Source organism: Acinetobacter sp. AKBS16 (assembly GCF_002899995.1).
Classification (GTDB): Bacteria; Pseudomonadota; Gammaproteobacteria; order Pseudomonadales; family Moraxellaceae; genus Acinetobacter; species Acinetobacter baumannii.
Window position 1 is genome coordinate 1 of record NZ_POYH01000007.1, and the last position, 57,671, is coordinate 57,671.

A 57,671-nucleotide genomic window follows, 5' to 3' on the forward strand; every position below is an offset into this window, starting at 1 on the left:
AAAGCACGCCGTTTACTATGGCCAGTTAAACAAAAATACGGTCAAAAAATATCTTGGGCCGATTTATTTATTCTTGCCGGGAACATCGCACTTGAGTCTTCTGGTTTCCGTACCTTTGGTTTTGGTGCCGGTCGTGAAGATGTTTGGGAACCAGACAACGATGTAAACTGGGGCGATGAAAAAGAATGGTTAGCTCATCGTAACTCTGAAGCATTGGCGGGCAGTAATCTTGCTGCAACCGAAATGGGCCTAATTTATGTGAACCCTGAAGGACCACAAGCGAGTGGTGACCCACGCTCAGCAGCACCGTTTATTCGTGCCACTTTCGGCAACATGGCAATGGATGATGAAGAAATTGTTGCCTTGATTGCTGGCGGTCATACTTTAGGTAAAACTCACGGCGCTGCCTCTGCTGACCATGTCCAAGCAGACCCAGAAGGTGCACCAATTGAACAAATGGGCTTTGGTTGGGCAAACAGCTATGGCACAGGTGTCGGTAAAGATGCGATCACTTCAGGTTTAGAAGTTATTTGGTCACAAACGCCAACACAATGGAGCAATTACTTCTTTGAAAACCTCTTCAAATACGAATGGGTACAAGAACGTTCACCTGCTGGCGCAATTCAATGGGTAGCAGCAGATGCTGAAGCCATTATTCCAGATCCTTTCGACCCATCAATTAAACGTAAGCCAACGATGCTTACTACAGATTTGACCTTACGTTTTGACCCTGAGTTTGAAAAGATCTCTCGTCGTTTCCTTAACGATCCACAAGCCTTTGCCAATGCTTTTGCTCGTGCTTGGTTTAAATTAACCCACCGTGATATGGGACCAAAAGCACGTTATTTAGGTCCAGAAGTTCCTGCTGAAGATTTAATTTGGCAAGATCCATTACCTGCTGCTAGCGCTACACCATCTTCTGCAAGCATTGCTGATGCAAAAGCAAAAATCGTTGCTCTAGGGTTATCTGCTGGTGAGTTGGTTTCCCTTGCATGGGCATCTGCATCAACATTCCGTGGTGGAGATAAACGTGGTGGTGCAAACGGTGCACGTATTGCTTTATCACCACAACGTGAGTGGGAAGTAAACAAAAAAGCTGTTGAGACTTTAACTAAAATTGAAGAGCTCAAGGCATCAACCCAATTGTCATTGGCGGATTTAATCGTGTTAGCTGGTAATGTTGGTGTAGAGCAAGCTGCTCAAGCGGCAGGTTTCAATATTACCGTTCCGTTTGCCTCTGGTCGTGTTGATGCATTACAAAATCAAACCGATGTTGAATCATTCCAATTACTGCTCGGTCTTGCTGACGGTTTTAGAAATTGGAAAAAACAGGGAGTCAACACACCAGCTGAAGTCTTATTAATTGATAAAGCACAACAACTGACTTTGACTGCACCAGAGTTAACTGCATTGATTGGTGGTTTACGTGTACTGGGCACTAACTGGGATGGTTCTCAACATGGTGTCTTCACTCAGCAAGTTGGTGTACTCAGCACAGACTTCTTCACAAACTTACTCGACATGTCGAATGTATGGGCACCTGTTGATTCAACAAGTGAAGTATTTGAAGGAAAAGACCGTAAATCAGGCACAGTGAAATTTACCGCAACACGTAATGATTTAGTCTTTGGTTCAAATTCTATCTTACGTGCATTAGCAGAGGTTTATGCTCAGGCGGATGGTAAAGAAAAATTTGTTCAAGACTTTGTTGCTGCATGGACTAAAGTCATGAATCTTGACCGTTTTGACTTAGCTTAATTTAAGCCAAAATAATAAAAAGCCAGTTCAAATTGAACTGGCTTTTTAATACAAAACAATGAGTTTTAAACAGTCAATTTATGCCCTTCTCGAATGCAATAAAAAGGATTAGCAAGCTTTGATGAAGCTTTAATGGCTTGAGCTAATGCATGTTCAGGATCTTCACGCCCCTCATCCGTTAACTGAAAAGTTCGATAGTGAATTGCCACCGACCGATGTGCTTGTAAATCTAGATGCGCATGAACTGCATCTTGCGGATTCATATGAACATAGCTCATTAATTTACGAGGTTCATAAGCTCCGATTGGAAGTAAGGCCACACGCGGCGCACCATAGCGCGTATGAATTTGTTTGAAGTGGCCGGCATAACCGGTATCACCCGCAAAAAAACAATGTCCTGTTTTCGCCAAAACCGAAAAACCGCCCCAAAGTGCCTTATTTTGGTCACGTAAACCCCGCCCCGAGCCATGCTGAGCAGGTGTATAAACAATTCTTAATTCGTGATAAGGAATTTCCTGCCACCAATCCATTTCAATTACATGGAACTCTTTAGGTAAGTAAAATCCGTTGCCAAGCCCTGTATAAATCGGCATAGCAAACTTCTTATGAAGCCACTCAAGCGTTGCTAAATCCATGTGGTCATAATGGTTATGGCTCAACAATACCCCATGAATGGTAGGTAACTGCTCTAAAGCAAAACCCGCTGGGCATACACGGCGTGGACCACGGCCATGTAAAGGACTTGCGTAGTCACACCATACCGGATCGGTAATAAAGTTATAAGGTCCAATTTGAATGAGTACCGTAGCATGCCCTACAAACCAAACTTGCCAATCATCTAAATCCGCATGTGGACGGTTTTGTGGTAATGCAATTGGTGTATTAACACGTACATCATATTCATTCTGAATATCAACATTCCAAGTATAAGACTCACGAGTGACTAACCAACGCAATAACTCTTTCGATCCTCGTGCAGGCGATCTAGGCTGCTGATTATAAAAACGGGTGTCATTTTCATGGCCCAGTTCAGGATGACAAAAAGGTGGTTTTATCCATGTATGCGTCCAACAGGACTGAGTCGGCAATTGATAAGTTAATGTCGGCTTGTCTTTCATGGGCTTATTCTATGGTTGTAGCATCAGGAGGATGAATCATTCAGTTTTCTATCTTAGCGATTTAAATAAATTAAGCTATGACACTTACACTTATTTATCATATAAATATCCCTTTTATTTTTGTCACAGCCGACATAGATCAATCTAAAGTGCCACAAAAAAATGTTTAGATGTGTTGAGTTTGTGATTCCTTAATTACTATTCTTATTAAAAGCTACTGTATAACATAACAATAGAATATAATAAGCAAAGACTTACAACAGAGGTGAGCTAGTTTCTTTGTGGTTAATCTCTTATTTTTAAAACTGCTCAATTTTATCAATTTTGCTTCATATATAAACTATTAAACCAAGCAGCACATGCATTGAAAAAACTAAAAAAATATAGCAAGATGAACCGAAACATTTATTAACAAAATACTCCTTACATATTTTTTGTTAGAAATTAAGATTCTCAATTCTTAAATTAACAATACTTTTTTTCATAATATGAGAAAACTTTAAGTGAATTCCTGAAAAGTAATTTAAATTTCTTTTCTAAATTTAAAATCACTTTGGTTATGAATATGAATTAATATATTTTACAAATTAATAATTAAATAAAATTTCATATTAATTTCATAATGATTTATAAATTTTCATTTATTTTATAAATACCTAAAGCACCTTCACGCTATATAGTTTTATGCTTTATACTTTGCTTAAATCATAGTAAGACATTTTTTGGATTAGTCTTATGGAATTACGCCATCTTCGATATTTCATTACAGTTGCTGAAGAATTAAATTTTAGTAAGGCCGCTCTCAAACTCTATACTGCTCAACCCTCCCTTAGCCAACAAATTAAAGATTTAGAAGAAGATGTCGGGGTACGACTTTTAAACCGCACAAAACGTAAAGTTGAGTTAACAGAAGAAGGTGAAGTATTTTTAGAGCATGCCCGTTTAACGCTTGCTCAAGCTGATAAAGCAGTAGCGATGGCCCGCCAAGTCTCAAAGGCTAAACAACAATTATTACGTATCGGTTTCGTCCCCATCGCAGAAATGAAAATTTTTCCATACGTACTTCCAAATCTGCGCTTACAACACCCTGACCTCACCATTGAATTATCAAGTTTAAATAACGCTGAGCAACTCAAAGCCTTAAAAAGAGGTGAACTCGACATTACGTTTACCCGTGATAATACTGAAAATGATGAAATCCAAAGCCAATTTGTCTTAACAGAACCTTTAATTTTTTTATTACCAAGAAACCATCCACTTGCGAAATATGACCGTATTCCGGTCAAAGCTTTGCATGGTATTGATTTTATTATTCCGGCAGCTGAACAATCTAATACACTACACAATACAATTTTAGAGTTTACTAAAACTCATGGTATTGACCTCAATATTGTACAAAAGGCCGATAGCATTTTACTTAATATAAACTCTATTGGTTCAGGCTTAGGTTGTACTATTTTACCTGCCTATGTCGCGCCTTTAGGGGTTTCTAACACTGTAGTTCGCCCTCTAGATGTCGAATTACCTTCTTTAGATTTATTTGTTAGTTATCGTAAAAACACAGAGTCAGTCGGTGTAAAAAGATTTATTGATCAACTCAACAAAGTATTTCATCTTGATAAAAATCTAGATTAAACACCTTAGGTATATTTACGCTTATTATTAAAGAATAAATGAGTTAGAAAATTTAAATGTATGTATAAATAAATGAAATTAAAATTTATTTAATATCTTTTATCGATTAATTAATTTGAGATAATTTTTATTATATTTTAGATTGTCACACTTAATAAAAACAAAAATGACGATCTAAAGTATAAAGGTTATATAAAACCTAATGTTAAATTAACCAAACAGTAAAAAATATATTTAAGATAACAGCAAGGAGAGTTAACAAGATGGTTGGACTATTTCAGCATTTAGGACGTAGTGTACAAAACCGCCCTCACTTCTTTATTGCTTTAATTTTTGGAGTGGTTGTTGCAAGTTTATTGGCATGGCTCACTTCATGGAAATGGTCTACCATTTTATTAGCAAGCTGGAATGGCTCGATCAGTTTATATTTACTCCATGTCTGGAAACTGATGAGAAGTGCCGACCATTCACAAATGCAACAGCAAGCCAAAAAACAGGACGAAAGTAAATGGGTCATTATGCTCATTGTTTTATTGGCCATCACAATGAGTCTAGTTGCGATTTTGGTACAACTTTCCCAGCTCCCTTCTGGGCATTATGAAAAGTTAGGACATGTAGCGTTAGCTTTACTCACCATTATTTCAGCATGGCTTTTCATGCATACTGTTTTCGCTTTGCATTATGCCCATGACTTTTATATGGCTCTATCCAGAAATGAAGAGAACGGTGGGTTAGACTTCCCGGGTACCGAACATCCGACCTACCCTGACTTCTTATATTTTAGCTATATCATTGGCACCTCAGCACAAACCGCCGATGTTTCAATTACCAACAAACATATGCGTCTTTTAAACTTATTTCATGCTGTATTATCTTTTGGCTTCAACACGACCATTTTAGCGATTTGTATTAACGTTGCTGCTGGCTTTCTTACCAATTAAGACCTTTATTTAAAAACAAAAAAGCCCCATTTAGGGGGCTTTTAAGAATAACTATACTTACAACAGTTGGCCCATACTGCTTTGTTTTAGGCCTTCGCGCTGTTTGATCGTTTCAACATAACGTGCAATAGCTGGGTGCGATTCAATCGTTTTCATTTTTAATTGCCATAATAGCATGGCTCCAACACTTACATCTGCGGCGGTAAATTGTTCACCACATACATACGGATTTGCTTCACTCAGTCCTTGAACTAAAGCTTGATAAGCATCGTTATAATCACCATAACCCACAAACATTTTTTGCTCAGGTGAGATCTCTATTCCTAAAGCTTTATCGACACCAGCAGCTTCCCAAGGACCTGCCATCATAAAGAGCCAACGATAGTACAAACCACGTTTCGGATCATCTAAAGCAGGTGCCAAACCTTTGTCACTAAATTTGTCTGCCAAATATGCACAAATTGCACCTAATTCATAAATAACGACATCGCCATCTACCAATACAGGCACTTTCCCAAATGGGTTAAGCTTTAAATATTCGGGTGATTTCATCTCGGTTCGGTATGCTACTTCAATACGTTCACATTCCACGCCAAGCTCAACCAAAAGCCAGTCTATAACGACACCACGCGATTCATTGTTAGTATAAAGTTTAAGACTCATTCTTATTGCTCCTTGTTTATCGTGATTCCTAGTCTACAAATACCTTTTGTCAGTTTTTGTCAGTAGTCCTTTGCATTTCTTGTTTCCACCATCTTTGAAACAGATGTTTTTTAAATTCAGGATATATTTCCTCACTCATTTGCAAGTCATGAATACGATCTATCCGAAAATGGCGAAAGGCCTGCCGTAATTCACACCAAGCAGCAAGTACAACTTTGTCATGTAAATACCCTAAAGCAAAAGGCCAAAGAGAACGTTGACTTATACGCTTGTGTTCATCGCAATAATCGACTTTGATCTTTACTTGTTTACGAATCGCTAAACGTACTTGTTCTACTAAAGCTTCATCAACCGGATGCCAGTAATGTGTAACACCTAGCGTCATATCATCGATCAAATATTTCCGGTGCTCTGGTAAAACCGCATAAAGTTTGGAATAGATTGAAATAGCTGCCGATTTCATTGCCTGATCTGGAACGTCTTTCAACCACTCTAAAGCTAAAAATAGAGCCTCGGCTTCATTCTCATTAAAAGTAACCGGTGGTAATAAAATGTCTTCTTTAAGCTGAAACCCCAAACCCGCCGATGCATCTATTCTGACACCTTGAGCACGTAAACTATCAATATCACGGTAAATGCTGCGAATACTAATTCCCAAGCGTTCAGCCAAGACTTGAGCAGTAACGGGATAACGAGATTCACGGAGTTGCTGTAAAAGATTTAATAGACGAATAGAGCGGCTCATTTTTTCTCTTCTTATTGTTCTTTAGTTTTAAAAAATAAGGAGGAATAAATTCCTCCTTCTTACATCATTTTAAATTACGCTACGTCCACAGTAGATAACTTTGCATACTCTCTTAAAAAGTTGTGCAGCTCAGGTACATCTTTAGCAATGGTTAAAGGCTGGAACTGTTGTAGAACTTCGACCGAGTGCACTCCATAGCCCACCCCAATACGAGGCATACCTAAACGCTGAGCCATTTCAAGGTCATAACTACTATCACCAATCATAACTGCCTGTTCGACACTTACTCCAGTTACAGTCAAGATTTCTTGTAACATGAGTGGGTCTGGTTTTGAACGGGTTTCATTGGCTGCTCGAGTAACATCAAACAGATGAGTACTCTGTGTTTTTGCAATCACACGGTCTAATCCACGACGGTTTTTACCCGTCGCAACTGCAAGTTTTAAACCTTGAGCTTTTAAGTCATGAAGTAGTTCAGAAATACCTTCAAACCATGCATCATTTGTCGAGTTGGCAATATAGTGATCGCCATATGCTTTTAAAATCGAATCATGCAAATCAGGTACTTCTGGAAATAAGGTCTGCATCACTTCCGGCAAACCTAAACCGATAATACTCTTTGCAGCTTCATCAGTCAGAGTTAACTTATGCTCTTCTGCCGCATGCTGTAAACTTGCAACAATCTGACCAACAGAATTATATAAAGTACCATCCCAGTCAAAAATCACTAATTCGGTTTTCAGACTCATTTTGCTACTCTCAAAGCCTCTAATAACTGGGTCATGTCTTCTGGCAACGGTGCTTCAATCGTTGGATAACCCGGAATATCCAAACGCATGGCATGTAAACACAAACGGCGTGCTTCAGGTCCCGTATATGCAGTGTTATGCCCATATTTATCATCGCCCACCAACGGATGTCCAATACTTAAACCATGTACACGAATTTGATGGGTACGGCCTGATAAAGGAGATGCATGAACTAAAGTGGCATTTTTAAAGCGCTCTGCAACCACCCATTCGGTTTTACTTGGCTTACCTTCTTTAGATACACGTACACGACGTTCGCCATTGGCTAACTCATAACGAAATAAAGGCGCATCAATGAGCTGTTTATCAAGACTCACCTGACCTTTTACAATCGCTGCATAGGTCTTACGAATTTTGTGTTCACGCAACATATCTTGTAGCAGTTTTAAAGTGCTACGCTTCTTACTAATCATAACTAGGCCAGAAGTATCGCGGTCAATACGGTGAATCAGTTCTAAATATTTTTTACCTGTTGCCGCACGTAGTGCCTCAATCAAACCATAAGCCACGCCACTACCGCCATGTACAGCAATACCTGATGGTTTATTTACAACTAATAGTCCTTCATCTTCATAGACCACACGGCTTAATAAACCTTGAGCCACACTGTCGCTTACAGGAACAGCAGTTTCATCTTTTTGTTCATAGCGAATAGGCGCAACACGAATCTGGTCTCCAATTGCAAGTTTGGTCTCGGCTTTAATACGTTTTTTATTCACGCGAACCTGACCTTCACGAATCAAACGATAAATTCGACTCTTTGGCACACCCTTTAAACGTGAAAACAGGAAATTATCGATTCGTTGTCCTGCTTGATGCTCATCCACCTCAAACCAAGTGACACTTTGCCATTGCTGTGTAGAATTCATACTAATATTTAAACCTGAAATTTTACGAAATTTGATTAATAAATGACCGATTAGCTTAGTTTTTTCACAAGAAATCTAAGCTTAGCCCATAGGCAGATGCTGCAAGGTTTGATATAGTCAGCGCACGGATACCACCGTAAGTGAACATCTAAAGGGAAATTTCCCTGATTGAAACCTCAATCAAAATGATGCTTTCATCACCAGCTCGGACAGGTCCTAAAGAATTATGCCGACGCCGAAGGCTTATTATATCGGCAAAATGACAAACTGTTGCGTTTAATTCAGTTTGTTCAAAAAAATATGTTACCAACTCTAGTTGGTTATGGAACGTAAACTGATACACATCAGACAAATCGCTCCTTAATGTTGCCTTCAGGCTAAAGCGTTGATGCATTGGAACTGCCGAAAGCACCGATACGATGAGCATTCCGTATCAAACTTCCAATAAAGAAGTCACTTCGCGCCCAATGACAGTGAAAGTCATTAACCAATGCACCGCTCACCCGCCAGTGAAGCAAAAAGGAATTCCGATTTAAAGGTTGAAGCAGTATTGCCTACATCACAGACGAGAATCGAAGCTAAGGCTAAATGTAGCCGGTAACAGATGACTCAGACCACAAGTATTTTGAGATCTGGGAAATGATCCGTCATGTTCGATGTTCGTTCAGAACCTTTAAGTTTGTTTGGTTTGTTTGTGTGAGTCACTATTAGGTGTCACACCCATGAAACGTATGTTGATTAATGCAACTCATGCCGAAGAAGTTCGCGTTGCACTTATCACTGGTAATCGTCTTTACGATTTTGATTTAGAGAATCGTACCCGAGAACAGAAAAAATCCAATATCTATAAAGGCCATGTCACCCGCGTAGAACCATCTTTAGAAGCTGTTTTTGTTGAATATGGCGCAGGTCGTCAAGGCTTCTTGTCTATGCGTGAAATTGCGAACAGCTATTTTCAGGCAGACCCACGTCAAACTTCAAACATTCGTGAACTTATTACTGAAGGCACAGAGCTTTTAGTTCAGGTTGAAAAGGAAGAACGTGGTAATAAGGGTGCAGCACTTTCTACGTTTATTTCCCTTGCAGGCCGTTATTTAGTTCTTATGCCAAATAACCCGAAAGGTGGTGGTATTAGCCGTCAAATTTCAGGTTCAGTACGTGAAGAATTAAAAGAAATTTTAGCTTCTTTAAATGTACCTCGTGGTATGAGCGTGATTGTTCGTACTGCCGGTATTGGGCGTACTCAAGAAGAATTACAGCTCGATTTACAACACTTGCTTGACCTGTGGGCACAAATTCAAGGTACAGCGAGCTCAGGCCCTTCTCCGATGCTTGTTCATCAAGAAGCGGGTGTAGTAACACGTGCAATTCGTGATTACTTACGTGATGACGTTGCTGAAATCTTAATTGATAGCGAACAGGCTTATAACGAAGCATATAACTTTGTTAAAGCAGTGATGCCTCGCCAATTAGACAAATTAAAAACTTATACTTTAAACGAGCCATTGTTTGCTCATTTTGGTATTGAAAGCCAAATTCAAACTGCTTACGAGCGTGAAGTAAAACTTCCTTCTGGCGGTTCAATTGTGATTGACCAGACTGAAGCTTTAGTTTCAATCGATATTAACTCTGCGAAATCGACTCGTGGACATGATGTTGAAGAAACTGCACTGAATACTAACCTTGAAGCAGCAGAAGAAATTGCTCGCCAGCTTCGTTTACGTGACATTGGCGGTTTAGTTGTTATCGACTTCATCGATATGACTAAAGAACGCAATCAACGTATGGTTGAAGCAAAACTTCGTGAAGCAACACAAAGCGATCGTGCCCGTATCCAGTTCGGTCAATTGTCTCGTTTTGGCTTAATGGAAATGAGCCGCCAACGCTTACGTCCATCGCTTGAAGAAGCAACAGGTTATGTATGCCCTCGCTGTCATGGTACAGGAATGGTTCGTGACTTACGTTCGCTTTCTCTTTCAATTATGCGTAAAGTTGAAGAGATTGCACTTCGTGAACGTCATGGTGAAGTTCAGGTTGAAGTTCCAGTTGAAATTGCAGCCTTCTTGCTTAATGAAAAACGCCATAGTCTGGTGTATTTAGAGCAAACTTCTGGTGTACGTGTAACTGTATTACCACACCCGCACTTAGAAACTCCACATTACGAAATTGCATATAACCCAGATGGCTTTGCTCCATCTAGCTATGAACGTACAGAAGCAACCCGTTCTAGCGAGAAAGAGTTAGGTTATGAGTCTTCTGAATGGCATTTAGAAGAAGCAGATCATGGCCACGCTCATGTAACTGCTACAGCTTCAACTCATGCTGCGGCTCAGAAAAAAGCAAATCATGCAACTCAACCTGTAGCACAACCTTCTGCTCAAAAAGCAGCAAGCCCATGTGCATGGTTAGAAAACCTGTTTGTTCAAAAACAAGCGCAAACAGTTGATCAATCTCGTTCAGCACAAAATGCTGCTGCTGCGATTGAGCAAATGGTGAATACAGGCGCAGTAAGCCGCGGACAGTTCGGTCAAGTAGCCGTACCTGCTGTTGCAGAAGTTGCGCCAGTTCAATCAAATAACGCTTATATTTCACAGTCACCTGTGAAACAAGACGTTCGTGAACATGTTGAAAAAGATGATAAATCTCAACAACAACGTCAGAACAACAAAAAGCGTAAACATAAAGAGCAACGTGAACAACATCACCAATCACATGAACAGCAACATCAAGTTCATGAAGAAGTGGTTCAATTGTCACGCCAAGAACAACGTGAGTTAAAACGTCAGCAAAAACGTCAACAGCAGCAAGATCAGCAACATCAAAATAATGATGTACAACACACTGAAAATGCTGTGCCACGTCGTGACCGTAATAATCAACAACGTCCAAACCGTCCAAATCGCCACCGCGATCCAAGTGTATTAAATGAAAATCAAAATACACCGGTTGTTGTTGATGAAAAACAAATTAAGGTTGATGTGATTGATGCACCTAAGCATGATGTCATGAACACTGCTTTAATCATCAATGTTGATCAAGGTCAAAGTGAGATTGTTGCACTTACACCTGAGCGTCGTCACGTTGAGCGAGTTGAAACGACTTCTACTAAAGTTGCTCAAGAGCCAACTCCAGCTCCTGTTGTAGCCGAGAAAGCTGCTGTAGTTGAAACCAAAGAAGAAGCTCAGCCAAGCCAAGAAGCTGCTCAGCCACAAATCAAACGTGCTAGCAATGACCCTCGTATGCGTCGTCGTCAGCAACGTGAGGCTAAACACGCTAAGGCAGCTACGCCATCTATTGCGCCATCGCAAATTCCAACTTTGGCACAACACACAATCGGTAGTTTAATCCGTCATGTGTATGGTGAAGATTGCACCGTATTGATTGAACAATTTGGTCTAGTCCCAACGTTTAATCGTGCTTTGCAGAAATTTGCAGAACAGTACGCAAGTACGTTAGTAGTTGAAGTTACTGCTGAAACGGAAGAGAAAAAGCCGGTAACTCGTGATGCAGAACTTCCAAGCCACAAACCGGCTGAAGAAGCAGAACCTGCACCAGTACTTCCGCTTACTCCGCCGCAAGCACCAGCTCCACGTGTTGCAAATGACCCGCGTGAGCGTCGTCGTTTAGCAAAACTTGCTGCGGAACAAGCATTTGAGCAAGTGAAACAACAACATTCTGCTCAAGAAGAAGTTGCTACTCCTGCTCCTGTAGCAGAAGAAACCGTTGCTGCTCCAACTGCTGAAACACAAGCAACAGTTGAACCAGCACAACAACCGCTTGAACTTAATCAGTCAACTGAAGTCGTACAACCTGAAGCTGCTCCTGCAGAGGAAAAAGCTACAGAAGAAACAGTAGCTGAAGCTCCTGCGGCAAAGGAACCTGCGCCATCAAAAGCAGCAAGCAAAGCGAAAGCAGCGGCTGAAGAAACAGTAGTTCCGACTGAAGCAACAACTGATGCCGAATCAGAAGACGTTAAGGCAGATAAGGACAAACCGAGTCGCCCTCGTCGCCCTCGTGGCCGTCCGCCAAAAAAAGCTAATCCTGTAGCTGAGTAAGCCATTTGCTCAATTGCAGCTAATTTAAACAAACCTAGTCATTTCGATGACTAGGTTTTTTTTGTTATTTTTAGCCAATTAGGTTGATTGCACTAGAAGAAAAGTTTTAAAAGCATGGTGAACCATGAAAACTATTGGACTTTTTGCCCACACAACCTTTTTTGGATTGATCGAAAAATAAATAGGATTGATATGAGCCAGACAACACAGACCGATATCATTACGCTTGGTGATGTTGCCACAAGACTTCCTAGCTTCATTCCCAAAGTACCCCATATCCTAAATGGTCTTAAACAGGCTTATTTAAGAACTTCAAATACTCCAACAGGTTTGGGTATTGCTTTTGAAAAAGCTGTTAAAAGAAATCCGAAAGGCACGGCATTATTATTTGAAGATCAAAGTTATTCTTATGAAGCTTTAAATGAATGGGCAAACCAGATTTCCCATTACTATCTTTCTCTCGGAGCGCGTAAAGGGGACGTCATTGCTGTAATGATTGAAAACCGCTCTGAGCTGATTGCAACAATTGTTGGTTTAGCCAAAATTGGTGTGACAATTGCACTTGTAAATACATCTCAAGTCGGTAAGGTTCTCGCTCATAGCATCAATCTTGTAAAACCTATTGCCGTTATTGCTGGTGAAGAAGTCCGAGCTGCTATTGATGAAATTCGTCAGGACTTAAATGTACCTAAAGACCGCTTCCACTGGTTCGCAGATCAGGCAACACGTCAAAACTCGGGTACAGCGCCTGAAGGCTATGTCAATCTTGCGGACCAAATTGATCAATTTCCAAAATTCAATCCGTCTACTACCCGCTCTGTCACTGGTAACGATGGTCTGTTCTATATCTACACATCAGGTACAACAGGTTTACCAAAGGCGGTTATTTTCAAACACAGTCGCTGGACATTAGCATATGGCACCTATGGACATATCTTAAACTTAGGAACAGATGACGTCATGTACGTGACCTTACCGCTTTACCATGCAACAGGCGTGGTGGTTTGCTGGTGTGGCGTTATCGCGGGCAGTGCAACACTTGCGATTCGACGTAAATATTCGACTAGCGCATTCTGGAAAGATGTTCAAAAATTTAATGCATCTGCCATTGGGTATGTTGGTGAACTTTGCCGCTACTTGATGGATGCTCCTGTTACCGAGCTTGACCGCAACCATCGTGTAACCAAAATGATTGGTAATGGTATGCGCCCAAATATCTGGGACAAGTTCAAACAACGCTTTGGTGTTAAAGAAGTACTTGAGCTTTATGCATCGAGTGAAGGCAATGTTGGATTTAGTAATATTTTCAACTTTGACAATACGGTTGGCTTCTCTCCTACTCCATATGCCATTATCCAATTCGATAAAGAGAAAAACGAGCCAATACGCGATAAAAATGGCTGGTGCCAGAAAGTAAAAGCAGGTGAAGTTGGCCTACTCATCGGGAAAATTACCAGCCGCTCGCCATTTGATGGTTACACCGACCCTGAAAAGAACAAGTCTGTGATCTGGAAAGATGTCTTCAAGAAAGGCGATTCTTATTTCAACACAGGTGATTTGGTCCGTGACATCGGCTTCCGTCATGCACAGTTCGTTGACCGTCTAGGTGATACTTTCCGATGGAAAGGTGAAAACGTATCAACGACTGAAGTTGAAAACATGGTATGCGAATACGACAAAATTGCCGAAGCTGTCGTTTATGGGGTAGAAATTCCAAATACCAATGGCCGTGCCGGTATGGCAGCGATCACTCTCGCAGATGGTGAAGAGCTAGATGATGCTGATTTAACCGAAATGGTGACCGTATTTAAGAAATGTTTACCTACCTATGCAGTACCTGTATTTTTACGTGTACAAAAAAAGGTCGAAACAACAGGTACATTTAAATATCAGAAGAATAAACTGAAGGAAGAAGCGTTTAATCCAAGCAAAACTTCTGAACGTTTACTCGCTTTATTACCTGGTGCAAGCAGTTATTGTGATATCACAACTGAAATTTTTGACAATATTCAGGCGTATAAATACCGTTTTTAGTTTATTTTTTAGCTAAACAAGAGGAAATCGTGCTTTTTATAAGCAATCATGCAAATGTTTTTAAATTTCCTCTTGTGTTAGTTGAATAACTTGCTAAAATACGCGACATCAAAACGATACAGTGTTTAGAAGTGTTACTTCTCTCTGAGTCAGTTCGAGTTTGATTGCTAAAGAAAATTATAGATTTTCTCCTGCATTCAAGTAAAACAAGGTTTTACTTAATTCTCGCTCAGGGTCGTTAGCTCAGTTGGTAGAGCAGCGGACTTTTAATCCGTTGGTCCCGCGTTCGAGTCGCGGACGACCCACCAATTATCAGTTCGAGAGGCTTTTTTTATTGTTATCCTATTTTCTTTTTATGACTAAAAGATGACGATACATTTGCGATTTAAAACTTCCCCCACCCAATTCATAAAAACTTCTAGTCGCTTTGGAATATAACTCCTGTTGGGATACAAAATATTAAGTGGAAGCGATGGTGCACTGTAAGCACTCAGTACCTCAACTAAAATCCCCTGTTCAATTTTATCCTGAACATCATAATAAGGAAGTTGAATAATTCCCAAACCTGCACAAGCGGCGGCGATATAGGCCTCGGTATTGTTCACACTTAAAGCACTATCCATCATCACAGTTCCACCTTGATATATAAATTCTCCCTGCTTTTCTCCTACAGCTCCTGCGTAATTAATTAATTTATGCTGTTCAAGATCATTTAACTGCTCAGGAATACCATAATCTTGTAAATATTGCGTGCTGGCACAATTCACCATCACCAAATGACCAATAAATCTTGCAATTAAACTACTGTTATCTAGCTCTCCTACCCGAACAACACAGTCAATTCCCTTTTCAATTAAGTCAGTCAGGTCATCAGAACTATTGAGCTGTAAATGAATATCCGGATAACGATGATAAAAATCAGGCAGCTCAGGAATAATCACTTGATGCACAATCCGGCTAGGCATCGAAATTTTTAATGTGCCCCGGTAATGCTGTTTTTGTGTCTGGATCAACTGTTCTAATTGTTCATAATCAAACAACAGGTTTTGGCATTCTGGCAATATTCGTTGGCCATCTTGAGTAAGACTGACTTTACGGGTAGTCCGATGAAATAAGCGTACTCCATAGTGAGTTTCTAACTGTTGAATGGCACTCGTCACTGTCGAGCGAGGTAGATCAAGCTGATTTGCTACCTCACTAAAGCTTTGTCGTTTAGCGACTTCTGTAAAAATATAAAATTGCTGCAACCGATCCATTTTAATTGTTCGTATTTTCTGAATAGTTAAACCAAACTAGCATAATTGATCACAAATTACTGCCAATCTAGACTTAAAAACACTAAAACAAGTCATCATAGGAACAATCATCATGACAACTCATAGCCTCAAAGATAAAGTTGTATTGATTACTGGCGGTGCTAAAAACCTAGGCGGACTCATTAGTCGTAAATTTGCAGAACAGGGTGCAAAACTCGCAATTCATTATAATAGTTCGGAAACTCAGGCAGATGCAGAGCAGACCTTAGCAGATGTTAAAGCATTGGGTGCAGATGCAATTCTAATTCAGGCAGATCTAACTCATATTGAAAATATTGAAAAACTGTTTATAAATACGAAACAACATTTTGGTGGTATCGATATTGCGATTAATACCGTCGGAAAAGTCCTTAAAAAACCGTTTTTAGAAACCACCGAACAAGAGTTTGATAACATGAGTGATATCAACTCAAAAATTGCCTATTTCTTTATTCAATCGGCAGGTCGACATTTAAATAACGGCGGAAAAATCTGTTCAATCGTAACTTCTCTTCTTGCTGCTTACACAGGGTTCTATTCAACCTATGAAGGTTTAAAAGCACCTGTTGAGCATTACACCCGCGCTGCATCGAAAGAATTTGGAGATCGCCAAATTTCTGTGACTGCTGTTGCACCGGGCCCAATGGACACACCATTCTTTTATGGTCAAGAGTCTGCCGAAGCAGTCGCTTACCATAAATCAGCTTCAGCTTTAGGTGGGCTTACTAAAATTGAAGATATTGAACCTCTAGTTCGCTTCTTAGTCACCGACGGTTGGTGGATTACAGGTCAGACGATTTTCGCAAATGGTGGTTATACCACCCGCTAAAATTACAAAAGCCGCATCTCATCGTGCGGCTTTTCTTTATAATGCATTGATTATAAGAACTCTTCGAGTACCGAGTTTAAGAAAATATGCCCCTGCTCTGTACAAGCCAAACGATCGCTATCCTCTACCAATAACTCTCTCGAACGCAATGAAGTAAGCAGATCATTTAAATCATCTAAACTTAAGCCTGTACGCTGTTCATATAACTCAGCTTTTACCCCATCATTTAAACGTAAAGCATTCATCATAAACTCAAAAGGTAGTTCATCTGCTTCAATCTTTTTCATTTGCAAATGTTCGGCTGGAACTTTAGCCAAATAGTCTTTCGGTAAACGAGTCTTTTGGAAACGATATACTCCATCTAGTCGGGTTACTTTGCCATGTGCTCCTGCACCAATCGCAAGATAATCACCAAACTGCCAATAATTTAAATTATGAACTGAAGGCTGCTCTTTACGCCAAGCTGACACTTCATAATTGATAAAGCCATTTGCTTTTAGATAGGCTTCACCTTGCTCTTGAATATCTTCTAACACCTCATCTTGAGGTAAAACAGGCTGTGTTCGGAAAAATACAGTATTTGGTTCAATGGTCAGTTGATACCAGCTGATATGTGTTGCACCCTGCTCTACAGCCGTCTTTAAATCATAAAGTGCTTGCTCTAGTGTTTGTTCAGGCAAGCCATGCATTAAATCGACATTAACTCGCTTAAAGCCTGCTTGTCGTGCCTGCTCAATTGCATCCATAGCATTGTTGGCTGAATGAATACGCCCAAGCTTTTGCAGGTGATCGGTATTAAAAGTCTGTACACCAATCGACAAACGATTAATACCCGCCTCTAAATAGCCTGCAAACGGGTCATGTTCTAGTGTTCCCGGATTAGCTTCTAAAGTAATTTCACAGTCATCTTCAAAGTTAAGCAGCGATTTAAGCTGTTCAAATAGCCATGCATAGCCTTTGGCAGAAATAAGTGAAGGTGTTCCACCACCAATAAATACACTGTGAATTGAACGTCCTTGTGCCATCTCGACTTGAGTTTCAAAGTCGGCCACCAATGCTTTTAAATAAGTTTGCTCGAGTTCTGCCGAAAGCGCGCCATCAGGCACCGCATGTGAGTTAAAGTCGCAATAGGGACATTTACGCACGCACCAAGGCATGTGGATATATAAAGATAAAGGAACAGAAGCAGAATTTAATACGGCCAAGGAACAGGGTCCAATTTACACAATATTTCTATTTTAACATGACTGCATCAATGGGCTTATGAAAACATACCTTAATTGCTTTAGACTGTTTTTAAACATACTTAAATATTGATAAAAATGATGAAATTCTCTAGTCAACTTTTCCTGATCTTACCCTTAGCTATGGGAATCGGTGTTGCCATGGCTTTTCAGACTGCAATTAATGCTCAGCTTCGTGAGCAATTACACTCACCTTTGCAAGCAGCATTGTTATCATTTTTCATAGGTACTATCGTCTTAGCCATTATGGTGTTCTTCCAAAGTGCCGAGAAACCGAGTTTAAGTGAAATATCCAATATTCCATGGCTTCTCTGGACGGGAGGATTTCTTGGGGTTTATGCAATTAGCATGAGCATTTATACTGCACCTAAGCTTGGTTTTTTAACCTTTACAGGGTTAGTCGTTTTTGGGCAATTGGTCATTTCTATGTTACTTGACCATTTTGGCTGGTTAGGTACCGAAAAGACACCTGTTACATGGCAACGGTTTCTAGGTGGAGTGGTCATCTTTGTTGGTGTATTACTTACCTTGCAACGCTAGTTTCATTTTTATATTTATAAAGAGTACCTTTTGTGTCGAATGTCACGTCGTTTCGGTCTGAATTAAAACAACTCTTCCATTTAATGTTACCTATTTTAATTACGCAGTTTGCTCAAGCAGGGTTCGGGTTAATTGATACCATTATGGCTGGGCATTTATCTGCCGCAGACTTAGCCGCTATTGCGGTAGGTGTAGGCTTATGGATTCCAGTCATGCTCTTGTTCAGTGGCATCATGATTGCAACCACACCATTAGTTGCCGAAGCAAAAGGCGCTAGAAATACAGAGCAAATTCCAGTGATTGTCCGCCAATCATTATGGGTTGCAGTAATTCTAGGGATATTGGCGATGCTCATTTTGCAGCTTATGCCATTTTTCTTACATGTGTTTGGCGTACCAGAAAGTTTACAGCCTAAAGCCAGTTTATTCTTACATGCAATTGGTTTGGGTATGCCCGCTGTAACAATGTATGCAGCGCTCCGAGGCTATTCCGAAGCATTAGGCCATCCCCGCCCTGTCACGGTCATTAGCTTACTAGCCTTAGTGGTTTTAATCCCGCTTAACATGATTTTTATGTATGGCTTAGGACCAATACCTGCTTTGGGTAGCGCAGGCTGTGGTTTTGCAACATCCATTTTACAGTGGCTCATGCTCATTACGTTAGCAGGCTATATTTATAAGGCTTCGGCTTATCGAAACACATCTATTTTTAGCAGATTCGATAAGATTAACCTGACTTGGGTTAAAAGAATTTTACAGCTTGGTCTGCCAATTGGTTTAGCTGTGTTTTTTGAAGTGAGTATTTTTAGTACAGGGGCATTGGTCCTTAGCCCTCTAGGGGAAGTCTTTATTGCCGCACACCAAGTAGCAATTTCAGTCACTTCGGTACTGTTTATGATTCCACTTTCTCTTGCCATTGCTTTAACCATTCGTGTGGGGACGTATTATGGTGAAAAGAACTGGGCTTCCATGTACCAAGTACAAAAAATTGGTCTAAGCACAGCAGTATTTTTTGCTCTATTGACCATGTCTTTTATTGCTCTAGGCCGTGAACAAATTGTCTCGGTTTATACTCAAGATATAAATGTTGTGCCGGTTGCCATGTATTTGCTCTGGTTTGCAATGGCATATCAATTAATGGATGCTCTACAAGTCAGCGCTGCCGGCTGTTTAAGAGGTATGCAAGATACTCAGGCACCGATGTGGATCACCTTAATGGCGTATTGGGTAATTGCTTTTCCAATCGGTCTTTATTTAGCGCGTTATACCGATTGGGGCGTAGCTGGTGTGTGGTTAGGTTTAATTATTGGTTTAAGTATTGCCTGTGTTTTATTGCTCTCACGACTCTATTTAAATACCAAACGTTTAAGTCAAACCTAATAAAAAAGCCGATGAAACATCGGCTTTTTTTATTTTATGCAGTCTTTGCCCGTGGGCTTGCTCCAATTTGCCAGACAAATGGTAAATCCGTACGGTTTACTTCCCAATCTCCAATTACTTTTTCTTTGTAAATAAGTGGATTATGTGAAGACACTGTCCGAGCATTACGCCAGAAACGGTCAAGTTGTTTCACTTGGCTACTCGCCGATGCCCCTAAGGCATTAAATAACTGGCTTGTTAAATCGAGTACTAGATTAGAAATCACCACCTGCCCTTGTGCCGACTCAAGCTCGGCATCTACATTGAATTGATGCTCTTTCACTTCGGATTCGGCAAAATGACTTTCATAGGCTTTTTGCAGTGCCTCAGCGGTTTTTAAGGTAATTGCTTCACTTGCATACGCTTGAGCTGAGGCTTTGCCAACCACTTGTAAAACTTGTGGGTCGTGACGAACTAAGTCCCCATTACCATGACTAAAAATACGTTTACGTTCACGAATTTCCTGACTAAACGTCTCAACCGCGGCACGCGCAATACCCGTTAAAGTTGCAAGATGCACCACCTGATAAAAAGCGGTCTGATATTTAAAACGTTGGTCAAATGGAATAAGGTGTGAAGCTGGCAAATAAACCTGATGTACTTTTAAAGTACCACTGCCCGTTGTCTTTTGACCAAAACCATCCCAGTCATCAATCACGCTCACCCCTGTTTCATGGCGGTAAATAGCAGCAATCACATGACGGTCATTTACTTCATCGTAAGCAAATAAATCAATCCAGTCTGCAAAAATACTTCCTGTTGAATAGTACTTTTCACCATTTACCACCAAGTTACCCGAAGCGTCTTTGGTGACACGAGTAACGACATCGCCGATCTGTACGTTTCCAACTTCTGTCCACGCATTCCCGACTAAATCACCTTGTACAAAGCGCTGAAACCAGACTTCCTGAGAATGCTCTTTATGAGCAACCAAGCGGTCTTCAACAAATGCGAAATGACCTCGTAAAGCTTGCACAATATTGGAATCAGCTTCTGCTAACTCTGCCAAAAGCTGGAACAGTTGAGGTAATGAAACCCCATCTCCACCATATTTACGGGGTATTCGTACAGCGCCCAACTTGGCTTCTTTTAACCACTGAATCGGCTCAAAAGGCAAGATTCGCTCTTTTTCCCGTTGAATTGCACCTTGTGCAATTTTTTCGAAAATGGGACGGAATCTGTTTGCAACCTTTTCGTAATCAGCACCGACCGACAGTTCTTCTAATTCAATTTGAGCTGTTGTCATCGTTATTCTCCTAATTTTGTTTTTTCTTTCAATTTAGCTCCATGCATGACGAGGTGGCTGAACCCCATTGAGATAATAGTTACCAACAATGTGATATTTCCAACGCACAGGGTCATGCAAAGTGTGGGTACGGGCATTGCGCCAGTGACGGTCAAGGTTGAGTTCAGATAAAGTAGAACGCGTACCCGATAACTCAAAAAGTTTATTGGCTGCCAAAATAGCAATTTCTGTGGTGAGTACTTTTGCCTCGGCAACCAATAGAGTGGCTTGGTTTACATGTTCTTCGGTGGTGCCGGCAATGGCCTGATCAATTGCATCTCCAGCCAAATCCAATACCGCTTCTGCTGCACGCAGTTTGATTTTTAGGTCACCAATATTTGCAATGGTGTAAGGGTCATCACTGGCTTTTTCCAGACCTGAATCAATCCATGCACGGCTATGGTTTTTGACATATTGAATCGTTTCTTCAATTGCACCACGTGCAATACCGGCATCGACCGCAGCCTGAATAAACTGAGAAATAGCACCTGCTGGTGTTGGGCGCTCAAATGCTTGGTAAATTGGAACTAGATATTCTTCACGTACTGGCACCTGATTCAGCTCTACCGTGCCACTAGCTGTAGTACGTTGTCCAAAACCAGACCAATCATTAATAATATTGACCCCAGATGTTTCACGTGGCACAAGTGCAGCATAAGGTTGTCCTTGTTCATTTACAGCAACAATTGGAATCCAATGTGCGAGCAAGGCACCCGTTGCAAAGAATTTCTTGCCATTAATTTCATAACCATGCTCGGTCTTTCGTAATGTGGTAGTGAGGTCTGCTACTGTCTTACTGTGTTTTTCCGAAAATGCATTCCCAAAACGAATTCCTCTTAACACCAAGTTAAAGAAGAACTGTTGCTGTTCAGGTTTCGCATCTAGTCTTAAATGTTCAATAAAAGCCAAGTGGTTTTGAGGCAACTGAGCAAGAGAAGGGTCAACACTCGCAATTGTTTTGATCACTTCCGCTAAAGTTCGGTACTTGACTTGCGCCCCACCAAATTGCTTAGGTACTGTAATGGCCCACAAGCCACTTTGTGAGAATTGTTGAATTTCATTTAAGGGTAAACGGCGCTCTCTATCTCGATCTGATGCTTCTTGGGCAAACTCTTGAGCAAGTTGCTTGGCAACCTCTATTGCCTCTTCATCAGAACGAATAATATGTGCGTCTTTTGACTGCTCGAATACAGATAAAGGAACCGCTTGAGAGCGCCCATAGGACGAATTTAGACTGGTCATAAGTTTTATTGTCTCTATTTCTTATTTAACATGCCCTTCACCTTAGCACTAAAAAAACAGTGACTTTATAGATATTAAAGCTTTGTTTATGAAATGAATTTTCAAAAGCTTTTCATATTTTTTACTATAAAAATAACATTTTGTTTTTCGAAAATTTTCTTACAGGAGATAAACAATTTCTTATAGGCTTTTTAAGTTTTGTCACCTATGATCAAACCTAGGCAATATTATGTTGTAGTCAATGAGGTATCGAAGATATGGCAAAGAATGCAAGTTCACCTGGCAAACGATTTATGAAACTTGCAGGAATGACCGCGAGCATTGCAACAAAAACCGTTTCTAACTCGATTCGAAACCTGACTGCGGATGAAGAACAGAAACTGGCTGCAAAAACAAAATTATTTCAAGATATCGGACTTCAAATTGCAGACACCTTGGGAGAAATGAAAGGTGCGGTCATGAAGGTCGGGCAAATTGCATCGCAATATAAAGACATCTTCCCGCCCGAAGTCGCCAAAGCGATATCAAAACTACAACGCCAAGCTCCAGCTATGCCTTTTGCAGCGATTCAGCAACAAGTTGAACGTGAGCTTGGCAAACCGCTGAATGTTGCCTTTAAATCTTTTGAACAAGAACCTTTTGCTGCTGCATCGATTGGGCAAGTTCACAAAGCTGTTCTGCCAAGTGGCGAACAAGTTGTGGTTAAAGTTCAATATCCCGGTGTTGATGAAGCCTGTGAAAGTGACTTAAAACAAGTACGTTTAGCCCTTCGCTTAATGGGTGTACTTAAAATTGATAAAAAATTGCAAGATCAGCTTTTTGCAGAGATTCAAGATAGTCTATCAGCAGAACTTAACTATGAAATCGAAGCTCAAAATCTTGAAGTCTTTAAAACTTTTCATAGTAAATTAGACGACAAAATTATTATCCCGACCGTTTATAAAGATTATTCTTCAAGACGTATTTTAACCTTAAGCCTTGAACAAGGTGACAGTATTGAAATTGCTAGTTCTTGGCCTATCGAAATTCGAAACACAATTGGCCGTCGTCTAATCCGCGCTTTGGGTCAGGAAATGTTCTTTTTAAAACGTTTCCACTGTGACCCCCACCCAGGTAACTTTGCCTTCCGCCAAGATGGTAGTGTGATTATTTATGACTATGGCAGTGTTAAAACACTTTCCAATGAAATTGTGTATAGTTTCAAACGACTGGTGAATGCAGCTCGCCATGAAGATATCGACTTAATTGAAACAGAATTACTCGAACTACATTCACTAGCAGAAAAAGGTAAATTCCCGAGCGATCTTTATAAGCTCTGGATTGAAGTGTTATTGCGTCCACTTACCACAACCTATGATTTTGCAGAGAATTCCTCCCATCATGATGGCATGTTACTCGTGAAAAAGTCTTTAAAATATTGGGATGTCTTTAAACCTTCACCAGATACATTAATGGTCAATAGAACCATTTCAGGACACTACTGGAACCTCATTCACTTAAAAGTACATGACAACCTGAATGATTTATTTGAAGAGCTGGTTCCACCTTCTAACTAACTTAATTTACTTATCAATGTAGCCTTTTAGGGTTACATTGACTTATTAATTGTTATGTTATAACATTTCTTTAATCAAAAATAATTTAGGACAATCTCTCATGCGTAAAGATATTCATCCTGCTTATCAACAAGTGTTATTTCATGACACCAATGCAGACGTGTACTTCTTAATTGGTAGTACCATTCAGACGAAACAAACCAAAGAATATCAAGGACAAGTCTATCCTTATGTGACTCTTGATATTTCAAGTGCATCACACCCGTTCTATACAGGTGAAGTACGTCAAGCAAGTAATGAAGGGCGTGTTGCAAGCTTTAACAAACGCTTCGCCCGCTTCAATCGTAAAAGTTAATCTTACGTTAAGTTTTAACCAATACACTTAAATCATTGGAAGCCTAAGACTCATCTCCTCCACTTAGGCTTCTTTTTTTATGTGGATTTTTTCTATATTTTTTTCAGTTGTGTATAAACTAAAACTTATCCACATCTTGTCTAAAAAATATTCTCAATTTTCCAAATATCCCATCATTTTTTTATAGCTCCCACGCTTTCAAAGCGTGTATTCGATGCTATGCTTAAGCCCCATTTGTTAGGAAGTTTAAGATTATGGCACAAGAGTTACTTGCCCAATTACAAGCAGGCACAGCAAAATTTTCAGACGTTTTAGCTTATATTGAAGCACGCTACCAACATACTCCAACAGCTTTTCAAAATGGCGCACAGCATAACGCTGCAACTGAAAATCAAGGCAGTGCAAAAGTTTTCTCTTTTGCCAAGTTACAAGGTTTAGACCAAGCACAAACTTTAAGTTTATTTGCAGAGCACTACGCATCTGTATTAGCTACCCCAGAAGGAACTGACCACCAAAATATTCGTCAGTTTATGCAAAATGGTTGGGATGGTGTGAAGTTTGAAGGTCAGGCTTTAACTGAAAAGTAATTAAGAATTTGTGAATACACGAGGGAGTCTTACCGTTTATTCTCAAATGAAAGTAGCTAATTCTGTTACTTTGGTTTTGCCCTGAATGGCGATTAAAGCCATGCAAGACCAAAGGCATTTGTCATCAACAGAACCTGTTCCCTGTTTACACTTATCAACTATCTTGCAAAAACAAGATATAGCTGATTTCAGTCAGGCTGTTGATGACTTTAACGCGTATCAAATCCCAAAAATAAATCAGAAGTTTTTAATTCGTCATTTACTATCGTGACAAGCGGCATGGATGCCGCTGTTTTGCTGTGCTACATGGATGTAGCATCAGCGAAACAGAAGATTTTTGCTTACTTTTGATCTTTCAAAAGTAAGGTATGCCTATACAAATGCTCTTTGAGAATATCGTAAAACGGAGGCCGTGCCGTATATCTCTCTCCTTAAACATCCCAATAATCAGTTGCCCGCTACCCAATAATAAGTCGCCAACCCCAAACACGTAAAAATTAAAGACCCAATTAAATGAATAGAAATGGCCAACATTGCTATTCCCCACTTACCACTTTGCAATAAGGTGACGATCTCAATTGAGAAAGTTGAGAATGTAGTTAAAGCACCACAAAAACCTGTGATTACGAAAAGTTTATAGTTCGGACTTAAATCACTATGAGCAAAATAAGCCATCGCAAAACCAATAATAAAGCCACCGACCAAATTAACAGTAACAGTACCCAACGGAATTTGCGGATAAATCGGGTTGAGTTTTAAACCTAAAAACCAACGCAGCCACGCCCCAAGAACTGAACCTAAGGCAATTGAAAGTAAAGGATAATACATAGAACCACCCCTTTAGTAAGATGCTAAAAGAGCAAACAAAAATGATGGGAAACGTGACATGGCGCACTCCAAAAATAAGCAGAGTACGCAATAACCTACGTACCCAGCGCTATAAATACATGAGGGTAACGTAGGCATCATTAGCCAATACGGCGGTTTTTCAAGGGAGGAATGCCATCTCCCTGTTTTAGGTATATTAAATCATCTAAAATTTGATTAAAACATACTTTTTAAATCATGGACGTTCATCGTATTGCGGTAAATCGTCATGGATGCATTCCCACTCTGCCTTTGAAGCAGCAAAAATATGCATAGTCGGTTTTTGGTCTAATGGTGTATCTAGTGTCCCAATTCTTAAACGATACAGTTCAGGCTGAGCATCACGCGAGCTAATAAGCGGTGAACCACATTCGCTACAAAACCAACGGTACACACCATTCACAGCAAATTTTTTGATAAGGCCTTCACCTTGCGTAATTTTAAAATCTGCACTGTTGATAGGAGCATTCGTTGCAAATGCTGTTCCATTGGATTTTCGGCAGCGTTGACAATGGCATTGGATAATATCTCCGATATCGCCTTTAATTTCATAGCGAATACCCTGACATAAACAACTTCCCTGATAGACTGGCGATGCTTGAGACATACGATTCCGGCTCCTATTATTATTGATCGCTCAAAAATAACACTTTTCACATATCAAACATAGCACCGAATTCGTTGTTATTTTTCTAAGAATGAATGCACACCTTCACCAGCTGCTCGTCCCGTAGCAAAGCATGCTGTCAGCAAATATCCTCCTGTAGGAGCATCCCAATCCAGCATTTCGCCACAGCAAAAAACACCTGAAGTTTGTTTCAACTCTAAACTTTCAGTTAATGCATCTTGCTTAACACCACCAGCACAGCTAATCGCTTCTTCAATAGGCCTAAAGCCATCTAACTTAATTTGAAGTGCTTTCATTTTTTGCGCCATCGTCTCTGGTTGACTCCATAGTGCTTTATCAACTACTTCTCTAATTAAGTTAATTTTAGCTGTGTCTAAGCCTGCTTTACGCCAGATATTGGTGAGAGATTGTTTTTTACTAGCCTGTAACTTTTTAACTAACTGTGTAAGCTCTACATCAGGCAATAAATCTAAAAATAGATTTAAGCTTTTTCCTTGTTTTTGTTGTTCTCTTAAGGCACGTCCGAGTTTATAAATGACCCCACTTTCTAAACCGTAGTAAGTAATCACAATATCACCATGAGCAACTTGGCTGGGTTCAACCCACGCATTGATACGCTTTAAAGGCTCACCAAAACAGCTTTCCATAAAAGCTGACCAAGTGTGCAATACCCCTGCATTACTTGCTTGAAAAGGTTCAATACTAGATTGATCCATCCATTGTTGCCAAGCACCATCACTGCCCAATTGAGACCAAGATACAGCCCCACAAGCCAACACGACTGCATCGTATTGCTGGGTAAAGGTTTCAGTATTCTGTTTATTTTGGTTTTCTAAAGTCACTGTTGTACCATGCAAATTAATACAACGATGACGATAAAAGAATTTAACCTGCTGTTCTGCTAAACGTTTTAGCCAAGCACGCAGTAAAGGAGCAGCTTTCATTTCGACAGGGAAAATACGACCGGAACTACCCACATACGAGTCTATTCCTAGACTTTTCATCCAGTTCTGAATCCAGACTGCATCCCATTTTTCAACCCACGGTTTGAGCCATTCTGCATGGTCATAACGCTCAATGAACTGGGGTAATGGTTCAGCATGCGAGATATTTAGCCCTGTTTTACCAGCCATCAAAAACTTACGCGCAGCCGAAGGTTTTTGCTCAAACACATCAATTTCATAAGCATACTGGCTCAGCACCTCCGCGGCCATTAAACCAGCCGGCCCCGCACCAATAATGGCAATCCGCTTATTCGACATGTATTTGCCCTTGTAGCGGTGCAAACTCATCAAAACGAGTGTTATAACCTTCAGGCTTGGTCATAATAAGCTGCTGACAAAGCTCGCCACGCTCTAAATATTTAATTTCAAAATGAGTACGTGCAGAAGTTTGCGCAATTTTTTCTTTTTGGTAAGGCAGCTTCCACACGTTTAATAACTGTTGTTCAGCTTCTTCAATATATTCAGGAATATTACTTGCCAATGTAATCGTTCCACCTGTTTTCAGGCGTGATAACAGGAACTCAAAAAATGGCATGTTCAACCAGCGTTGTGCCGGATTATGAGGTTCTGGGTTCGGATAGAGGATAAAGAAATGTTCTACTTGAGCAGGATATAGAGCATGTACAACCCAAGGTAAAGCATCTGCATGTACAGGCACCAAGTTGTCTCGTGGTTCCAAACCATGCTGCTTTTGCATGGCCAAGAATTTTTCTCTAGTTCGTTCAATTGCATATAACGTGTGCTGAGGATTTTGCCCACTAAATAGCAAAGCATGTTTACCTTTGCCTGCCCCAATTTCCACACAAATCGGAGTATTTTCAATTGGGGTAAAATCGCGAGGCGCTTGCATACGTTGTGCTTGAAATTGACGAATCTGCATAATCACATCAAACTAAATAAAAATCGGCACAAGTCTAACAAGTCACCTGACTTTTGCCTAATCTATTTCTCTTCACTTTGAGGTTACTGCTTTATGCCACGTACATTTCCCTGCCCACGCTGTGGTGAATCAAGTGTTTGGGAAGGTAATGAATTTCGCCCGTTTTGTTCTGAACGTTGCAAACTTATTGATTTAGGCGCTTGGGCAAACGATGAATATAGACTGCCTACCCAAGATGCTCCTCAGCAAGACAAGGGTAGTCAGCATGAAGATGATTATGAGGATTAACCCGCTTTACCTGCGACAAACGGGTTAAATTGTTTTTCATAGCCAATGGTACTCATTGGTCCATGCCCTGAAATAAACTGGGTTTCATCTGGTAAGCTAAAACACTCACGCTGAATTGATTCAATCAGCTGATCATGATTACCACGTGGAAAATCTGTTCTTCCAATTGAGCCTTTAAACAGGACATCGCCAGTCCAGAGTAAACCATGATTCTTGTTATAGAACATGACGTGACCTGGTGTATGTCCTGGTGCAAAACGCACTTCAAACTCATCTTCACCCAGTTTTAGCACTTCACCGCCTTCAAGCCATTGATCGACTTTTACAGGCTGTGGGATTGGAAAACCATAACGTGCCGAAACTTCCTGAATCATATCTAGCCAGAACTGATCTTCTTTATGCGGACCAACAACAGGAACACTCCACTCTTTTGCGAGTTCACCTACAGCCCCTGCGTGATCTAAATGCCCATGAGTAAGCCATAACGCCTTTACTTTTAAACCTAAGGCTTCTACTTCTTTCTTCAAAACAGCAGCATCACCGCCTGCATCAATCAAAACTGCTTCTTTTGTTTCACTGTCCCAAACTAAAGAACAATTTTGAGCAAAAGCAGTAACTGGAACAATTTTGACTTGCAGCATAAAAACCTCTGGCTAAAACGCAATTAACGGTGGGCTAAGGTATGGGTAAGGGCATCAAGATTAGCCTGAACGAAACCTGCAAGCAAATCAATATGCGCTTGATCACTGTTTAAAGCAGGAATGTAAGCATAGCTTCCGCCACCAGCTTGCTGAAATAACTCAGCATTTTGAATAGCGAGCTCTTCAAGCGTTTCCAAGCAGTCAGCAGAAAAAGCTGGGCTTAAGACCTGAACAGACTTAACGCCCTGCTTCGCCCAATCTTGTAAAAGTTGATCAGTATAAGGTTTCACCCATTCTTGTTTGCCAAAACGTGATTGGAAACTAATTGCCCATTCATCATCTTTTAAATGCAAAGCTTCAGCGACTAACTTTGCGGTAATACGACAACGGTCTGCATAAGGGTCGCCTTTGTCTGCATAAGGCTGTGGAATACCGTGAAATGACATCAACAGTTTTTCAGGTTTGCCATGTTGCTCTTGGTAAGCTAAAACACTTTCTGCCAATGCCTGAATAAACATTGGATGTTGATAATAATCTTTAATAATGGTCAGACCCGGCAAATTTCGCTGAGTAGGAATCCACTTAGCAAAAGCATCATATAATGGAGCAGTCGATGTCGCAGAATATTGGGGAAATAAAGGCAGTAAAATGACATGCTCTTGTGGATGAGCCGACAATTTTTCTAAAACTGCATCAATACCCGGATTACCATAAGTCATAGCGGGCAACACAGTTAAATCAAACTGTTTATTTTCACGCTCTAAATAAGCCTGCACACGTTGAGTTTGCTCAAATACAATTTCACGCATTGGTGAATCGCTAGACCATACCGAAGCATAGGCATGCGCTACTCTTTTTGGGCGAAAAGGTAAAACAAACAGATTTAAAATAATCCACCAAATGAATTTTGGAATTTCAATTACACGTGGATCAGATAAAAACTGCTTTAAAAAACGGCGCACTGCTGGGACAGTTGCCTCATCCGGTGTGCCTAAATTCGCTAAAATGACAGTAACTTTCGGTTTTTGTTCAAACGACATGTGTAAATGCCTTTCAGTTCATCTTATGACACTAATGTAACAGCTTTCATGGTCATATCTAAATTGAATCGCTCTAAGCTTTTAATCGAGTACTCCGATGATTCCATTTATAACTGAGCAAGAGCTTTTGGGCTTTGGTCGTTACTTTCCATAAACTATGTTGTTGATCAATCTTGGTTGGAACAATCCATCCTTGTGATTGCATTTGCTTTTTAATACGAAACAGGGCCTTATGATTAATTTGTGCACCTGCCACTGCATGGGCTCTAGGCAACTCTTGGCGAGCGTCTTCTAACCCGTCCTGATTTAAATACTCATTGAGGCAAGTCCCAAAGTTCTCTTCTGGCATGGCTGTCTCAAAATGTTTAGCCAAAATACTTAACAGTTGAGACCAAGTCATTTGTCTCTGGCGCTTAAGCTCTTTAAAGTTGCCATCTTGAAAAGCCTGAATTTGATATTCAAAAGCAAAAACATCTTGCGGTGCCACTTCATTTGCTTGAATTGATGACTCTGATAACTGTTGTTCTAATTGTAAAATTTTACTTTTTAATCGATTAATTTCATCTTCCAAATGATGCGCTTGGCGTGCAGGCACCCAACCTTGTCCCATATATTGTTCAACCATTAAAGGCATATTTAAACGGACAGCAAGTTCTAAATCACGTGGGCTTTTAAAATAAAAAATATGATTCGCTTCATGTAATAACTTTTTTCGGAATGCCAGAAATTTCTCTTTAAGCTGCGGATGGGTCTCTTGTAAATGCATATCACGACTTTCAGGTTGTTCATGCATAAAGACGACAATGGGCTTCGCTCGACTTAACGCATATTCGTACTCTAAAGAAAAATAACTCGCCCCTGAAATTGATTGCTCCCCATACTGACTACCCAGCAGCAAAACAACATAATCCGATTCATCAATTTGCCGACGGGCAAGCGTCGTTGTTAGAGGATTTCTATATTCTAACCCCCAAGCAAAAAATCCCATATTGACTAAAGTTTGGGAAAGAACCATACGCTCAGATTGCATCTCGCGACCTGAGGTTGAAATAAAAATCTGATAGCGTGTATCGAGCATAGCAATACCCTTATCGCCCCATAATCTTGATATGGCCTGAATCAGCCAAGATTATGAACCGCCCCAAATAAGAAAAATAAATATAAAAAAACGCTTTCTTCTGAATGCCTACAATAGAGCTCAACTCAGATTGTGCAGCGTCCATGTCAATTCTTGTGGAATCATATTTTGTAAAACAGGTTGTAATGCATCTGCATTATTACCACTTACATAACATTCAATACGTGCAACATTCTGACGCATTTGGTCACATAATAACTCATTTTTTATTAAAATACGGGCTGTTTGTCGGGCAACTGCCAATCCCGAATCAACCAGTGTGAATTGGTTATCAAAAAGATGATGAATGGCTTCATTTAAAAAAGGATAGTGCGTACAACCAAGTACCAAATAGTCCGCGCCTTGCTCAACTGCAGGTTGTAAAACTTCTCTTAATGCATTTAAACAAGCAGGGCTCATTTGCTGCCCTGCTTCTACACAAGGGACAAGCTCTAAACTCGTTAGAGTCATCACTTTAACACCTGCCGGAACAGCAAACTTTTCGACAACATCTTTAATGAGTTGTCCACGAAAAGTAGCTGGTGTTGCCAATACTGCAACCACTTTAGAACGAGTTTGTAATACGGCAGGTTTTAGTGCCGGTACCAAGCCAACAATCGGGAAGTGTTCGCCATAATGTTCTCGTAAATGATCAAGGCTAAATGCGGAAGCCGTATTACAAGCTACGACCGCAATTTTACAGCCCTGACGATATAACCAGTCGACGGCACGAGCCGTGAGTTCCCTGATTTCTTCATCAGAGCGAGGACCATACGGAACATAGGCTGTATCTGCATAATACACAATACGTTCGTTTGGCAAATATTTGGCAATTTCTGCTGCAACTGACATACCTCCAATACCTGAATCAAAAATACCAATTGGGGCATCTGCTAATGCTTTAGGCATAGGTTCTAATTCAGTAAATAAAGGCTGTATGGCTGTCATGGCAGTACTAGAGAGTGTCGGAAAATTTCACTCTATAAAGCTTAAACCTCAAGTGCCTAATTGCAAGTGCAAATTACCACTTTTTAACTGCAAAATGGTTTCGCCTTTATCATTTTCGACCAGTGTTCCATAGTTCACGAGATGATAGAAAGCCTGACGTTGAATAAGCGCATTAATACCAAATCGAACATGGACATAAGGGCGCAACTCCCCTGCATATTCCCGCATAAAAATCGGGTGTTCTGCATCAACTAAAATCACATCTTGATTGGTCGTCGTCAGTTGTAGAAACTCATCACCTGAAATTTCAATCTGATCTACCTGATTGACTAATAAAGGTTCATCTTCAACTTCGATTTCAATTTGTTCTACAGGGGTTTTCAGGTAGAATTTACCCTCTTCTTTCCATAGGACTTTGGTAAACAAATCCAATAGGGCTTGGCGCTTGATTAATTGACCTTCGTGCCACCATTCTCCATTGGCTTTCACCGTTAAATCCATTTTACCGCAATGCTTTGGATGCCATTGCTCTAAAGGTGGGATTGACCTTTTGTGACTTTGCTGTACACCTTTTAAGTATTGTGCAATGTTCATTAAGTTTTTATCATCAGATAACGGTATTTTTCCCATATCCGATGGGGAATTATTTTGATTTACCATAGTTTATGCCTTGCTGACGAAAAAATATGACGACTCAGCCAATTGGCTAGATCATGGTTTAAAACTATACTAGCCCAAACGATAAAAGGCACAATAGCATATTTGCGCCTATGGATTAAAACACTCACGGCAGCACCGGATGATCTGACATTACGGTTGCCACCTTTAAGTATTGAGGAGTCCTACATGGAACACATCGAACGTGAATCGATGGAGTTTGACGTTGTCATCGTAGGTGCAGGACCTGCAGGTCTATCTGCTGCGATTAAGATCCGTCAATTAGCGATTGAAAATAACTTACCCGATCTTTCAGTTTGTGTAGTTGAAAAAGGCTCTGAAGTAGGTGCGCATATCTTATCTGGTGCTGTACTTGAACCGCGTGCTATTAATGAACTTTTCCCGAACTGGAAAGAAGAAGGTGCGCCTCTTAATGTACCTGTAACTGAAGACAAAACATTCTTCTTGCTTTCAGAAACTACTTCTAAAGAAGCACCTCACTGGATGGTTCCTAAAACCATGCACAATGACGGGAACTATGTTATCTCGCTAGGTAACGTTGTTCGCTGGTTAGGTCAAAAAGCTGAAGAATTAGAAGTTTCTATCTTCCCTGGCTTTGCTGCATCTGAAGTGCTTTACCATGAAGACGGTACTGTAAAAGGTATTCAAACTGGTGACATGGGTATTGGTAAAGATGGCGAGCCTACACATAACTTTACTCCGGGTTATGAACTTCACGCTAAATACACTCTCTTTGCTGAAGGCTGCCGTGGCCACTTAGGTAAACGCCTAATTGCAAAATATAATCTTGATAAAGATGCAGATCCACAACATTACGGGATCGGGATTAAAGAACTTTGGGAAATTGACCCAGCAAAACATAAACCGGGTCTAGTGATGCACGGTGCTGGTTGGCCATTGTCTGAAACTGGTTCTTCTGGTGGTTGGTGGTTATACCACGCTGAAAACAACCAAGTGACTTTGGGTATGATTGTGGACTTGTCTTATGAAAATCCACACATGTACCCATTCATGGAAATGCAGCGCTGGAAAACTCACCCACTCATCAAACAGTATTTAGAAGGTGGTAAACGTATTTCTTACGGCGCACGTGCTGTAGTGAAAGGCGGTTTCAACTCTTTACCTAAATTGACTTTCCCGGGTGGTTGCTTAATTGGTGATGATGCAGGTTTCTTAAACTTTGCGAAAATCAAAGGCTCACACACTGCCATGAAATCAGGCATGTTATGTGGTGAAGCTGTATTTGAAGCAATTGCTGCCGGAGTTGAAAAAGGTGGTGATCTTGCGGTTGCTCGTGTAACCGAAGGCGAAGATTTATTCGTTAAAGAATTAACTTCTTACACAGACAAATTTAACAACAGCTGGTTAAAAGAAGAGCTTTATAACGCTCGTAACTTTGGCCCTGCAATGCATAAGTTTGGGCAATGGATTGGTGGTGCATTTAACTTTATTGACCAAAACGTCTTTAAAGTGCCATTCACTTTACATGACTTGAAACAAGACTTCGCTGTATTGAAAACTGTTGATGCAACGAGCTTCAAGCCAACCTATCCAAAACCAGATGGCAAACTGACATTTGACCGTTTATCTTCTGTGTTTATCTCAAACACTGTACACGAAGAAAACCAGCCAGCTCACTTGAAGCTTACTGATCCTTCAATTCCAGTGAACGTAAACTTACCAAAATGGGATGAGCCTGCTCAGCGCTATTGTCCTGCTGGTGTTTACGAAATCATGGAAAATGATGACGGCTCTAAACACTTCCAGATTAACGCAGCGAACTGTGTTCACTGTAAGACCTGTGATATTAAAGACCCATCTCAAAATATTACTTGGGTAACACCTGAGGGTGGCGGTGGTCCGAATTACCCTAACATGTAATTCCTTGCGCCGCTTTAGCTGCGGCTCATATCCTAAGGTGTAACAAAAAGCCCCGATTATTCGGGGCTTTTTTATTGGAATCCCCTTATTCAAAAGGAGGGATTTTTGCTACGTTTAAATTAAGATTCCTTTTGTAGAAAATAAATGTGCCTAATAAAAATAAGCCGAGAAAACCAAAGTTTCGCGCTAAATCGAAGTACCAAACTGATTTACCAAATAATAAATCGAGAATTAGTAAAAACCCCATAAACCTTGTGTGTAAGATCAAACTCATTTTAACTTTAGGTACAGGAGCAAAATGTGTATTGCTATAACCTAATATAACTGAACCAAGAGTGATCAAAATAAATAGAATTAAGATAGTGATATTCTCGGATAACCAAGAAACTTCAATACGTAACAAACCTGCAATACAGAAAAACCAAAGACAGATAATTAAACTCTGTTTTACAAAATAATCATTCACTTTATAAAGGCATCTAAATATTTAGTTTTTAGAATTATATAACGATTCTTATTTGAAAAATATTATCATTTTAAATTAAAAATTAATTTCTAATAGAGCTTCTAATATGTGTGGGTAGAAGCTCTATTCTATTTTTTTGTTGTTCTATCCTTTTTGTACCAGATAACGGTATTCTTTATGGTTCTGCTCATCTAGAACTTCTTCTTTTAATAGGAGTTCATGTCCCAAATGCATACAAAACTTAGGGATATCCCAAGAAGTCGAAGGGTCAGTCGCCAACACTTCAACAACATCTCCTGATTTTGCTTTGCGAATCGCCTGATGCAGCATCATGACAGGTTCCGGACAACGTAAACCACGCGTATTAAGTTGTACAGTAGGTGAAATAGGTTGTTCTGACATAACAAACTCGAACAAATAGAATTTTCACATTTTAGCATAAACCCATCACTGTCTTATGAACTGTAACTGGTGTTTACATAACAATATGTGTTTTGTCTTTTACTTTGTTTTATAGATGCATAAGGGCTTTTTCTTCGGTATGATCAGTGTATTCATTTGATACATTGAGTCTTTAGGAAAGATCATGCAAGAGGAACCGAGTCCGTCGTGGGGAATGCGAGGCTTACGAAAGTGGTTAGGTACAGCGCCAGAAACCCGAGATGAATTATTAAAACTAGTCCAAAATTCACGTCGTTTTTTAGAACCTGATACTGTTGCCATGCTTGAAGGTGTTCTTGACCTTCCTGCTACAAAAATTCGTGAAGTCATGACGCCACGAACAGCAATGATCAGTATGCAAGAAGATGATCAGTTACTTGATATTCTTCACGTATTGGTTGAGTCTGCTCACTCACGTTTTCCAGTTTTCTCAGCTGACCAACCTGATAATGTTGTTGGTATTTTACTGGCAAAAGATTTACTACCATTTTTGACTGAACCAAATACTAAATTAGATATTGGCTCGCTCATGCGTCAGCCATTATTTGTGCCTGAAAGTGCACGTTCAGATCAAGTTCTTCGTATGCTTAAGCATACCCAGACCCATATCGCGATTGTGATTGATGAATATGGATCAACAGCGGGACTGGTTACGCTTGAAGATATTCTTGAAGAGATCGTTGGTGAAATTGAAGACGAACATGATACTGCGGATGAAGATGCACAGTACATCGTTCCAGATAACGACCATACGATAGCGAATGCATGGATGGTGCAGGCACTTACACCAATTGAACATTTCAACACTGTTTTAGATGCTGATTTTTCTGACGATGAAGTAGAAACTGTCGGCGGTTTATTGCTTCAAGAAATTGGTCTAGTTAGTGATTTACAAGGTCAGACTGTTGAGCTTGGAAATTGGTTATTTACGATTGTTGAAGCAGATGCCCGCACTATTCATCTGATTCGAGCTGTACGTCAATGAGAGCATACTTTGAAAAGCTGTTAGATTCTTCGCAACAACAAAAACAGCTTCCTTTAATTTTTCCATTGCTCATTGCTTTATTTTCAGGTGCCGTGTTCAGTTTTGCACTGGCACCTTATTATTGGTGGTGGCTGGCAATTTTGTCTCCTGCCCTACTCTATGCGACATTGCATAACCGCTCAGCCAAACAAGCATTTGCAATTGGCTGGAGTTATGGTTTTGGTTTATGGTTTGTAGGGGCTTTCTGGCTCTATACGTCGATCCATGTATATGGCGATACCAATGCTTTTCTAAGCGTATGTATGATTGCGGTTATGGCCCTTGTAATGGGCTTATTTACAGCATTTCAGACATGGGTTTATCGACGCTTCTTCCCTGAAACACCACTGACTTTCGCCCCTCTCTGGATTATTTTTGAGTGGGCTAAAACTTGGGTATTTACCGGTTTCCCTTGGCTGTTTGTAGGTTACGCTTTTACTGAACGTTTACTCGATGGTTATGCGCCGCTATTTGGTATTTATGCAATTTCCTTCGTAGTCATTGTATTGGCGTGTGCTTTAGTTGAAGTTCTACGTAAGCGTATTTTCTGGGTTATCCCTTCTACCCTATTGGTTTTGGGTGCCTGGGGAGCATCATATATTCAGTTTGTACAACCTAAAGCGGCTAAACCGCTTAGCGTTTCGCTCATTCAAGGTAACATTCCACAAGATTTAAAATGGCTAACCGAATATCAAGTTAGAACATTAGAAATTTATGCTGGTTTGACTCAATCTGAATGGGGCCGTGACCTCATTGTATGGCCTGAGTCTTCAATTCCGCTCTTCCAAACCGACATTGAACCGTTTTTGGATGCAATGGATGCACAAGCTAAAAAGAACCATACCGCTTGGGTAACTGGCATACCTTATTGGGATGTAGCGAAATCGCATCAAGTCGGAAGTCCACTGTATTACAACAGTATTATGGCTTCTGGCAGCGATTCAAGCGGCCTTTATAAAAAGCAGCGTCTCGTACCTTTTGGTGAATATATTCCGCTGTCAGGTTTGCTTTCTTGGGTTTTACCAGCCATGCAAAATGATATTAGCATGAGCGGTTTTACACGTGGTGAGAGTGATCAGAAACCACTTTTAATTAAAGGGCACGCGCTTGCGGCTGCAATTTGTTATGAAGTGGCATATCCGAACCTGACACGTCGTAATGCAGAAGACAGCGACTTTTTGGTGACTGTATCTAACGATGCTTGGTTTACTGGAACAGCTGGCCCATGGCAACATTTACAAATGGTGCAGATGCGTGCGAAAGAAAATGGTCGCTGGTTTATTCGTGCAACCAACACAGGTGTAACAGCGTTTATTGATCAAAATGGCCATATCACTGAACAAGCACCGATTGATAAAGAGTTTGTCTTGAGAGGCGATTTACCAGCCATGCAAGGTCAAACTCTCTATAACCGTCTAGGTGATTATCCAATTTTAGGATTTGCAGTATTACTGCTGGTTTTAGGTTGGATCTATCGTCCACGTAAAGTAGACGTGTCTTACAAATCACGTCGCTAAATTATAATAACTTTGTACCCAGAGGCACTTCAAACTCTGGGATACAAAGTGCTACATCCCCATCAGCATTATGAAACCCTGTTACCAAACATTCCGATTGGATAGGACCAATTTGTTTCTTAGGGAAATTCACTACCGCAACAACTAATTTACCAATCAAATCCTGCGGTTGATAAAGTTTTGTAATCTGTGCACTCGATTTACGTACACCCAATTCTTCACCAAAATCTACATGCAAAATATAGGCAGGTTTACGCGCCTTTTCAAAAACCTCAGCTTGAATAATTTTACCAACGCGCAGTTCTACTTTTAAAAAGTCATTCCACTCGATTTGTTCCATTTCATATTTCTCATCTTCTTAAATTGCTGATTTGAAGCATATAATATGTACAAATGAAGAAACACCCTGTTTTAAGTCCAGTTAAAAAATAAAACGTAGATGTGAGTCTACGTTTTATTTAAAAATTCGGTTTTAAAATAAGATTAAAAAGCAATCGATAATTGCAAAGATAAATAACCAACTAAACTCGATAAAAAAACCATCGGCACATAACGATAAGCTTTAAAAAGCAATTGTTCGTATTTAGAAGCCATCTGTTTAGTTTGCCATACACTCGTTTTTAATGCGGTAAAGAAGCTCACCATTAACCAAGCGCTTACAATACTTAAGGCAAAGAAACCAATCATGATTTGGCTACTTCCCTCAGTACTCAACCATAGCTTTAATGAAACTTCAGCAATGGGTAATAATGCTAAAATCAATAGGACAGATTTAAGCATCGCCCAATGAAACTGATTCAGCTCATCAAGTACGAGAAATGCTTTCATTTAATCTCTCCCATTCATTGAATAAAGTGCTTTTTATTTATTATGCAAAGCTTTTATTTAAATATATAGCTTATTTTCTCTTATATTTTAACTTTCTTGTAACTATTAAATATGGGAATAATTCTTATTTTAAATCTCAAATCTAGATATTAACTTTTTTACTTTATTTTCAATGCATTATTATATTTTTATGATTAAGAAAGATTATCAATTCGGATTATCGTTTTATCTTATTAACCGAATCGATAATCTCTCTTACATTTTAATTAAGGCTGATAATAAATATCGGCATCGTTGCCTTCACCGCCTTCTTTACCATCTGCACCAAATGAATATAGGTCAAAAGGATGGCCGTCTTTTCCAGGTACGACATATTGGATATCATTTTTCCAGCTGTCTTTAGGATAACCACCTTTCACATAACCACCCGGCATCCAGTTTTTTGCTGTAGCAGGTTGATTAATAAGCGCATCTAAACCACCTTCTTGCATGGTTGGGAAATGCCCATTATCGAGCTTGTATTGATCTAAGGCACCCGCAACCCCTTTCAAGGTAATTTGAGTCGTATCAATTTTAGCTTTTTCACTACGGCCCATGACGTTCGGTACGATTAAAGCAGCCAACACGCCTAAGATTACAATCACGACCATAACTTCAATAAGGGTAAAGCCTGAGACACGTTTCATTCGAGCACGGCTCGAACGTGTCGCAAGTCCGAAAGCACTTGAAGAGCAAACATCTGATACAGAGCTATGCTCGGAATGGCACGTTGGTTCAAACTGATTTGAAACCACAGATTCATTATGTTGTTTCATCGCTGTTTCGCTTTGAATATTTTTTACTTTCATCATTATCTCTAATATCAAAGTTATTAAATCATATTGTTCATATTTACGATTGGCAGCATAACCGCAATTACAATAACCAGTACGATGCTTGCCATTAACACCAGCATAAGCGGTTCAAGTAATGCCAATAAGGTTGAGATAAATGTCGTCACCTCGCGGTCTTGCATGGTCGACGCACGTTCAAGCATACGGTCAAGCTCACCTGATGCCTCACCACTTCGAATCATTTGTACCATCATTGGTGGGAAATAACCACTGCGCTCCAGTTGCGTACCGAGGTTACCACCTTCGGTAACACGCTCAGCCGCTTGGGAAATTGAATCACGGATGACCCAGTTATTGGTCACAGCAGCACCAATCTTTAAGGCATCTACCAATGGCACGCCTGAACGAGTCAAAATAGATAAAGTACTGGCAAAGCGCGCAGCATTAATACCACGGGATAGTTTACCGAATAATGGCAATTTGAGTGTTAATCGATCAAAAGCATAATGTCCCGCAGTAGTTTTTAAAAACCGCACAAAAGCCACCACCCCTACAATTGCAAAAAGAATAATAAATACCCATGCATGACGGATAAAATCACTCGCTTTCATTAAAGCAACTGTAATCCATGGTAAGGCATCTTTGCTTTGATCGAAGGTTTTTACAATCTCTGGGACCACATAAGTCATTAATCCCATCACAATACCGAAAGACATCAGCATTAAAATGATTGGGTAAATCATGGCACCTTGAACTTTCTTTTGCATGGCAAAACGGTTCTCGGTGTAGTCTGATAGCTGATCTAAAATGAGATCTAAGTGTCCTGAACGCTCACCTGCGGCAACAGTAGCAATATAAAGGTCAGGAAAACGCCCGGACTGTTGCATCCCTTGTGCAAGTGAATGTCCTTCCAATACCTTTGAACGAACTGAGAGTAAAAGATTTTGCACATGTGCTTTTTCACTTTGTCTGCTCACGGCGCGGAGGGCTTCTTCTAAAGGAATTGCAGCAGCAACCAAAACCGAAAGCTGTCTGGTCATGAGCGCCAAATCGTAAGCACTAAACTTTTTTTGGAATAATCCGTGGCTTTGATGCTTATCTTTTTGTTCAACCGGGTCAACGCTAATCGGAGTCCATGCTTTATCGCGTAATTGTTGGCGAATCTGACGTGCCGAGTCTCCTTCAAGCACCCCCTTTTGCTGCTTCCCTGAAGCATCAATAGCAGTAAATTGATATGCAGGCATGGTAATGTTCTAATTTTCCAAAAATAATAGTCGCTGCTGTTGCATCTATGCTACGCAATCATTCATATTCATTCTATAGCCTGTGTAGAATACCCAAGTCCTCTTCACGACGCTATGCCGTTTTTTAAAATTGACGAAATGAGCCTCTATGACCATAACGCCAAAGCCTGATTCAGTTGTTTATCGTGTGCGTGTTGCCGTACCTGTGCATCTGTACGACACTTTTGACTATACACTCACCAAAGCACAATATGAATGGGCTCAAGTAGGTTCACGCGTCGCAATTTCATTTGGACGGCAAAACCTGATTGGTATCATTACTGAAAAAGTTGACCTACAAGAATCATTTACAGGTCACTTTCAGCTTAAGGCCATTTCTGAACTTTTAGATGATGAGCCTATTTTAGATGAACAAGTTTTAAATTTATTGACATGGTCAGCACAATATTACCAATTTCCAATTGGTGAGGTGATGCAGACTGCTTTACCTGCGTTATTGCGTCAGGGCAAACCCATGGATGTTTTATTTCATCTATGGAAAATCATTCCATGTGACAATGCCGAAGCTTTACTAAAACGTTCAATCAAACAGCAAGATGCTTATCAAATTTTAAAATTACATCCTGCCGGAACCACTGAAAATATTCTCAATTTAAGTGGTGTAGAAACTGCAACACTTAAAGCACTACAAAAGAAAGGTCTCGTAGACTGTACGCTTGAGCCTCATGACTTTAGTCCATCCCCTGTGCAATTGGCGCAAATGCCACTCACGCTCAATGAAGACCAAAAGAAGGCCACCCAGCACGTCCTTAATGCACAGCATCAATATCAAGCCTTTTTATTAGATGGTTTAACGGGAAGTGGTAAAACTGAAGTTTATTTGCACATCATGCATGAGGTGTTAAAGCAAGGTAAGCAAGTATTAGTCTTAGTTCCTGAAATTGGTTTAACCCCTCAAACTATTTCGCGCTTTAAGTCTCGTTTTAACTGCGACATTGCTTTATTACATTCGGGGTTAAATGACTCTAAACGCCTACAGGCATGGCAACAAGCACAGACTGGAAAGGCCTCTATTATTTTAGGAACACGTTCAGCCATTTATACCCCGCTGCCACGTTTGGGCCTGATCATTTTAGATGAAGAACACGACCTGTCTTATAAACAACAAGAAGGTTTCCGTTACCATGCTCGTGATGTCGCGCTTTATCGAGGACATTTACAAGGCTGTCCTGTTCTTTTAGGTTCGGCAACCCCAAGCATTGACAGTTATCACTTAGTCGAAACTGGCAAGTTAACTGCGCTTCAGCTGAACCAACGTGCAGGCCATGCGCTTTTACCAAAAATGCATTTGATTGATCTTAAAATTGTCAAAAAACAGCATGGTATTAGTCAGCCTTTAATCGAACAGATTAAAAATACCCTGGCAAGAAAAGAACAAGTTTTAATTTTTTTAAACCGACGTGGTTATGCACCTGTTCTGGTCTGTGAAAGTTGTGGTTGGCAAGCGAATTGTCCACATTGTGATGCGCATTTTACGTTGCACACCCAGCCTTATTCTTACTTACATTGTCACCACTGCGGCACAGTTCATCGCTTGCCAGACCAATGCCCTGAGTGTCAGCAAAAGAGTCTCAAAACTTTAGGTGCTGGCACAGCCAAGGTTGAAGAGCATTTACAAGAATTATTTCCAGATCATGATGTGATTCGGGTCGATCGTGACAGCACCAGCCGAGTCGGTAGCTGGCAAAAAATTTATGATCGCATTCAACAAAATAAACCTTCGATTTTGCTCGGTACGCAAATGTTGGCAAAAGGTCACCATTTTCCGCATGTGACCTTGGTTGCTATTTTAGACATCGATGCAGGTTTATTGAGTGTCGATATTCGAGCGCCAGAGCGTACTGCTCAGTTGATTGTACAAGTGGCTGGTCGTGCAGGTCGTGGAGAGCATAAGGGGCATGTTTATTTACAGACTTTAAGGCCAGATCACCCTTTATTGACCACACTTATTGAAAAAGATTATCGGGCAGTCGCGAAACAAACATTGGCTGAGCGTAAAGTTGCATTACTGCCGCCTTATCGCTATGCCGTACTTATACGCGCTGAATCGAAAGATCGCGACTATACCTTGCATTTTTTAAATGAAGCTGCCGAGCAACTTCGCCAAATAGCAGGTGGTATTGTTGATATCTGGGGGCCAATTCCAGCACCAATGGAACGTAAAGCGGGACGTTACCGCGCACATATGGTGATTTTGTCTGCTGACCGCGCTCGTCTGCATTTTTACTTAAGACAATGGTGGGCTCAATTGGTTCATGCGCCAAGACAGCATCAACTCAGACTCTCAATTGATGTTGACCCGCAAGAATTTAGTTAGATGATTTGAATATCATGGTGTGAAGAACACTTTTTCCCTTTACACTTAAAAAAGATCAATACATTCGGGGCAATGAATGTCATTCCTACTGCAAGCAACTATTTTTCTTGGAGCATCTCTGATTTTAGTCCCTTTGGGCAAACGCCTAGGGATTGCAACAGTTTTAGGTTATTTATTTACGGGCATACTTCTTGGCCCGAGTGTGTTAAATATTGCCCATGACCCTGAGGCCATTATGGAGTTGGCTGAATTTGGGGTCATTTTACTTATGTTCCTGATTGGTCTAGAGCTCCGCCCGCAACGTTTGTGGGAAATGCGTGACTCTATATTTGTGATGGGAAGTTTACAAGTCGTGATTACGGGCATAATTCTCATGCTCACCGTATTGCTGCTATTTCAACAACACCTCGCTGCCAGCTTTGTGATTGGTTTTGCGCTTGCGCTGTCTTCTACGGCCTTTGTATTACAGCTTCTGACTGAGAAACAACAGCTCAATACCACCTACGGTCAGCAATCGTTTTCAATTTTGCTTTTTCAAGACATTGCAGCAATTCCATTACTTGCGGTAATTCCTCTTCTGGCAGGAACCGAATCTACCCATCATGGTATTGCTTATTTTGCAGCCATCATCGCGACTTTTACCGGCTTGTTCCTATTTAGCCGTTATGTCATGCGCCCATTTTTCCGTTTTGTCGCCAAGAGTGGTGCGACTGAACTGATTACGGCTGTAGGGTTATTTATTATTCTTGCCGTTGTGTTACTGATGGACACTTTAGGCATTAGTACAACATTAGGTGCTTTTCTTACCGGAGTCCTTTTAGCGGACTCAGAATTCCGTCATGAGCTTGAAGCGAGTATTGCCCCGTTTAAAGGGCTATTACTTGGCTTATTCTTTATGACAGTAGGCATGACGACACAATTGTCGTTACTGATTGAAATGCCGTGGCTCATTATTGGTGGAGCAATCGGCCTACTCGTCATCAAAACCCTCGTTTTAACTGCCATTGCCCGCTATAAAAAGTACAGTTGGAACAATAGCTTGTTACTCGGGACTTGCTTGGCTCAAGGCGGTGAATTCGCTTTTGTAATTTTGAGCCTAGCAAAAAGTGAAAAGATTTTAACGGATGCCTTATTAGAGCCTGTCACGTTGATTGTGACCTTATCAATGGTCCTTACCCCAGTAATTTACTGGATTATGGCCTGTAAAATCATTCCCCTTTTTCATAAAGAATTGCCACCTGAATATGATGAGATTCCTCAGCAAGATAATCCAATTATCATTGCCGGTTTTGGGCGCTTTGGTCAAATTATTGCGCGTATTGCCCGCTTACAGCATTTAGGCTTTACTGCCATCGACAACAATCTTCATCAAGTGGACTTTGTTCGACGTTACGGTGGCAAGCTCTATTATGGTGATGTCACTCAGCCTGACTTACTTCGCTCAGCAGGGATTGAAAAAGCGAAAGTATTTATTTTAGCAATTGATGATGTCGAAGATTCTATGAATGTCGCACGTCATCTTAGATTGAACTATCCAAACCTAAAATTACTGGCTCGTGCCCGTGACCGCCACCATGTGCACCTATTAAGAGACTTAGGTGTTGAACATATTTGGCGTGAAACCTATTTATCATCATTAGGTATGGCTTATCGTGCTTTACGCGAACTCGGTATTTCCGATGAACAAGCTTATAACAATATCGAAATCTTTCGGGATTATGATGAGAAATTACTCATACAGCAGCAAAGCATTTATACCGATGAACAAAAGGTTTTTGAAACCCATCGTAATGCTCTGGCAGAACTTGAACACCTATTTGAAAGCGATGCACAACAAGCCACATCGAAGCACGACGTTAACTTAAAGCGTCATTTACAACCAAATCGTATCGACATTACACGAGATCACGAAGAATAACTTGAGATTTCGCAAAATGGCTATATTAAGGACTTATTCACATTGCCTAAATGATTGCGACAATCGGTACAAGAGTTGCCGTTGTCCTGCTTGCAGCTTCGCTGCATTCCCTAAGCCTGATTAAACCGAAATTGTTATAATCTGCTTAGGGCCCTGGAGAATATTATGTCTGATTTACGCCAACGCTTTTATATAGAGGACTTTCCTGTTCGCGGTGAAGTGGTTCATCTAGAAGAAGCATTAAAAACTATTTTAGCTCAACGCGACTACATGCCTGCGGTTCAAATTCTATTAGGCGAGATGTTGAGCGCTACAGCATTACTTGCGAGTACTTTAAAAATCAAAGGTCGTATCAGCTTGCAAATCCAGGCTAACGGCTCTTTCAAATGGGCTATGGCAGAATGTAACCATTTAGGCGAAGTTCGTGCTTTAGCAGACTACGAAACAGATCCACGTTTTGGTGAAGCAACAGATAGCAGCACTGTTTTAGCGGCTTTGGTTAACCCTGTTTTATTTATTAACATCGAACCTGAGCATGGTGAGCGTTATCAAGGGATTGTACCTCTTGATCAAGCAAATTTAGCAGGCTGTTTAATGCAGTACTATGACTTGTCTGCACAAATTCCAACCCGAATTGTACTGGCAAGCACCGCACAGCGCTCAGGTGGTTTGCTCATTCAGTTATTACCTCGTCATGATGAGGAAGAGCAAAAACTGGTTGATGAAGATTTATGGCCACGTTTAACCATGCTAACTGAAACGCTTAAATCAGAAGAACTGACAGAGCTTTCAGCAAATGAGATTTTGTATCGTCTTTATAACGAAGAAGAAGTACGTTTACCAGAAGTTGAACACTTAAAATTTGGTTGTACTTGTTCTAAAGAACGCTGTGCCAAAGCCCTCATTCAAATTGGTGTTGATGCTGTTCATGAAACATTGGAAGCACAAAACCCGATTCAAATGGATTGCCAGTTCTGTAACACCCGTTATGAGTTCACTGCTGAAGAAGCACTGGGTCTGTTTGGTGAACATTTGAGTTAATCACCTACTTCATAAAAAGGCGGGCAATCCGCCTTTTTATTTATCTATAATTTTTTTGATGATAATTTTCAGCATGTTATTTTAAATCAGTTAATATGAGCTTACTTGATAACCCAATAAATAAGATGCTTATATCTCATGAATTATTTTGATTATCTTCTCTTTATTTTTAGTGTCATTATTATGATTGCGACCCCTGGTCCTGTCATGATTTTAGTGGCTAGTGCCGGACTTAAAGGTGGTTATAAAAAAGCACTGGAAACCATTTTTGGTACAAACCTTGCCTCTCTCGTTTTAATTTTTATTTCAGTACTCGTACTTAAAGGCGTATTGAGTATTAATGAAAATTATTTAAATATTATTCGTGTTTTAGGCTGCCTATATATTGGTTATTTGGGTTTTAGTATTCTCAAAGAAGTCATTCAAGCTCCTCATCCTGAAGCAATTCAAACCGTTTCTGCTCAAAATGGCGGTTTTAAAAAAGGCTTTTTAGTGGGTATTTCAAACCCTAAAGATATTATTTTCTTTTCAGCTTTCTTTCCGCAGTTTGTTTCTATTTCACCTCATCTAGATTTAAGTCTAACTATTCTTACGCTGACATGGATAGTTTTAGACTTTTTAACGCTATCTTTAGTCTATATATTTTTCCGCCGCCTCTCGAACAGCCATTTATACCCGAAAATACTCGGTTTATGCGGTCTATTACTGTTAGTTATTGCCGTTTACGGTTTATATCAGACATTCATTTAAACAATGAGAGGCATAACTCCCACAGTTCGATGTCTCTTTTATTTTGCTCGCCTTATTTCGCACGAGAACAACTCTTATACAATCTAGCTCATTGAAAGCTTTAAAAATCGTTTCATAATGAAATAAACAACACCATCGTGATAAAACATTATGGCCAAAAATTACTATGAAGAATTAGGGGTTAAACGAGAAGCCTCAGCTGATGAAATTAAAAAAGCGTATCGGAAATTAGCTCGTAAATATCATCCCGACATCAGCAAAGAAAAAGATGCAGAAGAAAAGATGCAGGCAATTAATGTTGCCTACGACACCTTAAGCAACCCAGAGAAAAAAGCTGAATACGACCAAATATTAGACCACCCACAAGGTTTTAATGGTTTTGGTCAAGGGGCAGCTCAAGGTGGTTTCGATGGTGCCAGATTTTATCGTCAAGGTTTTACAGGCGGCGAGCAAGCAGACTTTAGTGGCTTTGAAGACTTATTTGGACGCTTTGGTGCAGGCTTTGGCGGTGGACAACAGCAATATCAAAGACAACAACGTAGTTATCGAGGTGAAGACCAGCATGCCAGCATAGAGGTCGATCTTGATATTGCTTACCATGGATCAACACAACATATCACACTGCAAATTCCAACCATTAATGCCTATGGTGAACCAGAGGTACAACGAAAAACCTTACAGGTAAAAATACCTAAAGGCATGAAAGAAGGACAGCAAATTCGCCTAAGTGGACAAGGACAAAGTGGTATTAATGGTGGTGCCAACGGCGATCTTTATATCGAGATTCAATATAAAGATACAGATCGTGTGCATGTCGAAGGCAGTGATGTATATTTGACTGTAGATGTAGCGCCATGGGAAGCCGCATTAGGGCAAGGCATTGAAGTAAAAACACCTGCAGGACCTTTACACGTCAATTTACCTAAAAATGCAAAACAAGGACAACAGCTACGTTTAAAAGACAAAGGGATACCAAATAAAACGCCAGGCCATCTTTATTTAATTTTAAATATTGTATTCCCACCGGCGCATTCTGAAAAAGAAAAAGAAGCCTATCAGCAATTGGCAGAAGCCTTTGCTTCATTCGAACCACGTTCATCTCATTAGGGAGCAAGATCATGACAACCATCCATTATCGAGAAATTGTATGTGACGGCCACACCTTTAGTGCTGAAGTCGTTGATGAACAATGTACATTTGACTTGCAACAGTTTGCTCAAGCCTGTGGTCAAAGCCCAGACTGGATTCTCCAGCTCATTGAGTACGATATTTTAGCGATTGATACACCACCTGAAAAACATCAATTCATGGGTGAAGATGTTATTCGCGCTCGTAAAGCGTATCGTTTGCAACGTGACTTTGACGCAAGCCTTGCAGCTGTTGCGGTGATGTTAGATTTGATCGATGAAGTGCAACAACTTAGAAAACAGTTGAAGCATTTTCATTGAGGAATAGCATTAATACAGCATAAAACCCTAGTTGAAATCTGATAGTCGGGAAAGCCATCTGCAACCTGCGTGGTATCAATCAGATAATGGTTTTGTAATACTGTTATTTAAAAATAGGTATTGAACAGGTTTTGCAGATGGTAATGGTTTTGCCTACTTTTGCCGAAACAAAAGTAGGTCGAACCGAAGGTTCATGACTATATTAAATAACAAGTCAGCAAGACCCCGTCGTGCAGAAATAAAAATTTACTTCAACCGAGTAATCTTCTCCACTTCCTTCAAAGTCTGCTTAATCGGTTCATATTCCAAAAACCAGAACAAATTCATACGATCTTGTCGGTGCTGCTGCGCCAGTAAATCAATCACACTTTTTTCACCACGCCCCACCAAATGCTGCCGATAAAAATAGTAGAGCAATAAAATGGTACTGAGCAGCATGACACCAAGCATAATCCAAAAACCTACTGGTGATTTAAGCCCTGGAATAAACTCAAAATTCATTCCATAAATACCCGTTAAAAGCGTAAGCGGCGCAAACACAGCAGTAATAATGGCAAGAATACGCATGTTCTCATTGGTCTGGTTAGCAATTGCCGAGAAATGCAAATCTATTGCCGATTGAATCGCACTACGTAAACGCAAGGTATGTTTTTGAATACGTTCAACATGACTCATTAAATCGTTTAAACGCACCAATAAAAGGTCTTGAGAACTATGCGTCTTCTCTCCAATAACATGATGATAGTTTTCTACAATTTCATCACGAAACTCTTGTAAGGTTTCAATTTGTTCTTCACATAAATTTTCGACCTGCTGAAAGGCCATATTTTCATGAAACAGTTGATGCCACTGTTTAAACCGCCGATTCCCTTGTAATAGCTGTTGTTGCCAATGCTCGACCCTTCTGGTCAAAGGTGAACGAATATCAAGGTAACCATCCACCATACTATTGAGCAGACGTAAACACAGATCTACAGGTGAATTAGGCAGCTTACGGGTTTTATTTTGCTCTTCGAGAGTTTTACATAAAATATTTTCAAGGCGCTGAATATAATTTTCAATCGACTTGTTGCCCTGCTCACGTACGCTAATGAGTACTTTAGGCGTAAAAATAAAACTGATTGGTGTGGTGGCTAAACCAAATACACTCTCATGTGATTCGCCATTTTTAATTTCATCATCCGGCGTTACGAGTTTTCTAAAAATAAGCAGGTCGTATTCTTCAAGCGTATCAAATGCACAAGGATGTTCAATATTCGCAATATCTCGCATATGAAACTCATTAATGGATATATCTGCAAGTTGCTGAATTTTTTGTTGCCATTCTTCATTCTGGCTCACAACATCCGATCTCACACTATCAATCCAGAAAAACTCCAGAATATGTTCAGTGTGCTTTTCACGGCTTAAAAAAACATAGCCGTCGCTTTGATGACGATAAAAATAATAAACCTGCATACCATGTCGATCTATTGGTGTATTACTTGCATCATGCCATAAAAAAAGCCCGCATCAAGCGGACTTTTTTAGTGTGTTAAGCAATTATGCTTGCTCAATATCTTTCATAGTCAATTTGATACGACCACGGTTATCAACGTCTTGAACCTGTACTTTTACTTCCTGACCTTCTTTAAGAACATCAGTTACGTTCGCAATACGCTCATTAGAGATTTGCGAAATATGAAGAAGACCATCAGTACCCGGCATGATGTTTACAAACGCACCGAATTCTACAATACGAATTACTTTACCGTCGTAGATCTTACCTGGTTCAACTTCAGCAGTAATTGCTTGAATTTTCGCAATTGCAGCTTTAGCAGCAGCTTTAGTTTCACCAAATACGCGAACTGTACCGTTATCTTCAATATCAATAGCAGCTTTAGTTTCTTCAGTGATTTGACGGATTGTTGCACCACCTTTACCAATAACATCACGGATTTTATCCGGATTAATTGTTATCACTTCGAATGTTGGAGCATGCATTGAAATTTCAGGACGAGCACGTGAAATTACTTTGTTCATTTCATTAAGGATATGCATACGACCAGCAAATGCTTGGTTTAATGCAACTTCCATAATTTCTTCAGTAATACCTTCAATCTTGATGTCCATTTGAAGTGCAGTAATACCGTTTGCAGAACCTGCTACTTTAAAGTCCATGTCACCAAGGTGGTCTTCGTCACCTAAAATGTCAGAAAGTACTGCGAAACGCTCGCCTTCTTTCACTAAGCCCATTGCGATACCAGCAACTGGTGCTTTAAGCGGAACACCTGCATCCATAAGTGATAATGACGCACCACATACAGAAGCCATTGAAGATGAACCGTTAGATTCAGTAATGTCAGATACAATACGAATAACGTACGGGAAGCGGTCAGCTGCAGGAAGAACTGCTTGAACACCACGACGCGCTAAACGACCATGACCAATTTCACGACGCTTAGGGCCAGATTCACGGCCTGTTTCACCTACTGAGTAAGCAGGGAAGTTGTAGTGCAACATGAAGTTGTCAGTTTTAGTACCAGCAAGGGTATCAACCATTAATGCATCACGAGTATTACCCAAAGTCGTTGTTACTAACGCCTGAGTTTCACCACGTGTAAATAATGCAGAACCGTGTGCACGCTCAAGTACGCCCACTTGTACATCTAACGCACGAACAGTTTTGGTATCACGGCCATCAATACGTGGTTTACCAGATAAAATGTTGTCACGTACGGTACGGTATTTAAGATCTTCAAATAAGTAGTCTACTTCGTCAGCAATACCGTCTACATCTTCTTCAGGAACGAATTGAGCAACAGCTTCAGCATGAAGTGCATCTAATGCTGCATAACGATCTTGTTTTACTGCAATGGTATAAGCTTCTGAAATTTTTGCTTCAAATGCTTCTTTTAATTTTGCACGTAATTCTTCGTTGTGTGCAGGAGCAACCCAGTCAGATGGTTTCGCACCAGCAGCAGCTGCAAATTCATTGATCGCTTGAATTGCAATTTGCATTTCGTCGTGACCAAAAAGAACCGCACCTAACATTTGGTCTTCTGAAAGTTCTTTCGCTTCAGATTCAACCATTAATACAGCAGACTCTGTACCAGCAACCACAAGGTCAAGGTCAGACTGAGCCATTTGCTCAAAATTCGGGTTTAAAACATATTCGCCGTTGATCAAACCAACACGTGCTGCACCGATTGGACCACGGAATGGAGTACCTGCAATTGCCAACGCAGCAGAAGTACCTAACATTGCTGCAATATCAGCTTCCATCGTTTTGTCAGAAGAAACCACAGTTGCAGTTATCTGAATTTCGTTGTAGTAACCTTCTGGGAACAATGGACGAATTGGACGGTCAATAAGACGTGAAATTAAAGTTTCAGCTTCTGAAGCACGACCTTCACGCTTACCATATCCACCAGGGATACGACCTGCTGCATATTGTTTTTCTTGATAGTTAACTGTTAAAGGGAAGAAATCCTGACCAGCTTTTGCTGTTGGAGCAGCAACTACTGCTACCAATACAGTTACACCACCCATTGTGATTAAAACTGTATTTGCTTGACGTGCAACGCGACCCGTTTCTAAAACGACTTGATGCTGACCGAATTGGAATTCTTTACGAACGATGTTAAACATTGACATGTATTGTATTTTCCTAATTTTATTCTAGTGAGACCCCTAAGGTTTGGCATTCAGGCTACAACTATCGGTAGGTAAATGACAAAGCTTAGAAGCCATCACACTAGACCAAAAATTTTAAATAATATTAAACGCAAAGAAGGAGCGCACAAGCGCCCCTTCTATAAATCGCCTAATGGTTTATTAGACGAAACTTTCTTTTCAGAAACAAAGCATAGCAACATGCGATAAACCGAAAACAAAGCAAAATCGAATTAACGACGTAGACCTAAAGCACCGATCAAAGCAGTGTAACGCTCGTGGTCTTTACCATTTAAGTAGTCAAGCAATTTACGACGTTGGTTAACCATACGGATCAAACCGCGACGGCTGTGGTGGTCGTGTTTGTGAGCTTTGAAGTGACCTTGTAAATCATTGATTTGAGCAGTCAATAAAGCTACTTGTACTTCTGGTGAACCAGTGTCGTTTTCAGCGCGAGCAAATTTAGCAATGATCTCTGCGCGGTCTGCATTAGTTAAAGCCATTCGATTTCTCCGAGATGCTTAAAAAATAAAATGATATGAATCAGTTGAGCGCAACTGACTGCCGTGCATCACTACAGCAAGTTGCCTATTTTAAGGTATCTATATATGGATTGCAAAATAGTTTTCTGTTACCTGTCATTTTAGACACTGACATCAGCCCCTTAACCCTGCACACTTGGCCTTGAATAAAAAGAAAGAAATGCGAGGGACGTGTGAAAATATTTTCGACCAATACCTGTCCGGTACCGAATGACCTTGAATCGGTCATTCATCATAAAGATGAAGTACCTGCCGAACTAGGTGGAATGAGTGAACAGCAAGTTCAAAAAATCTGGAAAAGTATTGAGTCACTCTATAAAACCGGAAACTATCCGCTCATTACTTTTTGCTTACGTCGACAGGGGAAAATTTTATTAAATCGAAGCATTGGCTATGCTCAAGGAAACTCTCCAGCTGGTCTGCAAAAGAATGCTCTCGTCGCAACGCCAGATACTCCCGTTTGTCTATTTTCAGCATCCAAAATGATTACTGCCATGTTAATTCATCTTTTAGATGAAAAAGGTGAAATCAACCTACTCGATCCTGTCAGTTATTACATTCCAGAATATGGTGTAAATGGGAAGCGCCGTGCGACGATCTTTCATTTGTTATCTCATCGTGGAGGTATTCCTTATGTTGATGGAGATGTCACACCTGAACTGCTTTTTGATAAAGATGAAATTTTAAGGCGCTTATACGCAGCAAGACCTGTTTCTCCAGCGGGAAATCACCTTGCCTATCATGCAGTAACGGCAGGTTATATCTTAGGAGAAATTATTGAACGGGTTACAGGGCAAGACCTTCGCCAATTTGTGCATGAGACTATCGAGAAACCGATGGACATGCCCTATTTTAACTATGGCTTAAAACCAGAATATCGTGCTGAAGTTGCTCTTAATTGTGCAACAGGTTTGCATCCGCGTTTAGGAACGGATCATTATCTCAATCATGTACTAGGTGGAGGCTTACAACTCGCTGTAGATGTCACTAATGATAGCCGTTTTATGAATACCATCTGTCCCGCCGGTAATATTTATACCAGTGCAGAACAAGCTGGACGCTTCTTTGAAATGCTTTTAAGTGGGGGAAGCTACCAAGGCAAACAAATTTTAAGCGAGAAAACAATTTTTAGAGCAACACTCCCTACCACAGGAGTTAACATTGACCGAACTTTATTAATACCGATGCGCTATGCCTTAGGACCAATGCTAGGCAATAATCCGGTAGGCTTATTTGGTCCAATGACTGGACAAGCTTTTGGTCACCTCGGTTTTTCCAATATTTTGTGTTGGGCCGACCCAGAACGTGATATCAGCGTTTCTTTGTTAACCACTGGCAAATCTGTGGTCGGCACCCACCTTCCTGCCCTAGCTAATCTGCTTTATCAAATTTCGACTCAATGTCCACGAATTCCTAGAGATCAACGCCGTTCACTATTTGGTAGTGATTCACATGAAACCGATCTGGTATAGCTAAAATCAACCTAGCGACAAAATAAAAAACCCAAGCATTTCTGCTTGGGTTTTTGGCGCTGTAGTTGTTGTTTATCGTGTTTATCGCTGTTCTTATTGTTATGTGTGAGATGCTTTCCACATCCTTCTTCTCGTTTTACTCACTTCCGTTGTTTTAGTTCTATTTCCTTATGGGATGTATTTTGTCATATCCAATTATGAAGAAAAGTAGTATTTTTCTTATCATCATGTAAGCGAAAACGTACAGGTCTGTCTAATATTTATCGTTTATCTGTAAATGCTAAATAACATACGGTTCTGTATAACATTTAACTTAACAATTCACGCAAAAAATGCTTATTTAAGAATCATATTACAAATAAATATATTAAAAATTATTGAGTTAAATAATTGATAATATAAGCAAGAAATAGGGTAAGCCATCTAAAGATTTATGCAGATATTTTGGTGGGGTTAAGACTTAAATATAAAAAAGCCCTGTAGTCTCTCCCAAAACTACAAGGCTTAGCGGCTGTAAGTTTCCTCTTTATTCACCTACATCATTGTAAGTTCGCAGTCTCTCGACTTAAGTTATTATTATTGTGCGATTTTGCCCGACATTCCTTGCCAAGCTCGTTGTGCGTTTATAATCTCAAAAACAGGGTGGGTTCTCTAGCAGCAAATATCTCGAATCCATGTAAGCTTTTTCTTACAAGGGTAAAAATATTAAGTTTGGCTTAACGAACTAACCGATTAACTTTTTCAACTAAACCGCTTTTTCTTGTCGTGCGAACTGTAAAAGATTGAAGTAACGCCTCTGGATCGACCAATAAACTCACTACTTTTTTGGCTCGTGTAATCGCAGTGTAGATCAACTCTTGGCTTAACAAATTCTTGGCAGCCTGATCAAGAACAACAGCTGTATGGGTAAATTCAGAACCTTGTGATTTGTGAATTGTTAAGGCAAATGCACTTTGAATACTTTTAGGTAGCCGATTTGCAGCAACCCACTTATTTAAACTTGGGAAATACACTTCAAACTGTTGCGGCTGGGTTCTATGTTCAAAACATAAACCAATGTCACCATTTGAAATACCGAGCTGGTAATCGTTATAGGTCATCATAACCGGACGGCCAACATACCATCCTCCTAAAGTCACAATACCTAGCTGTTGTTGTAACCAGCGTTCAGCATATTGATTAAGTTGCTGCAAACCAAATGGTCCATGACGTACGGCAGTTAAAATACGGTAGTCATCGAATGACTTAACGATATTTTCAATATGTTCAAGTGAACGATCATCTTGTATATAAGCTTTTAAGCTTTGCACATAGCCTTGAAAACCCACCATCAATTTTTGGTAGTAAGTTTCTAGCGCTATAGGGGACTCTTCGGGTAAATATTCAAGCTGAACCACATCGGGCATATCAGCTTCTAAAGGTATTGAACGTAACTCTGAAACTTGAACAATATCGATTTCAAATTGTTGTAAAACTTGCTCATGGTCAATTTGACTGGTTTGCATTTGAATAAATCGGGCAACCTGACCAATCAACGCCCCTTCCGCAAAACGACGGCTGGTTTGAAGGTGAACACGGTTTTCAGACAAAGCCTCGATTTGCTGTAAATCTGCAAGTACCGCTCCGACGTCTACAGAAGCAAGCTGGTTGGCATCGCCTAATAAAATAATTCGACAAGACTCAGGAACCGCTTCAAATAATAACGTTGCCAGATTTAAGTCCAGCATAGAGGCTTCATCCACCACAATAACGTCATAAGGCAAAGGCTGTTTTTGATTAAACCGTGGAGTTTGACTATGCCCCATACCTAATAATCGATGGATAGTTTGGGTACTTTGGTTTCTTAGCTCATCACTCATTAGCCCCGACTCAAGCAGTTTGGGATCATTAAACGAGTTTTGTAAGGCTTCTTGCATACGCTGTGCAGCTTTACCCGTCGGAGCAGCCATCGCTACACGAATATGTGGAATTGCCTGACTAAGCACAGCAATAATACGAGCAAGCGTATAGGTCTTACCTGTACCCGGCCCACCTGTAATAATACTTAAGCTCTGCCGAGTCACCATTTGCAAAGCAGCTCGCTGATGAGGATCAGTTAATAAGTCTAAATGCTCTTCACATGAAACAGGTTGAATTGGTTGTTGCTTTAATCGGCGAATTTGCTCAGCTAGACGTTGCTCTAGGTTCCAATATCGGTATAATGCCAACCCCTGCCCGTCGTGGACACAAGGGGCAACTTGAGACTTTGCTTGTTCAGCAGATATCACCAGTTGGCCAAGTGTTTCTATTTGCTCTGGGCTAATCTCAATACAACTGTCACCCTGCAAGCTCGCTTCAATTAGCTGCTGCAAAAAATAAGCTGCCTCTGGAGCTTGTGTCTGTGCAGTAAACGGGGCTTGATTTAGAAAGGTACTCCAAGTCGTTAACCAGCTTAAATCGCTTTGTTCAGGGCTATTTAGATTGTCCACACACTTATCCACCTAGTTTTCCACACGCTTGTCCACATGGTTATAGACAGGCTTATCCACACCCCAAGTGTTTGTTAATTCTAAAATTAGATCTTTTATCAGCATTTTTTATGCAATTTTATCCTCAGCAAAGTACCCTAAAATAGCATCGAGTCGTAGAACAAATTCTGTACTTGGCTGCCAATAATAATAACCCTGCTCAGCTTCGCCATTCATACCGCGCAAGTAAAGATAAGTCGCCCCACCTAAGTGTTGTTCAATATCATAATTCTGCATTTTGACTTTTAAATAACGATGTAACGCAACCAAATACAGGCCTGCTTGTAGCCAATAGCTGGCTAAAGACATACTTTGTGCAATACTTTCTACACTGTAATCAGCAAGGTTCTCACCCAAATAGTTACTCTTATAGTCAGCAATGTGATAACACTGCCCATCAAAATAAACCAAGTCTATCGAACCATTTAAATATCGTGCAGAACGAGCCTCTAATAACTCTGGCATTTCCATACCATATTCAGCAAACAGCTGCTGAATACGTTTCATGGCTAGTACACGATCTGACAGGGCCAAATAAAAAGGACACTCTGATAAATAGTGTTCTGGTTGCAACTGATTTAAACGAAAACCTTGATATAACGGCGTGCTTAAAATCTCTTGCAACCATTCGGCTACAGCGTGATAAAGCGAATATTCCG

Annotated in this window: 51 protein-coding genes, 1 tRNA gene, 1 pseudogene and 1 riboswitch (1 of these 54 running past the window's edge); of the genes and pseudogenes, 23 read left to right on the plus strand and 30 right to left on the minus strand. The window is 40.3% G+C overall.

What is annotated here, in order from left to right; genetic code table 11:
- The coding region (katG, locus tag C1642_RS00820) for a catalase/peroxidase HPI (protein WP_103235767.1) at positions 1 to 1,758 on the plus strand (1,758 nt) is incomplete at its 5' end.
- A gap of 65 nt (positions 1,759 to 1,823) precedes the next feature.
- Here the strand turns inward: katG and C1642_RS00825 are convergent.
- Positions 1,824 to 2,876, minus strand: coding sequence for an MBL fold metallo-hydrolase (locus C1642_RS00825; RefSeq protein ID WP_000653392.1), 1,053 nt, complete (start codon positions 2,874 to 2,876; stop codon positions 1,824 to 1,826).
- Between the two features lie 735 nt (positions 2,877 to 3,611).
- On the opposite strand from C1642_RS00825, the gene hcaR reads away from it, so the two are divergent.
- Entirely contained in the window at positions 3,612 to 4,511 is a 900-nt protein-coding gene (hcaR, locus tag C1642_RS00830; protein ID WP_000423241.1) for a DNA-binding transcriptional regulator HcaR, read from the plus strand.
- Positions 4,512 to 4,774: 263 nt separating this feature from the next.
- Positions 4,775 to 5,452, plus strand: a complete 678-nt coding sequence (locus C1642_RS00835; RefSeq protein WP_000232918.1) for a DUF1345 domain-containing protein — start codon at positions 4,775 to 4,777, stop codon at positions 5,450 to 5,452.
- A 57-nt stretch (positions 5,453 to 5,509) separates the two neighbouring features.
- Here the strand turns inward: C1642_RS00835 and C1642_RS00840 are convergent, their stop codons facing one another.
- The 4 genes from C1642_RS00840 to C1642_RS00855 all read right to left on the minus strand — a co-directional run bounded on the left by C1642_RS00840 (position 5,510) and on the right by C1642_RS00855 (position 8,538).
- Positions 5,510 to 6,115: a glutathione S-transferase family protein gene (locus C1642_RS00840; RefSeq protein WP_000053845.1), complete on the minus strand. Its 606-nt coding sequence runs from the start codon at positions 6,113 to 6,115 to the stop codon at positions 5,510 to 5,512.
- A 49-nt stretch (positions 6,116 to 6,164) separates the two neighbouring features.
- Entirely contained in the window at positions 6,165 to 6,860 is a 696-nt protein-coding gene (locus tag C1642_RS00845) for a helix-turn-helix transcriptional regulator (RefSeq protein ID WP_103235768.1), read from the minus strand.
- 74 nt (positions 6,861 to 6,934) lie between these two features.
- Positions 6,935 to 7,609, minus strand: coding sequence for an HAD-IA family hydrolase (locus C1642_RS00850; protein WP_000054126.1), 675 nt, complete (start codon positions 7,607 to 7,609; stop codon positions 6,935 to 6,937).
- Positions 7,606 to 8,538: an RluA family pseudouridine synthase gene (locus tag C1642_RS00855; RefSeq protein WP_001089412.1), complete on the minus strand. Its 933-nt coding sequence runs from the start codon at positions 8,536 to 8,538 to the stop codon at positions 7,606 to 7,608. The genes C1642_RS00850 and C1642_RS00855 overlap by 4 nt, the downstream gene beginning before the upstream one ends.
- Positions 8,539 to 9,260: 722 nt before the next feature.
- Between C1642_RS00855 and C1642_RS00865 the strand changes: the two genes are divergently transcribed.
- The 3 genes from C1642_RS00865 (at position 9,261) to C1642_RS00875 (ending at position 14,935) form a co-directional block, all read left to right on the plus strand.
- A complete protein-coding gene (locus C1642_RS00865) occupies positions 9,261 to 12,593 on the plus strand; it encodes an Rne/Rng family ribonuclease (RefSeq protein WP_103235769.1) in 3,333 nt (1,110 codons plus the stop codon).
- 192 nt (positions 12,594 to 12,785) lie between these two features.
- A complete protein-coding gene (locus tag C1642_RS00870) occupies positions 12,786 to 14,627 on the plus strand; it encodes a long-chain-acyl-CoA synthetase (RefSeq protein WP_103235770.1) in 1,842 nt (613 codons plus the stop codon).
- 232 nt (positions 14,628 to 14,859) lie between these two features.
- Positions 14,860 to 14,935: transfer RNA gene (locus C1642_RS00875), tRNA-Lys, on the plus strand.
- 51 nt (positions 14,936 to 14,986) lie between these two features.
- On the opposite strand, the gene C1642_RS00880 is transcribed toward C1642_RS00875, so the two are convergent.
- Positions 14,987 to 15,883, minus strand: coding sequence for a LysR family transcriptional regulator (locus C1642_RS00880; protein ID WP_000375499.1), 897 nt, complete (start codon positions 15,881 to 15,883; stop codon positions 14,987 to 14,989).
- A gap of 112 nt (positions 15,884 to 15,995) precedes the next feature.
- Here C1642_RS00880 and C1642_RS00885 point away from each other — a divergent pair, with 112 nt between their 5' ends.
- The gene (locus C1642_RS00885; RefSeq protein ID WP_103235771.1) at positions 15,996 to 16,751 is read left to right on the plus strand and encodes an SDR family oxidoreductase; all 756 of its coding nucleotides are present in this window, start codon (positions 15,996 to 15,998) and stop codon (positions 16,749 to 16,751) included.
- A gap of 50 nt (positions 16,752 to 16,801) precedes the next feature.
- On the opposite strand, the gene hemW is transcribed toward C1642_RS00885, so the two are convergent.
- Positions 16,802 to 17,956: a radical SAM family heme chaperone HemW gene (gene hemW / locus C1642_RS00890; RefSeq protein ID WP_103235772.1), complete on the minus strand. Its 1,155-nt coding sequence runs from the start codon at positions 17,954 to 17,956 to the stop codon at positions 16,802 to 16,804.
- A 117-nt stretch (positions 17,957 to 18,073) separates the two neighbouring features.
- Here hemW and C1642_RS00895 point away from each other — a divergent pair, with 117 nt between their 5' ends.
- A complete protein-coding gene (locus C1642_RS00895) occupies positions 18,074 to 18,535 on the plus strand; it encodes a DMT family transporter (RefSeq protein WP_001984522.1) in 462 nt (153 codons plus the stop codon).
- Between the two features lie 32 nt (positions 18,536 to 18,567).
- Positions 18,568 to 19,914: a multidrug efflux MATE transporter AbeM gene (abeM, locus tag C1642_RS00900; RefSeq protein WP_005112202.1), complete on the plus strand. Its 1,347-nt coding sequence runs from the start codon at positions 18,568 to 18,570 to the stop codon at positions 19,912 to 19,914.
- A 34-nt stretch (positions 19,915 to 19,948) separates the two neighbouring features.
- Here the strand turns inward: abeM and C1642_RS00905 are convergent, their stop codons facing one another.
- Entirely contained in the window at positions 19,949 to 21,199 is a 1,251-nt protein-coding gene (locus C1642_RS00905) for an acyl-CoA dehydrogenase family protein (RefSeq protein WP_103235773.1), read from the minus strand.
- A gap of 33 nt (positions 21,200 to 21,232) precedes the next feature.
- Positions 21,233 to 22,480, minus strand: a complete 1,248-nt coding sequence (locus C1642_RS00910) for an SfnB family sulfur acquisition oxidoreductase (RefSeq protein ID WP_103235774.1) — start codon at positions 22,478 to 22,480, stop codon at positions 21,233 to 21,235.
- Between the two features lie 257 nt (positions 22,481 to 22,737).
- Here C1642_RS00910 and C1642_RS00915 point away from each other — a divergent pair, with 257 nt between their 5' ends.
- The 3 genes from C1642_RS00915 (at position 22,738) to C1642_RS00925 (ending at position 24,978) form a co-directional block, all read left to right on the plus strand.
- On the plus strand, positions 22,738 to 24,036 hold the full coding sequence (locus tag C1642_RS00915) for an ABC1 kinase family protein (protein ID WP_001096915.1): 1,299 nt from the start codon (positions 22,738 to 22,740) through the stop codon (positions 24,034 to 24,036).
- A 100-nt stretch (positions 24,037 to 24,136) separates the two neighbouring features.
- On the plus strand, positions 24,137 to 24,391 hold the full coding sequence (locus C1642_RS00920; RefSeq protein WP_001224256.1) for a type B 50S ribosomal protein L31: 255 nt from the start codon (positions 24,137 to 24,139) through the stop codon (positions 24,389 to 24,391).
- 254 nt (positions 24,392 to 24,645) lie between these two features.
- Entirely contained in the window at positions 24,646 to 24,978 is a 333-nt protein-coding gene (locus C1642_RS00925) for a HopJ type III effector protein (protein ID WP_000046495.1), read from the plus strand.
- Positions 24,979 to 25,132: 154 nt separating this feature from the next.
- Here the strand turns inward: C1642_RS00925 and C1642_RS00930 are convergent.
- From C1642_RS00930 to C1642_RS00950, 5 genes and pseudogenes are all read right to left on the minus strand, one after another.
- Positions 25,133 to 25,259 (minus strand): annotated as a pseudogene (locus C1642_RS00930) (hypothetical protein).
- Positions 25,260 to 25,425: 166 nt separating this feature from the next.
- Entirely contained in the window at positions 25,426 to 25,806 is a 381-nt protein-coding gene (crcB, locus tag C1642_RS00935) for a fluoride efflux transporter CrcB (protein WP_031987200.1), read from the minus strand.
- 124 nt (positions 25,807 to 25,930) lie between these two features.
- Positions 25,931 to 25,997, minus strand: a riboswitch (Fluoride riboswitch).
- 44 nt (positions 25,998 to 26,041) lie between these two features.
- Complete coding sequence (locus C1642_RS00940; RefSeq protein WP_000075986.1) at positions 26,042 to 26,452, minus strand: GFA family protein; 411 nt, start codon at positions 26,450 to 26,452, stop codon at positions 26,042 to 26,044.
- 77 nt (positions 26,453 to 26,529) lie between these two features.
- A complete protein-coding gene (locus C1642_RS00945; RefSeq protein ID WP_103235775.1) occupies positions 26,530 to 27,735 on the minus strand; it encodes a TIGR03862 family flavoprotein in 1,206 nt (401 codons plus the stop codon).
- Positions 27,725 to 28,363 carry an SAM-dependent methyltransferase gene (locus C1642_RS00950; protein WP_160945178.1) on the minus strand — a complete coding sequence of 213 codons (639 nt, stop codon included), beginning with the start codon at positions 28,361 to 28,363 and terminating at the stop codon, positions 27,725 to 27,727. Before C1642_RS00950 ends, C1642_RS00945 begins: the two co-directional genes overlap by 11 nt.
- A gap of 87 nt (positions 28,364 to 28,450) precedes the next feature.
- Between C1642_RS00950 and C1642_RS00955 the strand changes: the two genes are divergently transcribed.
- The gene (locus C1642_RS00955) at positions 28,451 to 28,645 is read left to right on the plus strand and encodes a DNA gyrase inhibitor YacG (RefSeq protein WP_103235776.1); all 195 of its coding nucleotides are present in this window, start codon (positions 28,451 to 28,453) and stop codon (positions 28,643 to 28,645) included.
- On the opposite strand, the gene C1642_RS00960 is transcribed toward C1642_RS00955, so the two are convergent.
- The 5 genes from C1642_RS00960 to C1642_RS00980 form a co-directional block, all read right to left on the minus strand.
- Positions 28,642 to 29,286: an MBL fold metallo-hydrolase gene (locus C1642_RS00960; RefSeq protein ID WP_000942273.1), complete on the minus strand. Its 645-nt coding sequence runs from the start codon at positions 29,284 to 29,286 to the stop codon at positions 28,642 to 28,644. The genes C1642_RS00955 and C1642_RS00960 overlap by 4 nt on opposite strands.
- A gap of 23 nt (positions 29,287 to 29,309) precedes the next feature.
- On the minus strand, positions 29,310 to 30,326 hold the full coding sequence (gene hemH, locus C1642_RS00965) for a ferrochelatase (protein ID WP_103235777.1): 1,017 nt from the start codon (positions 30,324 to 30,326) through the stop codon (positions 29,310 to 29,312).
- A 73-nt stretch (positions 30,327 to 30,399) separates the two neighbouring features.
- Positions 30,400 to 31,404: a DUF4062 domain-containing protein gene (locus tag C1642_RS00970; protein WP_031978493.1), complete on the minus strand. Its 1,005-nt coding sequence runs from the start codon at positions 31,402 to 31,404 to the stop codon at positions 30,400 to 30,402.
- 120 nt (positions 31,405 to 31,524) lie between these two features.
- Positions 31,525 to 32,391, minus strand: coding sequence for a glutamate racemase (gene murI / locus C1642_RS00975; protein WP_005129809.1), 867 nt, complete (start codon positions 32,389 to 32,391; stop codon positions 31,525 to 31,527).
- 48 nt (positions 32,392 to 32,439) lie between these two features.
- Positions 32,440 to 33,051: a DUF1285 domain-containing protein gene (locus C1642_RS00980; protein WP_000248028.1), complete on the minus strand. Its 612-nt coding sequence runs from the start codon at positions 33,049 to 33,051 to the stop codon at positions 32,440 to 32,442.
- 186 nt (positions 33,052 to 33,237) lie between these two features.
- On the opposite strand from C1642_RS00980, the gene C1642_RS00985 reads away from it, so the two are divergent.
- A complete protein-coding gene (locus C1642_RS00985; RefSeq protein ID WP_103235778.1) occupies positions 33,238 to 34,950 on the plus strand; it encodes an electron transfer flavoprotein-ubiquinone oxidoreductase in 1,713 nt (570 codons plus the stop codon).
- Between the two features lie 85 nt (positions 34,951 to 35,035).
- Here C1642_RS00985 and C1642_RS19020 read toward each other — a convergent pair whose 3' ends face one another.
- Positions 35,036 to 35,416: a hypothetical protein gene (locus C1642_RS19020; RefSeq protein WP_001000885.1), complete on the minus strand. Its 381-nt coding sequence runs from the start codon at positions 35,414 to 35,416 to the stop codon at positions 35,036 to 35,038.
- 144 nt (positions 35,417 to 35,560) lie between these two features.
- Positions 35,561 to 35,818, minus strand: coding sequence for a sulfurtransferase TusA (tusA, locus tag C1642_RS00995; RefSeq protein WP_000003406.1), 258 nt, complete (start codon positions 35,816 to 35,818; stop codon positions 35,561 to 35,563).
- 184 nt (positions 35,819 to 36,002) lie between these two features.
- Between tusA and C1642_RS01000 the strand changes: the two genes are divergently transcribed.
- Both C1642_RS01000 and lnt read left to right on the plus strand, forming a co-directional pair.
- Positions 36,003 to 36,842 (plus strand): HlyC/CorC family transporter, encoded by an 840-nt coding sequence (locus tag C1642_RS01000; RefSeq protein WP_001154809.1) that lies wholly within the window; start codon positions 36,003 to 36,005, stop codon positions 36,840 to 36,842.
- Positions 36,839 to 38,398 (plus strand): apolipoprotein N-acyltransferase, encoded by a 1,560-nt coding sequence (gene lnt / locus C1642_RS01005; protein ID WP_001203100.1) that lies wholly within the window; start codon positions 36,839 to 36,841, stop codon positions 38,396 to 38,398. Before C1642_RS01000 ends, lnt begins: the two co-directional genes overlap by 4 nt.
- Before the next feature lies 1 nt (position 38,399).
- Here the strand turns inward: lnt and C1642_RS01010 are convergent, their stop codons facing one another.
- The 4 genes from C1642_RS01010 to gspF form a co-directional block, all read right to left on the minus strand.
- A complete protein-coding gene (locus C1642_RS01010) occupies positions 38,400 to 38,738 on the minus strand; it encodes a tRNA-binding protein (RefSeq protein WP_000434938.1) in 339 nt (112 codons plus the stop codon).
- A 143-nt stretch (positions 38,739 to 38,881) separates the two neighbouring features.
- The gene (locus tag C1642_RS01015) at positions 38,882 to 39,226 is read right to left on the minus strand and encodes a hypothetical protein (RefSeq protein WP_000643175.1); all 345 of its coding nucleotides are present in this window, start codon (positions 39,224 to 39,226) and stop codon (positions 38,882 to 38,884) included.
- A gap of 266 nt (positions 39,227 to 39,492) precedes the next feature.
- Positions 39,493 to 40,074 carry a type II secretion system major pseudopilin GspG gene (gene gspG, locus C1642_RS01020; RefSeq protein ID WP_171304678.1) on the minus strand — a complete coding sequence of 194 codons (582 nt, stop codon included), beginning with the start codon at positions 40,072 to 40,074 and terminating at the stop codon, positions 39,493 to 39,495.
- A gap of 23 nt (positions 40,075 to 40,097) precedes the next feature.
- Positions 40,098 to 41,303 carry a type II secretion system inner membrane protein GspF gene (gspF, locus tag C1642_RS01025; RefSeq protein ID WP_001112089.1) on the minus strand — a complete coding sequence of 402 codons (1,206 nt, stop codon included), beginning with the start codon at positions 41,301 to 41,303 and terminating at the stop codon, positions 40,098 to 40,100.
- A gap of 148 nt (positions 41,304 to 41,451) precedes the next feature.
- Here gspF and C1642_RS01030 point away from each other — a divergent pair, with 148 nt between their 5' ends.
- From C1642_RS01030 to C1642_RS01055, 6 genes are all read left to right on the plus strand, one after another.
- Positions 41,452 to 43,680: a primosomal protein N' gene (locus tag C1642_RS01030; RefSeq protein ID WP_103235780.1), complete on the plus strand. Its 2,229-nt coding sequence runs from the start codon at positions 41,452 to 41,454 to the stop codon at positions 43,678 to 43,680.
- A gap of 76 nt (positions 43,681 to 43,756) precedes the next feature.
- Positions 43,757 to 45,598 (plus strand): monovalent cation:proton antiporter-2 (CPA2) family protein, encoded by a 1,842-nt coding sequence (locus C1642_RS01035; RefSeq protein WP_000008979.1) that lies wholly within the window; start codon positions 43,757 to 43,759, stop codon positions 45,596 to 45,598.
- Between the two features lie 165 nt (positions 45,599 to 45,763).
- Complete coding sequence (locus C1642_RS01040; RefSeq protein ID WP_001281765.1) at positions 45,764 to 46,639, plus strand: Hsp33 family molecular chaperone HslO; 876 nt, start codon at positions 45,764 to 45,766, stop codon at positions 46,637 to 46,639.
- A gap of 138 nt (positions 46,640 to 46,777) precedes the next feature.
- Positions 46,778 to 47,389 carry a LysE family translocator gene (locus tag C1642_RS01045; protein WP_086374520.1) on the plus strand — a complete coding sequence of 204 codons (612 nt, stop codon included), beginning with the start codon at positions 46,778 to 46,780 and terminating at the stop codon, positions 47,387 to 47,389.
- A 150-nt stretch (positions 47,390 to 47,539) separates the two neighbouring features.
- Positions 47,540 to 48,496, plus strand: coding sequence for a DnaJ C-terminal domain-containing protein (locus C1642_RS01050; RefSeq protein ID WP_002058658.1), 957 nt, complete (start codon positions 47,540 to 47,542; stop codon positions 48,494 to 48,496).
- An 11-nt stretch (positions 48,497 to 48,507) separates the two neighbouring features.
- The gene (locus C1642_RS01055; RefSeq protein ID WP_000207459.1) at positions 48,508 to 48,837 is read left to right on the plus strand and encodes a chaperone modulator CbpM; all 330 of its coding nucleotides are present in this window, start codon (positions 48,508 to 48,510) and stop codon (positions 48,835 to 48,837) included.
- 246 nt (positions 48,838 to 49,083) lie between these two features.
- Here the strand turns inward: C1642_RS01055 and C1642_RS01060 are convergent, their stop codons facing one another.
- The 3 genes from C1642_RS01060 to rpsO form a co-directional block, all read right to left on the minus strand.
- Complete coding sequence (locus tag C1642_RS01060) at positions 49,084 to 50,295, minus strand: magnesium transporter CorA family protein (protein ID WP_103235781.1); 1,212 nt, start codon at positions 50,293 to 50,295, stop codon at positions 49,084 to 49,086.
- A gap of 84 nt (positions 50,296 to 50,379) precedes the next feature.
- Positions 50,380 to 52,467, minus strand: a complete 2,088-nt coding sequence (gene pnp, locus C1642_RS01065) for a polyribonucleotide nucleotidyltransferase (protein ID WP_171304679.1) — start codon at positions 52,465 to 52,467, stop codon at positions 50,380 to 50,382.
- A 257-nt stretch (positions 52,468 to 52,724) separates the two neighbouring features.
- Positions 52,725 to 52,994, minus strand: a complete 270-nt coding sequence (rpsO, locus tag C1642_RS01070; protein WP_001229357.1) for a 30S ribosomal protein S15 — start codon at positions 52,992 to 52,994, stop codon at positions 52,725 to 52,727.
- Positions 52,995 to 53,206: 212 nt separating this feature from the next.
- On the opposite strand from rpsO, the gene C1642_RS01075 reads away from it, so the two are divergent.
- The gene (locus C1642_RS01075; protein ID WP_103235783.1) at positions 53,207 to 54,505 is read left to right on the plus strand and encodes a serine hydrolase domain-containing protein; all 1,299 of its coding nucleotides are present in this window, start codon (positions 53,207 to 53,209) and stop codon (positions 54,503 to 54,505) included.
- Positions 54,506 to 55,221: 716 nt separating this feature from the next.
- Here the strand turns inward: C1642_RS01075 and recD are convergent.
- Positions 55,222 to 56,973 (minus strand): exodeoxyribonuclease V subunit alpha, encoded by a 1,752-nt coding sequence (recD, locus tag C1642_RS01080; protein WP_103235784.1) that lies wholly within the window; start codon positions 56,971 to 56,973, stop codon positions 55,222 to 55,224.
- A 108-nt stretch (positions 56,974 to 57,081) separates the two neighbouring features.
- Positions 57,082 to 57,671 carry the 3' portion of a UvrD-helicase domain-containing protein gene (locus C1642_RS01085; RefSeq protein WP_213064243.1) on the minus strand. The gene runs 3,109 nt beyond the window's last position, so only the last 590 of its 3,699 coding nucleotides appear in the window; its start codon lies beyond the right edge, outside the window; its stop codon occupies positions 57,082 to 57,084.

What these genes read in the sequence shown, in the direction of transcription:
- C1642_RS01000 (WP_001154809.1), top strand. Translation starts at nt 36,003, where the DNA reads ATGCAAGAGGAACCGAGTCCGTCGTGGGGAATGCGAGGCTTACGAAAG.
- crcB (WP_031987200.1), bottom strand. Translation starts at nt 25,806, where the DNA reads ATGTATTATCCTTTACTTTCAATTGCCTTAGGTTCAGTTCTTGGGGCG.
- C1642_RS01040 (WP_001281765.1), top strand. Translation starts at nt 45,764, where the DNA reads ATGTCTGATTTACGCCAACGCTTTTATATAGAGGACTTTCCTGTTCGC.
- lnt (WP_001203100.1), top strand. Translation starts at nt 36,839, where the DNA reads ATGAGAGCATACTTTGAAAAGCTGTTAGATTCTTCGCAACAACAAAAA.
- hcaR (WP_000423241.1), top strand. Translation starts at nt 3,612, where the DNA reads ATGGAATTACGCCATCTTCGATATTTCATTACAGTTGCTGAAGAATTA.
- C1642_RS00905 (WP_103235773.1), bottom strand. Translation starts at nt 21,199, where the DNA reads ATGACAACAGCTCAAATTGAATTAGAAGAACTGTCGGTCGGTGCTGAT.
- C1642_RS00825 (WP_000653392.1), bottom strand. Translation starts at nt 2,876, where the DNA reads ATGAAAGACAAGCCGACATTAACTTATCAATTGCCGACTCAGTCCTGT.
- C1642_RS00920 (WP_001224256.1), top strand. Translation starts at nt 24,137, where the DNA reads ATGCGTAAAGATATTCATCCTGCTTATCAACAAGTGTTATTTCATGAC.
- murI (WP_005129809.1), bottom strand. Translation starts at nt 32,391, where the DNA reads ATGACAGCCATACAGCCTTTATTTACTGAATTAGAACCTATGCCTAAA.
- hemH (WP_103235777.1), bottom strand. Translation starts at nt 30,326, where the DNA reads ATGTCGTTTGAACAAAAACCGAAAGTTACTGTCATTTTAGCGAATTTA.
- C1642_RS01010 (WP_000434938.1), bottom strand. Translation starts at nt 38,738, where the DNA reads ATGGAACAAATCGAGTGGAATGACTTTTTAAAAGTAGAACTGCGCGTT.
- C1642_RS00955 (WP_103235776.1), top strand. Translation starts at nt 28,451, where the DNA reads ATGCCACGTACATTTCCCTGCCCACGCTGTGGTGAATCAAGTGTTTGG.
- C1642_RS00980 (WP_000248028.1), bottom strand. Translation starts at nt 33,051, where the DNA reads ATGGTAAATCAAAATAATTCCCCATCGGATATGGGAAAAATACCGTTA.
- C1642_RS00855 (WP_001089412.1), bottom strand. Translation starts at nt 8,538, where the DNA reads ATGAATTCTACACAGCAATGGCAAAGTGTCACTTGGTTTGAGGTGGAT.
- C1642_RS00940 (WP_000075986.1), bottom strand. Translation starts at nt 26,452, where the DNA reads ATGTCTCAAGCATCGCCAGTCTATCAGGGAAGTTGTTTATGTCAGGGT.
- C1642_RS00865 (WP_103235769.1), top strand. Translation starts at nt 9,261, where the DNA reads ATGAAACGTATGTTGATTAATGCAACTCATGCCGAAGAAGTTCGCGTT.
- C1642_RS00985 (WP_103235778.1), top strand. Translation starts at nt 33,238, where the DNA reads ATGGAACACATCGAACGTGAATCGATGGAGTTTGACGTTGTCATCGTA.
- C1642_RS00845 (WP_103235768.1), bottom strand. Translation starts at nt 6,860, where the DNA reads ATGAGCCGCTCTATTCGTCTATTAAATCTTTTACAGCAACTCCGTGAA.
- C1642_RS01035 (WP_000008979.1), top strand. Translation starts at nt 43,757, where the DNA reads ATGTCATTCCTACTGCAAGCAACTATTTTTCTTGGAGCATCTCTGATT.
- C1642_RS01045 (WP_086374520.1), top strand. Translation starts at nt 46,778, where the DNA reads ATGAATTATTTTGATTATCTTCTCTTTATTTTTAGTGTCATTATTATG.
- C1642_RS00880 (WP_000375499.1), bottom strand. Translation starts at nt 15,883, where the DNA reads ATGGATCGGTTGCAGCAATTTTATATTTTTACAGAAGTCGCTAAACGA.
- C1642_RS01055 (WP_000207459.1), top strand. Translation starts at nt 48,508, where the DNA reads ATGACAACCATCCATTATCGAGAAATTGTATGTGACGGCCACACCTTT.
- C1642_RS00840 (WP_000053845.1), bottom strand. Translation starts at nt 6,115, where the DNA reads ATGAGTCTTAAACTTTATACTAACAATGAATCGCGTGGTGTCGTTATA.
- gspF (WP_001112089.1), bottom strand. Translation starts at nt 41,303, where the DNA reads ATGCCTGCATATCAATTTACTGCTATTGATGCTTCAGGGAAGCAGCAA.
- C1642_RS00925 (WP_000046495.1), top strand. Translation starts at nt 24,646, where the DNA reads ATGGCACAAGAGTTACTTGCCCAATTACAAGCAGGCACAGCAAAATTT.
- gspG (WP_171304678.1), bottom strand. Translation starts at nt 40,074, where the DNA reads ATGAAAGTAAAAAATATTCAAAGCGAAACAGCGATGAAACAACATAAT.
- C1642_RS00850 (WP_000054126.1), bottom strand. Translation starts at nt 7,609, where the DNA reads ATGAGTCTGAAAACCGAATTAGTGATTTTTGACTGGGATGGTACTTTA.
- C1642_RS00945 (WP_103235775.1), bottom strand. Translation starts at nt 27,735, where the DNA reads ATGTCGAATAAGCGGATTGCCATTATTGGTGCGGGGCCGGCTGGTTTA.
- rpsO (WP_001229357.1), bottom strand. Translation starts at nt 52,994, where the DNA reads ATGGCTTTAACTAATGCAGACCGCGCAGAGATCATTGCTAAATTTGCT.
- C1642_RS00870 (WP_103235770.1), top strand. Translation starts at nt 12,786, where the DNA reads ATGAGCCAGACAACACAGACCGATATCATTACGCTTGGTGATGTTGCC.
- C1642_RS01030 (WP_103235780.1), top strand. Translation starts at nt 41,452, where the DNA reads ATGACCATAACGCCAAAGCCTGATTCAGTTGTTTATCGTGTGCGTGTT.
- C1642_RS00960 (WP_000942273.1), bottom strand. Translation starts at nt 29,286, where the DNA reads ATGCTGCAAGTCAAAATTGTTCCAGTTACTGCTTTTGCTCAAAATTGT.
- C1642_RS00915 (WP_001096915.1), top strand. Translation starts at nt 22,738, where the DNA reads ATGGCAAAGAATGCAAGTTCACCTGGCAAACGATTTATGAAACTTGCA.
- C1642_RS00895 (WP_001984522.1), top strand. Translation starts at nt 18,074, where the DNA reads ATGATGAAATTCTCTAGTCAACTTTTCCTGATCTTACCCTTAGCTATG.
- C1642_RS00885 (WP_103235771.1), top strand. Translation starts at nt 15,996, where the DNA reads ATGACAACTCATAGCCTCAAAGATAAAGTTGTATTGATTACTGGCGGT.
- C1642_RS00970 (WP_031978493.1), bottom strand. Translation starts at nt 31,404, where the DNA reads ATGCTCGATACACGCTATCAGATTTTTATTTCAACCTCAGGTCGCGAG.
- C1642_RS01060 (WP_103235781.1), bottom strand. Translation starts at nt 50,295, where the DNA reads ATGCAGGTTTATTATTTTTATCGTCATCAAAGCGACGGCTATGTTTTT.
- C1642_RS00910 (WP_103235774.1), bottom strand. Translation starts at nt 22,480, where the DNA reads ATGACCAGTCTAAATTCGTCCTATGGGCGCTCTCAAGCGGTTCCTTTA.
- pnp (WP_171304679.1), bottom strand. Translation starts at nt 52,467, where the DNA reads ATGTTTAACATCGTTCGTAAAGAATTCCAATTCGGTCAGCATCAAGTC.
- C1642_RS01050 (WP_002058658.1), top strand. Translation starts at nt 47,540, where the DNA reads ATGGCCAAAAATTACTATGAAGAATTAGGGGTTAAACGAGAAGCCTCA.
- tusA (WP_000003406.1), bottom strand. Translation starts at nt 35,818, where the DNA reads ATGTCAGAACAACCTATTTCACCTACTGTACAACTTAATACGCGTGGT.
- C1642_RS01015 (WP_000643175.1), bottom strand. Translation starts at nt 39,226, where the DNA reads ATGAAAGCATTTCTCGTACTTGATGAGCTGAATCAGTTTCATTGGGCG.
- C1642_RS00835 (WP_000232918.1), top strand. Translation starts at nt 4,775, where the DNA reads ATGGTTGGACTATTTCAGCATTTAGGACGTAGTGTACAAAACCGCCCT.